Here is a 57,671-nt window from a genome sequence, read left to right as displayed (position 1 = left end):
GTGCCGCGCCCGCAATTTTGTGCGCCGCTTGATCAAAGCTGGCCATCTTTGCCTAACCTTACCATGCTCGGTGACGCTGCCCACGTCATGCCGCCGTATGCGGGCGAGGGTGTGAATATGGCGATGCAGGATGCCCTGGTGCTGGCTACGCAGTTGCTGAACCCGGATATGCCAGACATGCAGGCTGCCATTGCCGCCTATGAAATAGAAATGCGCATACGGAATGCAGAGACCGCAGCAGAGACCATGCAATTTACCAGGGTCTTTCATTCCTACGAAGCCGTACCGTTTTTCAGGGAGTTCTTTACCGGAAACCAGGACGTGCTTTTGCAAAACGACAGCTTCAGGAAAGCTGCCTAAACTACATAAAAATATGAACTCAGGTCATAACCAGGCGCCTAAGTTTCATCCCAAAGAAAGAAAATATGAATCAAGCTATCTCTACCGAACCGCCAGCGCAGTTCACTGGCTACCAAAAATTTGTACTCGCTATATTGGCGTTCTTGCAGTTCACCATTATTCTGGATTTCATGATCATGTCACCCCTGGGGGCGATCTTGATGCCGGCATTGAATATCACGCCTTCACAATTTGGTGTGGTGGTATCTGCCTATGCCTTTAGTGCGGGTATTGCTGGTTTTGCGGCAGCGGGTTTTGCTGACCGTTTTGACCGTAAAAAACTGCTGCTGTTCTTTTATGTTGGTTTTATCCTTGGTACCTTCCTTTGCGGTATCGCGCCCAATTTCTATTTCCTGTTATTTGCCCGCATTGTGACTGGCTTGTTCGGCGGCGTCATTGGTTCTATCGTGATGGCGATTACGACAGACTTGTTCCCATTTTCCATGCGTGGCAGGGTCATGGGCGTGTTGCAGTCGGCGTTTGCAGGAAGCCAGATTCTGGGTTTGCCTATCGGTCTTTATCTGTCTGCGCACTGGGGCTGGCATGCGCCTTTTCTGATGATCGTGGGTATGGCAGCATTGGTCGGCGTGATCATCATCGCCAACTTGAAACCGATAGACGGACATCTGAAATTGCAGTCTGACCGTAATCCCTTCCATCATTTGCGGGACACAATAGCAACACCACGGTATTTGCTGGCATTTGCTGCGACAGGCTTCCTGAGTATTGGCGGCTACATGCTGATGCCATTCAGTAGCGCTTTTTCAGTGAATAACCTGGGTATTTCGATGAAAGAATTGCCGATCGTTTATCTGGTTACTGGATTCGGTGCGATTATTACTGGCCCTATGGTGGGTAAGCTGAGCGATAAATTTGGTAAATACCGCATATTTTTATTCGGTGCGGTAATGACCACCATTATGGCGCTGATTTATACCCGTCTTGGTGTCACACCTTTGCCTATGGTTATCCTGGTCAACGTATTGCTGTTCGTCGGTATTTTTTCCCGCATGATCCCTGCCCAGGCAATGATGTCGGCAGTGCCTGCGGCTGACAGTCGCGGTGCATTCATGGCGATCAATTCATCCTTGCAGCAAATTGCCGGCGGTGTTGGTTCTGTGGTTGCCGGCATGATCGTCAGCCAGCCTGACGGTGGTGTGATATTGCATTTTGATTTGCTGGGTGACATTCTGGTTTGTACTGTATTACTGACCGCTGTCATGATGTATTTCATACACCGTATGGTGGCGAGGCCGGTTGTTGCTGTTCCTGCCTGATCAATTGCATTTCAATTACTGATTTAAAAAAAATCTGGATGCCTTGCCATAAGGCGGGCTTTCAGATTTCAGCCATTCATTACCCTTTCATGGCCCTTTGAGCATAAAGGGTCAGTCCTTCTCCAGAGCTAAGGGGTATTTCCTCCTTTATTCCCCGCATCTTGTGCTTCTGTCATAGCCAATAATTACACCTGTACATTTGCGTAATCAAAGCAGCACTTGCTTTGAGGAAATAACAGGAGTCGGCAATGGCCGAAGATAGCGATCTCGAAAGAACCGAACCGGCCTCGCCCAAGCGCCTTGAACAAGCGCGGGAAGAGGGCGATGTTCCGCGTTCGCGCGAACTATCTACCTGTACCATCCTGCTGGCAGCAGGTGGTGCGCTCTGGGGCATGGGTGATGGCCTGGTGCGACAGCTGAGTCAGGCACTGGTGTCAGGCCTCTCGCTGGAGCGGGCGATCATCTATGACCATGAACTTTTTTTCTCGCAGGTTGCCGCCAGTTTGATGCAAGTGCTGATGGCTTTTGCACCTATTGCCGGATTGTTGGTAGTAGTGGCACTGGGTTCGCCTTTGTTGATAGGCGGATGGCTGTTCAGTACCAAGGCGCTGACGCCGAATTTCTCACGCATGAATCCTATCTCTGGTCTCGGTAATATGATTTCTACCCGTGCCGGTGTGGAATTGATCAAGGCGATTGTCAAAACCATTTTGGTCGGCGTTGTTGCCTGGATCGTCATCATGGGGCAAAAGAATGCCATCTTTGCCTTGCCGCTGGAGTCTCTGAAGTCTGGCCCTGCTCACGTCGGCCACATGATGGGTGTGTGTTTTTTGGCGATTGTCGGTTCGCTGGCAGTGATTGCTGCAATTGATGCGCCTTACCAGATGTGGCAGTACGCAGAAAAGCTGAAGATGACACATCAGGAAGTGATTCAGGAATCCAAGGAAGCTAACGGTAACCCGCAAATCAAGGCGAAAATCCGTGCTCAGCAGCGTGAGATGGCACGCCGCCGCATGATGTCCGAGATTCCAACGGCTGACGTTGTCGTCACCAACCCGACCCACTTTGCTGTCGCTCTCAAATATACCGAAGGCGGCAATGGCGCACCTAAAGTCATTGCCAAGGGTGCAGATGCAGTCGCTGCAAAAATCCGTGAGCTGGCCAAGGAACACAATGTGCCCCTGTTGGAAGCCCCACCACTGGCGCGTGCCTTGTACAAACACACAGATCTCGGCGACGAAATACCAGAAGCTCTGTATGCCGCTGTGGCAGAAGTACTGGCTTATGTTTACCAATTGCGCAGTTATAGCAAGGGCGATGGTAATAAACCTGTCAAACCAAATGATTTATATGTACCACCAGAGCTTGACCCCAATAATCAAATACAGAATCAAACGCAAAATCAGACACAGAATCAAACAGTTAATCAAGCGGGAGCCCAAGCATGAATAGCTTCACCTTGCCTGCCTGGATGAATGGCATGAACACCAGGGCGCTGGCGGCGCCTTTCCTCATCATCCTGATGCTGGCGATGATGATTTTGCCTTTGCCCGCTTTTATTCTGGACGTGTTCTTCAGCTTCAATATTGCGATTGCGATTATCGTTTTGCTGACCAGCTTATATACAGTCAAGCCACTGGATTTCATGGTGTTCCCGACTGTGCTGCTGGTGAGTACGATGTTACGTCTGTCCCTGAACGTCGCCTCCACCCGCGTGGTGCTGACAGAAGGCCACACTGGTCCGGATGCTGCTGGTAAAGTGATCGAAGCGTTTGGTCACTTTTTGATTGGCGGTAACTACACTGTCGGTATCGTGGTCTTCGTCATTCTGACCATTATTAACTTTACCGTTGTCACCAAGGGCGCGGGTCGTATCGCTGAAGTGGGTGCACGTTTTGCCCTGGATGCGATGCCAGGTAAACAAATGGCGATTGATGCTGACTTGAATGCCGGCCTGATCGCCGAACAAGAAGCCCGCCGCCGCCGCACCGAAGTAGCGCAAGAAGCTGAATTTTATGGCGCCATGGACGGTGCAAGTAAATATGTACGTGGTGACGCGGTTGCGGGCATCATGGTCACGGTCATCAATATCGTCGGTGGTCTGGTGGTGGGTATGGTCCAGCATGACCTGGATTTTGCCACCGCTTTGAAAAACTATACCTTGCTGGCGATTGGTGATGGCCTGGTCGCACAGATTCCTTCGCTGATCATTTCTACCGCAGCCGGTGTCGTGGTCTCGCGCGTGGCCAGTGATCAGGATATCAGTGGTCAGTTGATAGGGCAGTTGTTTGCCAAACCTCAGGTCATGATCATCACCGGTGGCATTATCGGTGGCATGGGCATCATACCTGGCATGCCGCATATCGCCTTTGTTCTGCTGGCAGCCATACTGGTCGGTGGTGGCTACATGCTCAACAAGCGTGGCCAGGTTGCCCCTGTGGTTGAAGAAAAGGTAGATGCTCCTGCCAGCACTGGTCAGGAAATGGAAGAAGCAACCTGGCAAGACATCCTGCCTGTTGATACCCTGGGTCTGGAAGTTGGTTATCGCCTGATCCCCCTGGTCGATAAAAACCAGAGTGGTGAACTCCTGCGTCGCATCAAAGGCATACGCAAGAAATTTGCCCAGGAAGTGGGATTTTTGTCACCTCCTGTCCATATACGCGACAATTTGGAACTCAAGCCTTCGGCATACAGGATCACTCTCAAGGGTGTGGAAGTCGGCGCCGGTGAGGCATTGAGCGGACAGTATCTGGCGATCAATCCTGGCATGGTGACCGGTAATTTGCCTGGTGCTGTCACTAATGATCCAGCCTTTGGCTTGCCAGCGATCTGGATAGACGCCGCACTGCGTGAGCAGGCGCAAGCGATGGGGTATACCGTGGTCGATTCTGGCACCGTCATTGCCACTCATCTGAATCACCTGATCACCAGCCATGCCGCTGAATTGCTGGGCCGTCAGGAAGTACAGTTGTTGATGGATCACCTTGCAAAAGACATGCCAAAAATGGTGGAAGAACTGGTGCCAAAAGCCCTGCCCCTGTCCATCCTGCAAAAAGTATTGCAAAACCTGCTTATCGAAGGTGTGCATATCCGTGATATGCGTACCATTATTGAGACACTGTCTGAGCATACCATGCATACCCAGGATGCGAATGAGCTGACAGCCCAGGTCAGGATTGCTTTGGGCCGCGCCATCATCCAGCAAATCTTCCCGACCGGGAATGAGATGACCGTCATGACACTGGATAACCGTCTTGAACGCCTGTTGATGCAGGCCTTGCAAACCAGTGGGTCTGATGGCTCAGGCATAGAACCAGGTCTGGCCGATACCCTGGCAAGCCAGACCGAAGCAGCTGCCCAGCACCAGGAGCAAATGGGACTGACACCGGTCTTGCTGGTGCCCGCGCCATTGCGCGCCTTGCTGTCACGCTTCCTGCGCCGCAATTTGCCGCAACTTAAAGTCTTGTCACACGCAGAAGTACCTGAAACAAAAACCATTAGAGTCACCAGTCTGGTCGGAGGTCAATCATGAACGTCAGAAAATTTACCGCGAATACTTCTCGCGAAGCTTTGCGCATGTTGCGCGATGCTTTGGGGGCAGATGCCGTGATCCTGTCTAACCGTAATGTGGGCGGCAAGGTGGAGATTCTGGCCATGGCAGATGAAGCCATCAGCGCCATTGCACCGGATGCTGCAGAAGCACTTGCAATGCCAGAGATGCAGCCAATTCCGCAGGTGCCTCAGTTGCCACGCTTTGCGCCACGTTTCCAGAATGAGGACGCAGTCAGCCTGCATCGCCCTCTGGAAAGGCCAGTAGAGCGGAGCATGAATGTGCCTAGCTTCAAATCGCAGACAGGTGCGAGCAGCTTTGCCAGTGACATTGAGGCACCTGTCAATGCCAATGAGTTGAATAATGTTATGTCAGAAATCCGGGCCATGCGCAGCATGCTGGAATCTCAACTTGCAGAAATCTCCTGGACACAAACGCAAAAACGCCAGCCACAAAAAGCAGAAATCCTGCGTGAATTGCTGGCTACCGGTTTTAGCGCCAGTCTGTCACGCTATCTGGTAGAAAAACTGCCTGAAACTGGCAAGCTTGAAAATGGCCTGGATTGGATCAAGAATGTGCTGGTGCGCAATCTTTCTACTATCGACAATGAAAACGAAATGCTGGAAAAAGGTGGCGTGTATGCCCTGGTCGGCCCTACCGGTGTGGGCAAGACCACGACTACGGCCAAGCTGGCTGCCCGTTGCGTCATGCGACATGGTCCATCCAAGCTGGCATTGATCACGACGGACGGTTATCGTATAGGCGGTTTTGAACAATTGCGCATCTACGGCAAAATTTTGGGTGTCATGGTGCATGCGGTCAAGGATGAGGCAGATTTGCGCATCGCCTTGTCCGAGCTCAAGAACAAGCACACCGTCCTGATCGATACTGTCGGTGTCAGCCAGCGCGACAAAATGGTGACTGAACAGGTGGCGATGTTGTCTGGAACAGACACTCCAGTGAAGCGTTTGCTGTGCCTGAATGCGACTTCAACTGGTGAAACCTTGAGCGAAGTGGTGCGTGCTTATCAGGGCAATGGCCTGGCAGGTTGCATTTTGACCAAGCTCGATGAGGCAGCGACCATAGGTGGTGCGCTTGATATTGCGATACGCCAGAAGCTCATGGTGTATTACGTCGCCAGTGGTCAGCGTGTGCCAGAAGATCTGCATATCGCCAACAAACTGTATCTGATAGACCGAGCTTTCAAACTCAAGCGCGAAACAGCGGCTTTCCGTTATCTGGATGAAGAATTACCCTTGCTGATGGCGGGCGCGGTTTCCGCACAAGCATCAGGACGTGCTGGTCAGGAGGTGTCCCTTGGCTAGTTTCGATCAGGCAGAAGGCCTGCGCCGTATGCTGGCTGGGCCAAAACCACGGGTATTTACCTTTTTGTCGGCCTTGAGAGAAGATGAAAAGAGCGGCATGCTGGTGAATCTGGGTGTGTCACTGGCACGCCAGGGTAACCAGGTCTTGATGGTGGATACACGCTCTTCAGAAAACAGTGTGGGCGCCTGGTTGAATGCGAACCTTGATCAGACCTTATTGGATGTAGCGAGACAACAGCGTACAATGAAGGAAGCAGTCAAATTGGTGGCTGCTGGCCTGTCGGTGACGATGCTGGCCCGTCATGCATGGCTGCCGCCAGAAAATACACGGCAATTGTCCAAAGTGTTTGATGTGGCGGCCAACCGTGCGGACCTGGTTATCGTCGATAGCGAGATCAACCTGGATGACAGTTTTCCGCTGGCGACGCTGGATGACAGCGAGCTGGTAATACAGGTTTCTGCTGACCCCGACATGATCAAGGCTGCTTATGGATTGATCAAGCGTGTGAGCAACAGGCTGGGGCGGCGCGGTTATGGTATTTTAGTGTCCGGTGCATCGGAAAAAGAGGCAAGATTGATTTATACGAATATGGCGCAGGCGGCCAGCCGTTACCTGGCAGTGCCACTGCACTACGTTGGCCATGTGCCGGAAGATGAACACGTAAGAAAGGCTGCACATTTGGGACGCTCTGTGATTGATGCTTTTCCTAAAGCCCTTGCTTCGCTGGCATTCTCCCGGCTGGCTGAACAATTGGCAAAGACCGTGCGTTCCACCTTATGTGCAGAGGGAGTCCCTGAGCTGGGTGTCGGTCTCGGAATGTAATCAGAAAAATGTACACCGCGAGCGGAAAATCAGATAAAAACTTCCTTTTGAGGGAGCATGCGCCTCTGGTCAAGCGTCTGGCTTACCAGTTGAAGGCGCGCCTGCCTCCCAGTGTGGAGGTGGATGATCTCGTGCAGGCCGGTATGATAGGCCTGCTGGATGCCGTTAACCGCTACGAAGATACCCATGGCGCCCAGTTTGAAACCTATGCGGTACAACGCATACGCGGTGCCATGCTGGATGAATTGCGTAGTAGCGACTGGCTGCCGCGTGGCGTGCGCCAGAACATGCGCAAGATAGAAAATGCCATGAATGTGCTACAGCAAAAGCTGGGCAGGCCACCGCTGGAAACCGAGGTGGCGAAGTCGCTCAAGCTGAGCCTGGAAGAGTACCAGAACCTGCTGACAGACAGTGGCGGGCACCAATTGGTGTACTACGAAGACTTTCATGATGCGGATACCAAGGAACATTTCCTTGATCATTATTGTTCCGATGCGTCAGGTGACCCCTTGCAGGATTTGCTCAATGACGACTTCCGTGATGCCGTCATCGGTGCGATAGACAGCTTGCCCGAGCGGGAGAAACTGCTAATGGGTCTGTACTACGAACAGGAATTGAATCTCAAGGAAATCGGTGCCGTGATGGGCGTATCAGAGTCACGGGTCTCGCAATTACATAGTCAGGCTGTTGCCAGGCTCAGGGCATACTTAAGGGAGAAAGCGTGGACTGGGCTAGCGTAATCGGATTGATACTGGTGATATTTGGCATAGTCACCGGACAGTTGATGGAAGGGGGCAACCTGTCTTCGCTGGTGCAACCCGCCGCCTTTGTTATCGTGGTAGTGGGAACGCTGGGTGCAGTGCTGCTGCAAAGTCGGCTCAACACCTTCAAGCGCGGCATCCGTATGCTGCGTTGGGTGGTTTCCGAGCCCCCTGATACCAGCAAGAAGAATGTCGCTGATGCTTTGATCTGGAGTGTGGTTGCCCGACGTGAAGGCTTTTTGAGCCTTGAGCGTTATATGAATGCCTCATCCGACCCTTTCATCAGCAAGGGCCTGCGTCTGGTGATCGATGGCATAGACCCGATACGCCTGAAAGACATCCTCGACGTTGATATTTCATTATATGAAATGGAGCAACGCCAGGCTGCTAAAATCTGGGACGCTGCCGGTGGTTATTCGCCTACCATAGGCATTTTGGGTGCGGTGCTGGGACTTATCCATGTCATGGAAAATCTCAGTGACCCGTCCAAGCTCGGTGGTGGTATTGCCGTTGCCTTTGTGGCCACGATCTATGGCGTGGGCCTGGCTAACCTGTTATTTTTGCCCGTCAGTAATAAACTCAAGGAAATCATAGGCCGTGAAGTGACGCGCCGTGAAATGTTATCCGATATTTTTTATAGTATTGCTCTGGGCGACAGCCCGCGCGTGGTGGAAGAAAGACTGACCAATCACCGCAATTAAGCGATGCAGTGACATTGAAAAAATACACTTATGGCAAGAAAAAAATACCACGAAGAACCAGAAAACCATGAAAGATGGCTGGTTTCTTACGCGGATTTTATTACCTTGCTGTTTGCCTTTTTTGTTGTCATGTATGCCATCTCCTCGTTGAACGAAGGTAAATACCGGGTCTTGTCCAACTCACTGACTGGTGCCTTTGGTAAAGTCATGACGGTGAATCCCAAGCCTGTCGATGCGCAGCTTGAACAAAAAATCAAGCTCGATCCCTTGCCCCTGGTCAAAAACCGTATCAATGAAGCTTTGCGCAAGGAAAAAGCGCAAATGACGACCATGGCCAAAGATATCATGACCGTGCTGGAGCCTCTGGTACGTGAAGGTAAGGTCAGGGTGACGCAGACCAGCCGTGGCATTACCATAGAAATTAATGCCAGCCTCTTGTTCGCCCCTGGTGATGCGCGCCTGAATGTCGATTCCGTACAGGCACTGAGGGCAATTGCCGGTGTCCTCAAGATTGATACCCATGCGATACAGGTCGAGGGGCATACCGATAATTTGCCTATCAATAACCCCATCTTCCCGTCAAATTGGGAATTGTCGGCCGTACGCGCCAGTACGGTTGCCCGTTTGCTCACTGAAAATGGGGTGGATGAAAACCGTGTGACGGCAGTGGGGCAGGGGGCAAAACTGCCTGTTAGTGATAATGACACGCCGGAAGGGCGAGCCAGGAACAGGCGTGTATCCGTCACCATACTGGCAGTATTGCCTGAACCTGCGGTAGAGGTACCCTTGAGCCCAGCGTCAGGGCCGGCTGCAACATCATTGCCTGCGCAAGCGGCGCGACCAGCGGCGGCATCTTTGTCTGGCACGGCACCGGTGCCTTGAAAACCTGAAAATCCTGAAGATTAAGGAGTTTTGCCAGTTGCTGGCGGGATAGTCGGCGCAGTATGGTCAGCGCATACGGTCATGCTAGCGAAGTCGTGTTCAGAGTTAGTCGCCAGCGAAAATCACCAGCGCTTCATCAATGCGCAAGCAGGATCGCACAAGCACCATCAGGTGGCGATATAGCCCTTGCCTGGCGTAGTTTTGACGGTTGATTGACCGTTGGGGCCATACATGGAGCCGGCCTGATTATTGTTTTTTTGCAATAAATGCAAGGTTGCCTGGTTCAGCGATAGTCTGCGGTTGATCAGCAAACCATTAGTCCGGTTGTCTTCTTTGGCTTGCACGGTCAGTTGCAATAGTGCATCCCAGTCTTGTGCACTGGTTTGGGCGACGCCGGCTTGCTGCAAATAAGCCTGCATGCCGTCTATATCAGCATTAAATCCAAGTTCATTCAAAAAGTTGTTTCGTTTTTTTTCCAGTTCTGTCATTTTGATCACAAGCTGTCCCTTGCTCTGGGTAAAGTCATTGAGCTGGACTATATCGCTTTCGACCAATGCCGCCTGCTCTTGCTTGAGCAAATCAGCGAGCGAAGACATGATGCTCACCTCTTCTTGCAGGCATTGTTGAATAGCGCTATGTCCGGAACCTGTTGCGTTCATTTTTTAACGTTTTCTGGCGTTGAGCAAATCTTTAACTGTTTCCAGAAGCCCATCAGCGACTTTTTCCGAATTGACCTGGAAGCGTCCTTCGGAAATAGCCAGCTTGATAGCTTCCACCTTCTTCGTCTCAAACACAGCATTGCTTGCCTGCGTACTTTGCAAGGCTTGCAACTGTGAAGACAGGGTCGAAATTTGTACTTTCGACGAATTCGCCACGGGTACCGCGGTTTCTGCGGGTTTTTCCGTGCGAGCCTGTTGCGGGCTGACTGGCAGTCCGGCGGTCTTATTTAGTGCGTCATCAATTTTCACAGCGATACCCTCTAGTGTGGGACTTACAAACATCTACATCCAGTTTATCGGCTGTGTAATTTTAAACTTTAACCTTACTGTAAAAAAATATTGCATGTGCTTAATTCCATACACAAATATCTTGCCATCAGTAAACTATTTCTATAATGCCACCGTTCTTCGCAACCCCACTGATGGTTTGCCCTGAACTGGTCTTGGCCTTGGCAATCTGACCATCTGCTGCATTATTGAGGGCGATGGCATCTGTTGTCACCTGGAAACCTGGGCCATTGCTGATGATTCGCACCGATTGCCCTTGTTGCACGACCGCAGGGCTTTTGAGGGCGTCAAGGCGCATGACACCACCGGAAGCCATGGAAACCTGCATGGTTTTGCCTATCGCCTGTTCAGGCGCGGTGATGACGCCGGCGGGCATTTTCGCAATATCGCCCCTTTGTTTGCTTAAATCGCTGAGTGAGATGACTTGCCCATGGGTAAGCGCATTGGCTGCCACGTAATAGTCTGCCGTCACTTGTACGTTCGCCTGCAAATACACCAGCCAGGGTGCGGGAGCAGTGCAGCGTATTGCCAAGGTGACTTTCCCCCAGGGTTTGCTGCCCGGTAATAAATAAGGGTTGGGGTTGTCGCAGGCTTGCAGATTGAGGCGTTTATCGACTTCGCCTACTGTTACCTGTACATCATTGCTGAGACCTGATGCCTGTAGTGTCAAAAAGTCCAGAGCGATCTTGCGCAACTGCGCAGCATCCTGGACCTGGCTGATGGGCGCAGCCTGACTAAGACATGTCAGGCTCATCAAGGACAGAGCCAAAACTTGCTTGTAGTTGGGTTTGCTGTATATCTTTGCGGCTTTCATCATGTTTCCTGCCGGGGTTGTGCTGAACTCCATTTTAGGATTCGTGGGCGTTTTTGAATGCCTGAATAAACGGGTTTTTCCCTTTCTGCTCGCCTGATCAAACTTGCGCCCCGACGAATAAGATGCAAGGTATAGAAAACCCTTGTGTGCCTTAAGCGCATGACGCGATGGCGAAGGAGAGGAAGATGGTTGGCAGGTTAGATGACTTTTTGAAATTCCATGAGGCTGCACTATCACTGCGTGGTCAGCGTCAGCAGTTGCTCGCATCCAATATTGCCAATGCTGACACGCCCAATTACAAGGCGAAGGACATCGATTTTTCCAGCGCGCTCAGTCATGCGTTGGGGCAAAACCTGAATCAGTCTCCAACCGCCTTAAGCAAGACTACAGATCAGCATATCGACACTCCGGGTAGTGTGGCAGGCATGACACCACAATATCGGCCCACGGTACAGGGTAGTGTTGATGGCAATACGGTTGATATGGATGTGGAACGCAATCAGTTTACCGACAATGCCCTGCGTTATGAGGCCAGCCTGACCATCATCAATATGCAGATCAAGAATATGTTGGCAGCCATACAGGGATAAACAAGGATAATCATCATGTCACTCTTTAATGTCTTCAATGTTGCCGGATCAGCCATGAGTGCGCAGTCACAGCGCTTGAACGTGGTGACCAGTAACCTGGCCAATGCCGACAGTGTCACCAGTTCAGACGGTACTCCTTACAAGGCCAAGCAAGTGGTTTTCAGCGCGGTGCCAGTTGCTGGCACGGCTTCTACCGCCGTCAAGGTAAATGAGGTTGTAGAAGATACTAATCCGCCTAAACTGATGTATGACCCAAAACACCCGATGGCAGATGAAAAAGGCTATGTCGCCATGCCGAACGTGAATGTAGTGGAAGAAATGGTGAATATGATTTCGGCATCACGTTCATACCAAAACAATGTAGAAGTCATGAATGCAGCAAAAACCATGCTGCTGAAAACCTTGACTTTAGGGCAATAAGATTTTCTGTAAGGAATAGATCATGGCTACTACCAGCGGCGTACAAAGCAGCACCGTCGATCCAACATTGCTGGCGACGATGAACGGAGCAAAAGCTTCGACAAATTCGACTGAAGATGCAAAAAACACGTTCATGACCTTGCTGGTCACCCAGCTCAAGAACCAGGATCCGTTGAACCCCATGGACAATGCCCAGGTGACTAGCCAGCTTGCTCAATTATCAACGGTCTCGGGTATCGATAAATTGAATGCATCTGTGACTGCCCTGGGTGCCAGTTTCCAGAGCGGGCAAAACCTGCAGGCTGCCAATATGATAGGCCATGGCGTGATAGCCCCGGGCAATACCATGGTAGTCACTGATGGCAAGGGGATTTACGGTGTTGAATTGCCACAGGCAGCCAGCAATGTCGAAGTGGTGATCCGTGACAGTTCGGACGTGGTCGTCAGAAAAATGACGCTGGGTGCCTTGCCGCAAGGTGTGAATACCCTGACCTGGGATGGTAAAACCGATGCGGGTACGACAGCCGCCAACGGTGCCTACAAATTTGAATTTGTCGCCAATGCGGCAGATAAAAAACTGGATACAACCAGCCTGGCATTTGGCGTGGTGTCCAGCATCACCTCTGGCTCTCAGGGCTTGAAGCTCAGTCTGCCCAATATTGGTGATGTCAGCATGAATGATGTAAGACAAATTTATTGATCCTTGGAGTAATCCTGTATCAAATCCTGCAGTAAAAAGTGAACGAACTAGCCTAAGTAAGGGAGAAATATCATGGGTTTTCAACAAGGACTGAGTGGACTGAATGCCGCTTCCAAATCCCTGGATGTGATTGGTAATAATATTGCCAATGCCAGCACCGTGGGTTTCAAGCAAGGACAAACGCAATTTGCCGACGTCTATGCCAATTCACTTAATGGCTCTTCTGGGGGTACTGTGGGTATTGGTACTAAAGTGTCTGGCGTGGTGCAGCAATTCACGCAGGGCAATATCTCAACGACAAATAACCCGCTTGATATCGCAATCAATGGCGGCGGCTTCTTCCGCATGTCCACCAATGGTGCCGTCACCTACACACGTAATGGCCAGTTCCAGCTTGATAAGCTGGGCAATATCGTCAATGCGCAAGGTGCGCAATTGACTGGCTATGTGGCCAATGCTGCGGGTGTATTATCGACTGGTGCCGCTGCGCCTATCAATATCAATACTGCTGATATTCCGCCTGCGCAAACAACGACCATCAATGCAGTCATGAACCTCGATTCGCGCAAATTGGTTCCTGGTACACAATTGCCAGCGACCATACCGCCAGTGATTACCCCAATCGCATTCAGTGCGACTGATCCGACTACTTATAATAGTTCGACTTCGGTCGCTGTATTTGACAGTCTGGGTAACTCGCATGTGGTTCAATCATTTTTTGTCAAACGTGATAACACAGCTCCTGCGCCTACCCTACCCGTAACAATTGAGTGGGATGTCTTTGCTACAGTCGATGGTGTTTTGATTAATGGTGCCGGTGCTACCACAAATTCCATTACCCGTCTTGGTTTTGATAATTTGGGTAAGCTAAGTGCGGTTACCCCACCATTCTCTCCCACAGATCCACGTGCAACCACCTTGACCGTGCCTGTCAGTACCGGTGCTGTTACACCTATCAATACTACTTTAGATATCAAATACGATTTCACCGGTACTACGCAATTCGGCTCTGATTTCAGCGTCAGTAAAAACACCCAGGACGGTTATGCATCCGGCAAACTGGCGAAGTTCAATACAGCTAAAGACGGTACTATCGTTGGTAGTTATACCAATGGTAAAACTTCAGTTCTGGCGCAAGTGGTATTGGCGAATTTTACCAATCCTAACGGTCTTCAATCGACGGGCGACAACCAGTGGATAGAAACGGCGGCTTCAGGTAATTCCCTGGTCGGGCCACCAAATTCTGGCGCTCTGGGAACTTTGACTTCCTCTGCGACAGAAGATTCCAATACTGATCTGACAGGTGAACTGGTGAACATGATTACTGCACAACGTGTTTATCAGGCCAATGCACAGACCATTAAAACCCAGGATCAGGTTTTGCAAACACTGGTCAACCTGCGTTAATAGTGATTTTTATTTGAATTGACATGCGTCTTTTAAATTTCAGGCAAACAGGAGCAGCTCATGGATAGACTGGTATATACCGCGATGACCGGTGCCAAGCATATCCTTGAGCAGCAGGCAACCGTCTCGCATAATCTGGCCAATGTCTCGACCACAGGTTTCCGGGCGCAGCTGGATTCATTTCGTGCCGTGCCTGTCAAAAGCGATGGTCTTGCTACCCGCGCTTTTGTCGTGGATGCCACGGTAGGCACTGACTTTTCTACCGGCGCCATGCAAAACACCGGGCGTGAACTGGATGTGGCAGTTGAAGGCAAGGGGTGGCTGGTGGTGGAGAAGGCGGATGGCACCGAGGCCTTCACCAGGCATGGCAGTTTGAAGGTCAATGAAAACGGTATTTTGCAAACGCAGAGTGGTTTGAATGTCGTTGGTGATGGCGGCCCCATCACCATACCGCCGGAAGTATCGATTGCGATTGCCAAGGACGGTACGGTATCGACCATACCCACCGGCACCAAGCCAAATGCAGTGCAAGTCATAGGCCGTCTGAAGCTGGTCAATCCGCCGGAAGAAAACCTGGTTCGCGGCGATGATGGTTTGTTCAAAACCAAGGACGGTGTAGCCGTTGATGCCGATCCTCTGGTCGGTGTAGCTGGTGGCATGCTGGAAAACAGCAATGTGAATGTCGTCGAATCCATGGTCAACATGATTAATCTGGCGCGCAGCTTTGAAATGCAAATGAAGCTTTTGCAGAATGCCGAGAATAACGCCACTAAAGCCAGTCAGATCCTGACTTTGAGTTGATTGCTGATGTAGCACAATAGCCTTGTAGAAGTCTTTGCCGCGAATATAAAGCGACGCAAAGTAAACCAGGGCAAAAGGGGAAAGCAATGATACGTTCACTATGGATAGCCAAGACTGGCCTGGATGCGCAGCAAACGCAGATGGATGTCGTATCCAATAATCTGGCCAACGTCAGCACCAACGGCTTCAAACGTTCACGTGCCGTGTTCGAAGATTTGCTGTACCAAAATATTCGCCAGCCTGGCGCGCAAAGCTCGCAACAAACACAATTGCCGTCTGGCCTGCAACTCGGTACTGGTGTGCGCCCGGTTGCAACAGAAAAGATTTTCACGCAAGGCAATTTGCAACAAACTGGCAATAGCAAGGACGTGGCAATTCAGGGGCAGGGATTCTTCCAGGTTCTGCTGCCTGATGGTTCTACTGCCTATACCCGTGACGGTTCCTTCCAGACTGATAATCAGGGGCAGTTGGTGACCTCCAGCGGTTTTGTGATTCAGCCAGCGATTACTATTCCTGCCAACGCACAATCGATTACGGTAGGCCGCGACGGCACAGTGTCGGTGACCCAGCCAGGTTCGATCGCACCAGTGCAGGTCGGTTCATTGCAATTGGCGACGTTTATCAACCCGGCTGGTTTGATGGCGATGGGTGAAAACCTGTATGTAGAAACGGCGGCCTCTGGCAATCCGGGTACGAATACACCCGGCACCAATGGCGCTGGCTTGCTGATGCAAAGCTTTGTTGAAACATCGAACGTGAACGTGGCGGAAGAGTTGGTCAATATGATACAGACCCAGCGCGCTTATGAAATCAACAGCAAGGCGATCACTACTTCGGACCAGATGTTGCAACGACTGTCGCAACTGTAATGAATTAACTGGCACCCATGCGGATGTATCCAGGTGGGTGAACACATGATGACCTATACAAAATTATCCCTGCTCCTGCCATTGCTGACACTCACGGCTTGCGCCATGACGCCACCACCTATCGTGCACCAGCCCACATCCATTCCGGCGCAATCGGCCAGGCCACAAAAGCAGGCGAATGGTGCAATTTTCCAGCAAGCCACTTATCGCCCTTTGTATGAAGATGCGCGGGCCCGTCTGGTAGGCGACACCCTGACCATATCCATCGTCGAGAAAACCTCGGCGGGCAAGGCTGCTGCTGCATCCAACAGCAAGTCTGGTGCAGCGTCTTTTGCTGCACCTACTGTATTTGGTGTGCCGGCAACGACCACGGCACAGGCTGGTCTGGCGACTTCTTCATCGACAAAATATGATGAAAAGGGTGCACAGACTGCCAGTAATAATTTTACCGGTACGATCGCTGTCACTGTCATTGATGTGCTGCCTAACGGGAATTTGCTGGTCAGCGGTGAGAAACAACTGGCCTTTGATAAAGGGGCAGAGTTTGTGCGTTTTTCTGGTGTGATCAATCCCACCACGATAGCTGCAGGCAATGTTGTCGCTTCTACGCAGGTGGCAGATGCGCGATTTGAATATCGCTCTACGTCGAAGATTGATATGACAGAAATGAGTTCGATGTTTTCACGGTTTTTCCTTAGCTTCCTTCCTTTATAGCGAATTTTTTAGCAAACTCTCAGGGTAGTTTTATGAACGCACTTTCCACATCCAGAATGATCAGGGCAGCCATGCTTGCCATGGCAGTCATGACTGCCATGATCGCGCCGGAAAGTCGGGCAGAGCGCATCAAGGACCTGGCAGGCATACAGGGCGTGCGGCAAAATCAGTTGCTTGGTTATGGCCTGGTGGTTGGTCTCGATGGCAGTGGTGACCAGACTACGCAAACCCCGTTCACAGTGCAGAGTATCATCAGTATGATGCAGCAACTGGGCGTCGCTATCCCAGTGGGAACTAGCCTGCAATTAAAGAATGTGGCCGCAGTCATGGTGACTACCTCCTTGCCAGCTTTTGCCCAACCCGGGCAGACCCTGGATATCACGGTGTCGTCCATGGGTAACGCAAAAAGTCTGCGCGGTGGCACATTGCTGATGACACCTTTAAAAGGTGCAGATAACCAGATTTATGCCATGGGACAGGGCAATGTGCTGGTCGGTGGTGTGGGTGCTTCGGCAAACGGCAGCAAGGCGCAAGTCAATCATCTAAGTGTCGGTAAAATTTCTGGTGGTGCGACGGTGGAGAGGGCGGTACCCAATTCAGTTTCCCAGGGATCTACCATACAACTGGAGTTGAACAGCTCGGATTTTTCCACTGCCAGCCGTGTGGTGGATGCGATTAACCGCCGCTTTGGCCCGGACACGGCAGCAGCCATGGATGGTCGTGTGATACAGGTGAAAGCACCAGTCTCTACCGATCAACGCGTGAGTTTTCTCGGCAATCTGGAAAATATCGATGTGACGCCAGCGCAAATGGCAGCGAAGGTGATCTTGAATGCCAGGACTGGCTCTATCGTCATGAACCAGGCAGTGACGCTTGAAAGCTGTGCTGTCGCCCATGGGAATCTGTCTGTCGTCATCAATACTGACAATACGGTCAGCCAGCCAAATGCACTGGCGGCCGGACAAACAGCACCTACTGCCAATTCAACCGTCACGATCTCGAAAGATGCGGGTCAATTGATGATACTAAAGGCAGGGGTATCTCTGGCTGAGGTGGTCAAGGCACTCAATGCCATCGGTGCGACACCACAAGATCTGCTGGCCATATTACAGGCCATCAAGGCATCTGGTGCCTTGCGTGCAGACCTGGAAATTATCTAAGGAATCGCGATGATAGGGCGCACCGATTTCACCGATAAAACCGCCTTTGACACCAAAGGGCTGGATGAGCTCAAGCAGTCGGCCAGAAATAATTCACCCGAAGCAATTAAGGGGGCGGCCCAGCAGTTTGAAGCGTTGTTCTTGAATGTCATGCTGAAATCCATGCGCCAGGCGGGTGGGCAGGATGGCTTGTTTGACAGCGAGCAAAGTCGTATGTATACCTCCATGCTGGATCAGCAATTGTCGCAGACCATGGCCAAAAAGGGTGTGGGCCTGGGAGATGTGCTGGTCAGGCAGTTATCAAATAATGCCATGAACCAGGCGCTGGAAGCAGACCCTGCCACCGGTTCCGGCAATCTAGCCAACCCCGCCAGCATGCGCGGTATCAACACTTACCTCGATAACCTCAAATTCGAGCAAATGCCCGCGAATGCGCCAAAAACTGCATTTACAGGGCCAAACCACGTGCGCGAGTTCCAGGAAAAACTGTCTGCCCATGCTGAGCAGGCCAGCCAGGAAACCGGTATTCCTGCCAAATTCATGCTGGGCCAGGCTGCTTTGGAAAGTGGGTGGGGGCGCCGTGAAATCAAGACCGTGGATGGTTCGACCAGCCATAATATCTTTGGCATGAAGGCGACCAAGGGCTGGAAAGGCAAGACAGTTGATGCAGTTACAACAGAATATGTGAATGGCGTAGCCCAGCGCAAGGTAGAAAAGTTCAAGGCTTACGATACTTATGCCGATGCATTCAAAGACTATGCTAAATTGATCACCAAGAATCCGCGCTATGAAAACGTGATAGCTAATGCCAAAGATGCAACAAGCTTTGCCCAGGGCCTGCAAAAAGCCGGTTATGCGACTGACCCCGAGTATGCCAACAAGCTGACAAAGATCATCAAAAACTCCCTTTCTACGTAATTTCACCATAGGTCTCCAGTGAAAGTGCAATCAGATTAAAGTTTTACCGAAACGCACCGAAAACATGATTGATGGCACTGGGTGGCTAACTTAGCAAAAGAGCAGGTTCAATTATGGGTTCAAATATATTTGGCATTGGGCAATCGGCACTGGCTGCGGCGCAGCTGGGCATTGCGACGACCGGTCATAATATTGCCAATGCATCAACTCCTGGCTATAACCGTCAAACTATCCTGCAAGCGGCGAATGAACCGCAGAATCTGGGCGGCTCATTTATCGGGCAAGGTGTTTCGGTTACACAGATACAGCGCCAGTACAATTCTTTCCTGGCTGGTCAGGTCAATGCTTCCCAATCAACAAAAAACCAGGCTGATGTGTATTACAGCCAGATCAGCCAGATCAATAACCTGGTGGCAGACCCCACTGCAGGCGTAACACCTGCCTTGCAAGATTTTTTCAAGGCTTTCCAGAATCTGGCTGCCAGCCCTAATGGCACTGCCGGTGCTGCGGCGCGCCAGGCTGCCTTATCGTCGGCGCAATCACTGGCTGGCCGTATCAATGGTTTGGAGACACGTCTTGACCAGATTACGGATGATGTTAATGGACAAATTGGCACGACGGTAGGTGCAATCAACAGTTACGCTTCACAAATTGCGAGTTTGAATGACACCATAGAAAGAGCCAAGGGTATTTCAAATAGTGCCAGTGGGCCTAATGATTTGCTGGATCAAAGGGACCAGCTCATCACTGAATTGAGCAAGCTGACCAAGGTCAGCGTTGTGCCCCAGGGTGAAAAATATAATGTGTTTATTGGCAATGGCCAACCACTGGTGCTTGGCAGCAATGTTACGCAATTGCAGGTCAGCCAGTCATTGACGGACCCCAGCCGCACTGAAGTTTCTTACCTCGTCAATGGTTCTTCCGTGCTGTTACCTGAAAACAGTTTTGGCGGCGGCAAACTCGGTGGTTTATTCGATTTCCGCTCCAGCACCCTGGACGTGGCAAAAAATAGCTTGGGCAGGATAGCAATTGGCCTCGCCACGCAATTCAATGACCAGCAAAAGCTGGGGCTGGATTTGAACGGCCAGGTCGGTGGCGATTTCTTTACAATTTCTGGTCCTGTAACAACACCAAGTGCGCTCAATACTTCGACAGCGGGTATCAATGCAAGCATCACCGATACTTCTGCATTAACGACCAGTGACTACCGCCTGCAATTTATCGGCGGCAATTATAAAATTACCCGCTTGTCAGATGGGGCAACACAGTCTTCGGCAACTTTGCCATTGAAGTTTGATGGTATTAATTTTCAGCTTGCACCGCCACCGGCTGCAGCGGCTCCGGCAGCAGGCGATGAGTTTCTGATCAGACCTACCATAGCGGGGGGCGCCAGTATTGCTGTAGCTATCCAGGACCCGGCCAAACTGGCTGCGGCGGCACCTTTGACGACATCTTTCCCGACGACCAATACTGGTAACGGCAAGATCAGTGTTGGTGTTGCCAATTCCCAGGCTGCCTCCAGCAGCAACTCTGCCACGGCCACGATAGGCTCGGCAACAACGGACGATTCTTTTCTTGGCACCAGCCTGGCCACACCAGTTAATCTAACGTATTCGGGCGGTAATATTACTGGCTTCCCTGCCGGTGCCACAGTATCTGTCAAAGTCGGTGCTGTTACGACGACATATCCGCCTCCAGCAACCGTGCCGTATACCAGCGGCGCTGCGGTCAGCTTTAGTGGTGTCAGTTTTTCGATCAAGGACGGTGCTGCTCCACCTTCCAATGGTGATGTGTTTACCATATCCAAGGCGTTGCCAGTAGCACCGAGCACGTTGACATTTAATTCCGCTGGCAATACCCTCACTGGCTTCCCGGCGACTGCGAATGTCACGGTGACCAATGCCGGTGTTGCTACAACTTACCCGGCCGGCACGGCGGTGCCCTATACATCTGGTTCCACGATCAGTTATAACGGCATCAGTTTCTCGATATCGGGTAATCCTGCCAACGGTGATGTGTTCAATGTCGCGCCGAATACCAATGGTTCTGGTGATAACCGTAATGCGGTATTGCTGAGTAATCTGCAAACGCAAAACACCATTGGCGGTGGTACTACGACCTTCCAAGGGGGGTATGCTCAATTTGTCAGCTTGGTCGGTAACAAGGCGCATGAGTTGCAAATTACCAGTGCTTCAGAAACAAAATTGCTGGCGCAAAATATCACTGCCCAGCAAACTGAATCAGGTGTGAACCTTGATGAAGAAGCTGCCAACTTATTGCGCTATCAACAGGCATATCAGGCGGCAGGCAAGTTGATGCAAATTGCAAGTACATTGTTTGACTCCTTATTGGCGTTGGGCAGATAGAGGTTATTATGCGTATCAGTACCAGCACTATTTATCAAACTGGCGGTTCCAATATTAGCGATCTGCAGTACGGTTTGAACAAGACCCAACAGCAAATCGCTGCTGGCCGTCGTGTGTTGACACCGGAAGATGATCCGATTGCCTCTGCACGTGCGCTGGTTATTTCTCAGTCAGACTCTTTAAATACCCAGTTTGCGACCAACAGGCAAGCTGCCAAGAATAATCTCAGCATTGCTGAGAGTACGCTCAGCAATGTCACTGACACGTTGCACAATATCAAGGCGCTGATTGTGCAGGCAGGCAATGGTTCTTACAACGATACCGATCGTGGATTTATCGCTCAGCAATTGCAAGGCAATCTTGATCAATTATTTGGTCAGGCAAATGCCACTGATGGCACGGGTAATTACTTGTTCTCAGGTTTCAATACCACTACTGCGCCTTATACCAAGACAGCGGGTAGCGCTGTATATAATGGGGATCAGGGGCAGCGCTTTATCCAGGCAGACACATCAAGGCAAATACCGCTCAGTAGCCCTGGTATTGATATTTTCCAGAATATCCGTACCTCGGCTGGCCAGTTCAATGTGCAGTCTAATCCGTCCAATGTAGGCACTGCAGTCGCTGCGGCGACGATCAACACCCCTACCTCAGCGAATCTGACGGGTAATAATTACGAAGTGGCGTTTGATAATCTGGGTACTTCATTTACTGTGACAAATAAAACCACAGGTAATGTGGTGGTTCCATTGACCCCGTATGTCAGCGGCGCGACGGTTACCTTTGATGGTATAGACTTGAATGTCACCAACGCGGGTGGCCCACCAGTTGCAGCGCCTGGCCCAAACGACAAGTTTTCAATACAGCCAGGCAATCAAAATATCTTTGAAACTGTCACCGATATCATCAATGCCCTGAACACGCCTGCGGGTACGGCGGCAGCAAAAAAAGATTTGACTGCTGCGCTGACACAAGGCAATAACAATATCGACAAGTCTTTGAATAATGTATTGACCGTGCGTGCGCAACTGGGCACCAGCCTGAAAGAGATTGATGACCTTGATAGTGAGGGTGATGCCAAGGGCGTCGCTTTCAAACAGGATTTGTCTTCCTTGCTGGACCTTGATTATGCCAAGGCGATTACTGAGCTCAATCAGCAACAAACTACCTTGCAGGCAGCGCAGCAATCATTTGTTAAGGCATCTGGGCTGTCTCTGTTTGACTATATCCGTTAAGAGTCTATGATATTCAGATTTAAATTCAGGTTTAAATTCAGGTTTAAAAACAAAAAGCAGCCGAGGCTGCTTTTTTGTTTTCAGGTCATCCTGATTTTTAAATCTTTTCCATATCTTCTGCATCAAGTGCAATCACATGGGTTTGCATGATGCCACGTTCATCATGCCATTCGCGCACGACGCAGGGCGCACCTTCTTCATCCATGGCGATGACTTTGAAGAACTGGCCTATCATTGATTCTATGAGGATACGTTCATCTTCAGGAAAACTCTTGATAAATCTTTTGTCGAGATTGACTACGCGGACGATATCGCCCACGACGACAGGTTGGTTCTTGCAATCGACAGCGGCTTGAGGTGCAGACATGGCTATTTCCGATAAATTATTTTCAGATATTGTACTTGGTCTCTGTCATTCTGCAGCAGGCAAAATAAAAAGGCTTGATTGTTACAAACAATCAAGCCTTTGGCGTTCAACTTTATATCCTGAATTTTAGTCAGGAAGTTTTCTTTTCGCGTGCTACCCAATACAACGCAATGATGATCAATGCGTAAGGGATCATAGACAAGGCATTGGCATTGACACCTTCAAAGAAGGGATTGTTTGCTGTCGCCCAGTCACCGATTTTCTTGTCGAAATCTGTCAGGATGCCTGCCGTGAAGGCAATGACGATACCAGCCAGCGCACCACCGGCGATATAACCAGATGACAGCAAGACACCAGAACTGCGGTCGCCAGCTGCCTGTTTCTCTTCTTCACTGAGGTGCTTGTTGTGTTCCAGCTTATTGTTACGACGATCTACCGCCCAGCGTATCATACCGCCGACAAACAGTGGGGCAGAGGATGATAATGGTAAATATACCCCTACCGCGAAGGCCAGCGATGGGATGCCTGCCATTTCAAGTACCAGCGCAATCATCACGCCAAACAAGACCAGGGTCCAGGGCAGTTGTCTGTCCAGGATACCCTTGATGATGTAAGACATCAGCACAGCTTTCGGCGCATCGTATTTCTTGACTTCAGTACCGTCAGGGCGTTTGTTGTAAGCACCATTGATACCGGGATCGACCAGATAGACTGCCTTGCCTGCATTATCAACGAAGTATTTACCGGCAGGGCCGCCGACATTGTCATTCTTGTGCCAGACCTTGTATGTGCCTTTATCTGTATCAGCTTGCGGGCCTTGCAGTTGTGCAGTGTCGGTCAGTTTTGATGCGTCTGTCTGCAGAGCAGGGGCAACCTGTGCTGCCGGGACATACACAGTGCCAGAGTCATTCAACTTCAACAGGATAGGGCCAAGGATCAGGGCAGAAGATAGGGCACCTGCCAGGATTGCATACTGTTGCAAGCGCGGTGTGGAACCAACGATGTAACCGGTTTTCAAATCCTGTGAGGTGGTACCCGCATTGCTGGAAGCGATACAGACGATCGCACCGACAGACAGGGCCGTCACATAGTATTGACCACCAGTCCAGCCCATGATCAGGAATATCAGGCAAGTGAACAGCAGGGTTGCTACTGTCATGCCAGAGATAGGGTTAGAAGAAGAACCAATTTCGCCAGTCAAACGTGAAGAGACAGTAGCAAACAGGAAGCCGAACACCAGGATCAGCAAGGCACCCAGGAAATTCATGTGCAGCGGTGTCGCAAATGTAATGACAGCAATAATGGCCAGCGCACCGATGACGACCCACTTCATCGGGATATCCTGATCAGTACGCAGTGGCGCATTAGCTGCTGCAGCACCTTTGCCAAGGCCGGATAAACCAGCCGACAGGCTGCGCCAGATAGTAGGCATCGCACGCATCAGGCTGATCAGGCCACCGGCAGCAACAGCGCCAGCGCCGATGTACAGAATATAAGCGCCACGCACATCATGTGAGCTCATTTCGCTGATAAGTTTGGTTCCAGGGGCCAGTGGCACACTCAATGCATCACCAAAGAACTTGATCATTGGTATCAGCAAGAGATAAGACATGACACCACCGGCTGCCATGACAGAAGCAATACGCGGGCCGATGATATAGCCTACACCCAGCAATTCAGGGGACACTTCTGCACCCAGCGAACCACCTTTGAGTGGGGCACCGAATACGACTTCTGGCGTATCTTTCCAGCCTTTGAGGGCAACGTTGGCGATCTTGTATAAAAGACCGATACCAAAGCCACCAAAGATGATCGCCGCACGTTTGCTGGCATCATCTGCTGCATTGGGATTATTTGTTTCACCAGCTGCTTCGCGGGAGGAGTCAGTCGCTGCTGCCTTCAAAACCTCGGCACAGGCCGTGCCTTCAGGGTATTTCAGCTCATCGTGCTTTTCCACGATCATGGTTCTGCGCATGGGGATCATGAGCAAAATACCCAGCAAGCCACCGAGGCAGCCAACCAGCATAACGCGAGATATTTCCAGGTCAAAACCCAGGATCAGGATGGCTGGCATGGTCACGCCAAGGCCGAAGGCCAGGGACTCACCTGCGGAGCCTGCGGTTTGGGTAATACTGTTTTCGAGAATGGTCGCATCTTTCGCGCCCAGTTTATTACCCAGGCGGAACAGCGTGATGGCAATCACCGCTACCGGGATCGAGGCGCTGACGGTCAAACCGACCTTAAGTACCAAATATAAGGATGATGCACCGAAAACCATGCCAAGTAATACCCCCATGATCAGGGCTCTTGCGGTCATTTCGGGAAGGTGGGCTGAGGCCGGGATATAGGGCTTGAAGCCCGGCTTGGCATCAGGTGTTGACATTTTTGTTGGCATTGTTCTACCTATTTGTTGTCAAAAAAGCTGAATAAGAGGGTGATCTGTTTCAGCGCAGCGAATAAACAATCCCCCTCCGTCTCCTGAGGGGGATCGATGAAAAAATATAAATATCCGCGCATTATCACGCTTTTTTCAGCCTGTTTGCAATGCCATCCTTAAACTTGTTGCATCTCCTCCTGCTTGCTCAGGCGCGGCAAGACAGTAATCCCACGGATGATGGGGTTTTTTGCAGCAAGTAGTGCCAGCAACAGGGCTGCCACGCCGGCAAAACCCAGGGCATAACGCAAACCCATGTGTTCACCCAGCCAGCCACCGATCAAGGCGCCAGGGCCTGCCGGTATTAGTATCAACCAGCGCATGGTGCTGGTCATACGGCCCAGCATGGCTTCTGGCGTGACTGCCTGACGCAAGGCCAGGAAGTTGATAAAGATCAGCACGCCGCCTATGGAGAAACACATCAGCATAAAACCAAATGCAGCGATACCCCAGTTATTGGTTGGTGCCAAAGCCAGCAAACCCCAGCCTAGGCCGCATACAGCCACACCCAGCACCATGCAGGGACCAGGCCCGATATTGCGGCTAATGCGGCTGCCATACACACTGGCGATAATGGTACCCACACCCATGCCCATATAGCTGAGACCAACTGCCTGTTCCGATAAACCCAGCTCACGCGTGGCAAACAGGATTTGCACGACCAGCGCCGCGTTATAGCAAAGCTGCCAGCCACCTACTGTCAAGGCCAGCGCGATCAGCAGCGGTTTATTGGCGACAAAAGCCAGGCCAGCCTTCAAGTCACGCCAGAAATGCGCGTCAGCACGCGGTTCCCTGACTTCATTGACATGAATGCCGCGCAAGATGACAGCGGATGTCAGTAAAAGAATGGCATCAGCCAGCAAAGCTATTGGTGCCCCCAGCAACTTGATCAATGCGCCAGCCGTGGCAGGGCCCGCAACTTCGGCCCCAGAAGTTGCCAGGGCATTTTTTGCATGTGCTTCCACCAGGCGGTCACGTGGCACTATCTGCGTCAGCACGATTTGCGAAGCCGTGCCAGCAGTGGTATTTACTACACCAATCATGAAGCCGACTACATACAGCCAGGTCATGTTGAGATAACCCAGCCACCAGGCCACAGGCACACTGGCGACCGAAATGGAGATCATGATTTCGCCAACTACATACACCGGTAGCTTGCGCACCCTGTCCAGCCAGACGCCTGAGGGTAGCGACAGCAAGACAAAGGGCAGGATTTCCATAAAAGTCAGCATGCCCATCTGGATGGCGCTGGCGTGCAGCAGCAGTGCGGCAGTCAGCGGCAGGGCCAGCATGGTGACCTGCGCACCAAATGAGCTGATCAGTATCGAAGTCCAGAGACGCCGATAGACAAGATCGCGTAACAAGTCCCTTTCCGGGAGCGAAAACAGTCCTAAAATTTTATTTTTCATAATGAGCAATACAATAATTTGCCCGTGTCTTTATTCTTGACGAAGTGAATAGTAGTACACAGGTCTGGGCGTCTATGCGCAACCAGGTTGGAGCAAAAAAGCAAAGACGGATGATATGTAATGCCTGGTTTGGCCTGGTATGGCTGGGCAAACTGGGGCAGCGATTACTACCGTATCATCGGAGCATCTGGCGGCTAGCGCAGATTAGTCGAACTCGTAGAGCTATTCGAACTTAATGGGGCTTGGGGTATGCGCAAAGCTACGTCGCCAGTGCTGAAAAGCCTGGTTGCACCACGGTGTTGCTAGTGACGCTGTAGTTTGAAAATGCATTTACCCGAGTCCTGAGGGTTGAAAGTGAATGAAAATTGAATCAGAAAATTACCCCGCGTCACAGATTTTTATTGACGCACAGTACAGATAGATTGTATTGCTCTTCATAAGTTCCCGCTAGTGAAAAAATATGATGTTTGAAAAACCTGTAGTTATGATTGACTTTGAAACCTCCGGTATGTCACCAGACCAGGGTGGGCGCGTTACTGAAGTGGCCGCCTTGCGCATAGTCGGTGGTGAAATCGTCGATCGTTATGTGAGCCTCATCAATAGTAATGTGCGTATCCCTTACTTTATTACTGAATTGACAGGCATTACCCAGGCTATGGTGGATAAAGCACCGCCAGTATCGGAAGTATTGCCTGAGCTCGTGGAGTTTATCGGTACTGACACATTAGCTGCCCACAACGCCAGTTTTGATGAAAAGTTCTTGTTGGCGGAGAGTGACAGGCTGGGTCTGTGGCCAGCCCATGATGGCGTGATTTGCTCCGTTAAACTGGCGCGCAGGGTTTTCCCTGGCTTGAGTACTTATTCCTTGGGCCCACTGGCAGCTTCCATGGGCATACGTTTCAAAGGTTCTGCTCATAGGGCAGAGGCAGATGCAGAAGTTGCCTCTGCGCTGATGCTGCATATTGCCAGTGAGCTGGGTCAGCGCTATGGCTATTCCGCAATTGACCCGCGCTTGCTACAAGATATTAACAAGCTGGCAGCAGCCAAAGTGCCTGCATTTTTGAAAAAGCACAGAGCGGCAGAGATTGCGGCTGATGCCGCGCCGGTGCACTTGCTAAAGACCAAGGGTGTGCAACGCTTTCGCCATTACAAAGGCGGGATTTATGAACTGGTGTGTGAAGCAACGCAAGAGTCTGACTTAAGCCCTGTCATTGTCTATCGCTCGTATGATGGTTCCATCTGGACCAGACCCAGGGCTGTGTTTTTTGAAATGCTGCAAATTAATGGCGCAGAAGTCATGCGCTTCACGCCCATCAAGGAATAAAAAAGGCGGGCACATTTCATCGTGCCCGCCTTGCATATTGCTTTTCTTGTTATGCCGGTTTAGCCTGCTCAGTCTGCGTCAACGGGTTTGCTGCTGCCGATGCCTGCTTGGCAGGCCCATCGGTAATCAGTTTGCGCAAGACAGGGATCAGGACAATGAGGACGATGCCTACGCCAACACTACTCCAGCCCAGTAAAGAGAAAATGTAGTTATAGGTTGGATTGGTGGATGAGGCCAGACCTTCTGTCGCCTCAGGGATCAGGCCTGAGAATTTGCTGGCCAGAATAGATGCTGTGCCTGTTACCAGCATCCAGGTGCCCATCATGACGCCCTGATATTGGCGCGGTGCCAGTTTGCCTATCATGGCATAACCGATAGGCGAAATAAGCAGCTCAGCAATACTTTGCAGGATGTAGCTGATGAATATCCATTTGAAAGCCACCAGGCCGTTGCTGGCAGCAGTTGCTATACCTATGGGCAGCACAAGGAAACCCAGACCGATGAGTATCAATGCAGCAGAGAACTGGCGCGGGATATCAATATTCCAGCCCTTGGCACGCAGCTTGTCGAACAACATCGCCATCAGCGGGCCGCCAAACATGATCACAAAGCTATTGATGTTTTGTATCCATTGCGGCGCAACTTCATAACCCCAGACCATGCGATCTACATTGCTGACGGCGAACAGTTGCAAGCCCATCGGGGCCATTTGATACAGTGTCCAGAATACCAGCGAGCCTATGGTTAGCAAGACATAGGCCGTCATATTATTACGTTCACGTGGTTCTTTGTGAATGGCAGTCAGGATGATGAAAATGACAGCAATCGCAATGCTGATGATCATGACCAGGTTGCCAGTCATCTCAGCGCGGTGCAGCATGAATTCAACCAGTGGTACCAAGCCAGCCATGACCGCCAGACCGACCAGAAAGCGCCAGCGGAACTGGTTTGCGGTGGCTTCAAGCAGGGTGGTGTTCAAGTCACACAACCTGCGCCAGTTGATTGCCGCCAGTACGATCGCCATGAAGTTGCCTATGGTGGCGAAGATAAACAGGCTGGCATAGTCTTCTTGCAGCTGGTAATAACCGGCAGCGGTGAAGCCGATGAAAAAACCGAGGTTCATGCCTGCATAATTCCACAGGAAGGCGCTTTCGCGACGATTGTCTTCAGGTTTGAAGCGTTGCGTCAGCATCAGGTTAAGGCAGGTGACGTTCAAGCCACTACCCGTCAGGAAAAATGCCAGGCCCCAGTACATGGTTGCTGAAGTACCTACGGAAATAGTCGCACAGCCTATGACTTGCAGGATCATGCCACCAACAAACAGGTTGCGGTTGCTGATAAAACGACCGGCCAGATAACCACCAAACAAATGCAGACCATAATTAAATGCACCAAACACACCCATGATGGCCGTGGCATCCTTGGCGGTGAATCCCAGTTTTTTGGTGGCATATAGCACCAGGGTGGAATACAGTACGGCAAAGCCCAGGGTGGCAAAAATCTGTATGAAAAACAATGCGCCTGCGCCTTCAGGTACGGCAGCCAGTCTTTGTTTGATTGTGGACAAGGTGGTCTCCAGAGTGGTGGTCTGGCAGGCATTGTAAAGCAAAGAAATACTGGAAATAAGACAATTTGTATAGATAATTTCCATGCAGAAGCTGGAATGCAAAAACATGCGAAAATGAATGATAGTCAAGTCGGCTCAAATCTGAATCAACAAGACCATAGGAAGCAATGGACAGCATAGATCTCGAAGTACTTAAAACCTGTGACGCCTGGATCAAGGCAGGGCAAGCCTGCGAACTGGTCACTGTCATCAAGACCTGGGGTTCCAGTCCAAGGCCTGAAGGCGCGACGCTGGCTATTGCCGGTAATGGCCAGGTAGTGGGTTCTGTCTCTGGTGGTTGCATAGAAGACGACTTGATAGAAAGAGTGCAGCGCGACGGCATGCAGCGTCATCTGCCAAAGATCGTCACCTATGGCATTACCGCTGATGAGGCGCACCGTTTTGGCCTGCCCTGTGGCGGCACAATAGAGCTGGCAATAGAACCCTTGTCCGCACGCAGCCAGCTTGATGCCTTGCTGCAGGGCTTGCAAAGACATGAATTACTGGCCAGACGTTTGGATTTGCGCACAGGGGAAGTGACACTCGCAAAGGCGGACCCGGGCCAGCAACTGCAGATTACAGAAGATGCTTTGACGACCGTGCATGGCCCGCGCTGGCGCTTGCTCATCATAGGGGCAGGGCAGTTGTCACGCTTTTTGGCCAGTATTGCAGTAGGCATGGATTACCAGGTCACAGTCTGCGACCCGCGTGAAGAATACCGCAGTGGCTGGAAGGTAGAGGGCGTGCAATTGATTCATGCGATGCCCGACGACCTGGTACTGGAAATGCAACTGGATAGCCGCAGTGCCGTGGTCGCCCTGACGCATGACCCCAAGCTTGATGACCTGGCGCTGATGGAGGCCTTGAAGTCAGATGCCTTTTATGTTGGTGCCATAGGTTCGCGTATTAACAATAGTAAGCGCAGGGAAAGGCTGAAGGAATTTGACCTCAATGATGAGCAACTGGCAAAACTCCATGGCCCCATAGGCTTGTACATAGGCAGCAAAACACCAGCCGAGATCGCGATCTCCATACTTGCTGAACTGACGGCGGTAAAAAATCGCATCCTGCTTCCGGCCGAAGTCAATGTCGCCCATGCCAAATCGACGCTCGCCTGATTTTCATTGAATAAAGAATAATGACTAACTACCCTTTTCGCCTCTTGAATGTGTTTGCCGAAGAAACTCTCGGCGGTAATCCACTTTGTGTTTTTGAAAATGCGACAGGCATCTCGGATGAGCAAATGCAGGCACTGGCTCTGCAATTCAATTTATCGGAGACAGTGTTTGTATTGTCCTCAGATGTCGCTACCGCCAGAATGCGTATCTTCACGCCAGATACAGAAATGCCCTTTGCCGGGCATCCCAGTCTGGGTACGGCGCAGGTGGTTGGCAGCCTCAGCAATTCCAGCCAGATTTCGCTGGAATGCAAGGCAGGCCTGGTCGATCTGCGTCTTGAGAACGGAATATGGACACTGACTACGCCGCACAAGGGTGAGCCTGTGGTTAAAGCTAGCGGTTTATCTGTTGCCGAAGCGGCTTCTTTGCTGGCGCTGGATGAAAGCGATATTCATTCTGTGCCACTGTGGATCAACACTGGTAGCGAACAAATGCTGCTACCCCTGAATTCACGCGAAGCGGTTTTACGTGCCACGCCAGATGTCAGCAAGTTGCCTGTCTGGCCTGCCAATAGTCTGGGACGCAAGTCTGTCTATGTATTTGCTTTTGATGAGCCAACGTTAGAAGACGAACGTCTGTCCGTAACGGCGCGTTATTTCTTTGCCAAGCAGGGCGGTGGCTTTGCAGAAGACCCCGGCACAGGCTCTGCCTGCGCAAATCTGGGAGGCTGGTGGCAGCATCAGGGGCGTGATTTGCCAGTCAGCATGTGCATAGCCCAAGGTGCGCAAGTCAGGCGGCCATGTAAGTTGTATCTTGATGTGGCGACAGACAAGACCATACGGGTAGGTGGCAAGGTGATAGAAATTGCACAAGGCCAGCTGCAAATCTAGGCAAATTCTTCTGAATCGGGCTTAAATCAGGCTGGGCAGCATATAAATAGACATAAAGCACGGGAAGAGCAGGCGTAAATCCTTTAAAATAGCGACTTCATTCATTTGCACTGAAAAACCAGCGGCCCGACGAACTTATGTCTGTGGCCCGGTTCAGGATATTCCCCTATGAGCATGTCTACTACCCAGGAAATCGTTGCCGAATTGCGCGCTGGCCGCATGGTGATACTGGTTGATGAAGAAGATCGAGAAAACGAAGGCGACCTGATCATGGCCGCCGAGTTCGTAACCCCGGAAGCCATCAATTTCATGGCCAAGTTTGGCCGTGGCCTGATTTGTCTGACGTTGACAGAAGAACGTTGTGATCAATTGAACCTGGCCATGATGACCAGCCGCAACGGCACCTCCTTTGGCACCAACTTCACCGTATCGATAGAAGCGGCGGAAGGCGTAACTACCGGTATCTCTGCCGCTGACCGTGCCCGCACGGTACTGGTTGCTGTTGATAAAAAGTCCACTGCTGCTGACATCGTCCAGCCTGGCCATATTTTCCCGCTGAAGGCGCAAAGAGGCGGTGTCCTCATGCGTGCTGGCCATACTGAAGCCGGTTGCGACCTGGCTGAGCTGGCTGGTCTTACACCGGCATCGGTGATTTGCGAAATCATGAAAGACGACGGCACTATGGCCCGTCTGCCTGATTTGATCGAGTTCGCCAAAGAACATGATATGAAAATAGGGACGATTGCCGACCTGATTCATTATCGCAGTCAGACGGAGAGCATCGTAGATCGCGTGGCTGAACGTGAAATGCATACCGTGCATGGCAGCTTCAAGGCTCTGGTATATCGCGACAAGCCCAGTGGCTCTGCTCATCTGGCGCTGGTACATGGCGACATCGCCCGCGAAAAAGAAGCACTGGTGCGTGTGCATCAGCCGGTATCCATCATCGATTTGCTGGAAAGCCAGGCTACTACGCATTCCTGGAATGTCGCGGCCGCCATGGCAGCCATCAAGAAGGCAGATTCAGGCGTCATCGTCTTGCTTAATTGCGAAGAAACTGCCGAACAGATGTTTGACCAGTTCAAGGCACTTGATACACCAGAGACCAAGCCTGCAGGCCGTGCCGCACGCATGGACTTGCGCAATTACGGCATAGGTGCACAGATTTTGAAGGATGTAGGCGTGGGCAAGATGAAATTGCTGGCCAATCCACGTAAGATGCCGTCCATGACAGGATTTAATCTCGAAGTTGTTGGGTATCTCGATAAGCCGTGCGCAGACAAATAAGGATGAGCGTGCCGGGCTGCAGCAGTGTCACCAGCGGTCTTTTTAGTGCACTTTCATCACTCACATCACATCAGGCGCGAAAAGCGCAAGAAAGAATATTATGACAGTTGGACATTACGAAGCAAATCTGGATGGCGCAGGCGTACGCGTAGGTATCGTACAGGCGCGTTTTAACGACAATATCGGCAAGGGCTTGCTGGATGCCTGCCTGGCAGAATTGTCACTGCTGGGTGTACTCAATGAAGACATCCTGCACGTGACTGTGCCAGGCGCACTGGAAGTGCCACTGGCCTTGCAAAAACTGGCAGAAACCAATCAATTCGATGCCCTGATCGCCCTGGGTGCAGTTATCCGTGGTGAAACCTATCACTTTGAGCTGGTATCGAATGAATCAGGCGCTGGCATCACCCGTGTTGGCCTGGATGCTGGCATTCCTATCGCCAATGCCATCCTGACGACAGAGAATGATGAGCAGGCTGAAGTGCGCATGCAGGAAAAAGGTCGCGACGCCGCCCGCGTTGCCGTAGAAATGGCCAACCTGACCCTGGCCCTGGAAGAACTGGCAGAAGCCACAGAAGACGTGCACTATGATGCCTGATCGTTTTGCTCAGGCTTGATCTACATTTAAGTTCAAGCCTTCACGGTGATCATCCAGCTCTAAGTTAGCATGATAAGTTAGTAAGACAAGTTAGTAAGAGAAGATATGAATAATAAAACATTACACGCCAATCCCAGCAAGAACCGTTCGCCACGCCACCGTGCGCGCGAATTTGCCTTGCAGGGCATGTACCAGTGGCTGCTGAACAATGAAGATTCCGGCGCGATTGAAGCCCATATCCGTGAAGCTCACGGTTTTGAGAAGGCAGACAGAGAACATTTTGATTCCCTGTTGCATGGTGCTATCAAACAATCCATAGAATTGCGCGAGCAAATTGCCCCTTTGATAGATCGCAGCATTGCAGAATTGTCACCTATCGAGCACGCAGCGCTGTTGATTGGTGCCTATGAATTGAAGAACCACATAGAAATCCCTTACCGCGTCGTCATCAATGAAGCGGTTGAGTTGACCAAATCCTTTGGTGGTCTCGATGGTCACAAGTATGTCAATGGTGTACTCGACAAACTGGCAGCAAAGCTGCGTGCGACAGAGGTTGCAGCAGGTAAGTAAGGTACTGACCAAGTTACTGACCATATTTGTAAAAGTATCTACCGCCTTATTTTGAAAGATAAATAAGGCGGTTTTTTTCAGCCTGTGTTTTTAGGAAGTACCATGCATCAAAATCTCGCAGCAAGACTGGACAATATCGCCCCTTTCCATGTGATGGAACTCATGAAGATGGCGGCAGAACTGGAAAAGCAGGGCCGTCATCTGATACATATGGGCATAGGCGAGCCAGACTTTACTGCGCCGCAAGCAGTGATTGATGCTGCGACCAAAGCAATGGCAGCCGGGCGTTTGCAATATACCTCAGCCCTGGGTTTGCCAGCATTGCGCGCTGCGATATCCCAGCATTACCGTGACGTGTTTGGTCTTGATGTGCCAGCTTCCCGCATTATTGTGACTGCCGGTGCATCGGCTGCCTTGCTGCTGGCATGTGCAGCGCTGGTTGAGCCGGGCAGGGAAGTGCTGATGCCTGACCCTTGTTATCCCTGTAACCGCCATTTTGTCGCGGCATTCGAGGGCAGGGCAAAACTCATCGCCAGTGGGCCGGATCACCGCTTTCAACTGACTGAAGAAATCGTTAGACAGCAATGGGATGGGCGCAGCAGTGGCGTTTTGCTGGCCTCGCCATCTAACCCTACCGGCACTTCGATAGAACATGAAGAATTGGGCAAGATCGTCTCTACAGTAAAAAAGTTGGGTGGTTTTAGCATCGTTGATGAGATTTATCAGGGGCTGACATATGATGGCGAACCATTTTCTGCCCTGTCGCTGGATGAAGATGTGGTTGTCATCAATAGCTTCAGCAAATATTTCAATATGACAGGCTGGCGTCTTGGCTGGCTGGTAGTGCCAGAGCGCATCGTCCCTGCACTAGAAAAGCTGGCGCAAAACCTGTTCATCTGCCCATCTTCAATTGCCCAGTACGCGGCCCTGGCTTGCTTTGAACCGGCGACTATCGCCATTTATGAAGAGCGCAAGGCAGAATTCAAGCGCCGCCGCGACTATATCGTGCCTGCATTGCGTGAACTGGGTTTTGGCATTCCAGTTATGCCAGATGGTGCGTTTTATGTGTATGCCGATTGCTCCAGCTTTGCCGACGATGCAGATGCCTTTGCCAAACAGATATTGAATGAAGCAGGTGTGGTGATCGTACCCGGCCTCGATTTTGGTCCGGCGACGGCGACATCGTATGTGCGTCTGTCATATGCCAATTCATTGGAGAATTTGCAGGAAGCGGTTGCCAGGTTGAAGAAATTTTTGGCTGACAGATAATTAAGGCGGGTCGCCCAGACCAATCGCTTATACCAATAAAAAAAGCCGTCTGATCATACAATCAGACGGCTTTTTTATCAAAGGGCAGGCTTACAGTGCTGCAACCTGATCTTTTTTGGCTTCTATCGTTGCCTTGGCTTCTGTTGCCTCAGGCTTGTGTACAGGAGCGGCCTCAATCGGACGTGTTTGCACAGGTGCTGGAGCTGGGGCAGGGGCGCTGAAGAAAGTAGGCACGTTTTTACCTGCCGAGACATCTTTCAGACGCTTGTATTCATTCAATACACGCGCACCATAGCCTGAATCATTGTCGGAATCGGCTGCACCTACATACATCTTCAGGCCAGCTTCAACGGAACCACCACGGGTGACATAGTCTTTCAGTATCAAGGCACCAACACGGATATTGGCAACCGGGTTCAGGGCAGCTTTAACACCACCAAGATCCTGGAATTTTTCATGATGTACTTTGGACATGACCTGCATCAAGCCTTGTGCACCTACCGGGCTTTCAGCAAATGGGTTCAGACCGGATTCTATCGCCATGACTGACAGTATCAGCAAAGGGTCTATTTTGATTTCCTTGGCGGTCAGATAAGCGGCAGATACCAGCATATTGGTCGCATCATTGGCAACGCGGTAGCGCTTGGCCAGCCAGTTGGTTACCCATTGTTGCTGACGCTGATTGCCGAGCATTTTTGCTTCTTCTTCAGATGTGCTTACTTTTTGCAAGCCCGCATCAGAATTAGCCTGGCCTGGCGCTTGCATCAGATGCGCAAGACTTGGTGCTGGAACGGCAGCTACGGCTTCTGCAGGCTCTTCGCCAGCTTCAGCATAGGGTGATAATCCCTTGAATTTGTCTGTCAGTTCTGGTTTGACATACATCATGACCAAAACGACCATGGCAATAATGCCAGTGAGTGTCAGCAGGTTGCGCACGGTGGTGAAAAAACCACTGGTTGTATCACGAGCTACCATGAAAAGCGCTTTGCGCTTGTCCGTTGAAGAAAAACTACTTTGTTGTACAGCTAAAATAAAACGTTGAATCATGTTACCTCCTGAATCTTCGCGATGCCTCATTCAACTTAATGAAAAGTCAAATGCATAGAGCCTACTTCCGCGAATCAGAAACATCGTCCCCCGTCACAAGTGTGATCGCGAGACGCCGGAGTCGTTTGTCAAATCAGGTCCGTCGAACCTGTTCATGGTGTGTCCAGTGACAAACAACTTTTTTCGGGATAAGGCAGACGCCTTTTGAAAACAATCCTTACAATGTTATGTTGGGGCCCGATCCCCGTGAATGATGTTACCGTGTGGCGAAACTCTCTTTGTGTCGAAAGTGGCGGAAGTCATTAACCTCTTCATCAAGTTGGGCGAATTGTAGGGGCGGTTTTATATCAAGTCAACACTATCAAACGAGAAGTTGATTACTTTTATGTATAATGAATTGTGCTGCAATGCAGCAAAGTTCAATAAAATCAAACACTTGGCAGAAATTGCTAGTGCGACTAGTGCAGAGATACGAAAAAGCGAAAAATGATGAAATATTCTGATTTGAGAGATTTTATTGCTCAACTGCAAGAAAAAGGCGAACTAAAACAGGTGGACTTGCCTGTTTCGCCACATTTGGAAATGACTGAGATTTGTGACCGCACTTTGCGTGCTGAAGGTCCGGCTCTTTTATTCACCAAACCTGTTGGTCATACCATACCAGTGCTGGGTAATTTATTTGGCACGACACGCCGTGTCGCACTCGGCATGGGGGTAGAAAGCCTGAGTGAATTGCGCCAGATCGGCCACGTTTTATCTGCGCTAAAAGAACCTGAACCACCCAAGGGTTTTAAAGAAATTCTGGGCATGGGTGCATTGGTCAAAGCTGTCTGGGATATGTCGCCAAAAGAACTGCGCGGTGCCAAATGCCAGGAGATAGTCTGGGAAGGTAATGACGTTGATCTCGCCCGTTTACCTATACAGCATTGCTGGCCTGGTGACGTTGCACCATTAATTACCTGGGGTCTCGTGATTACCAAAGGCCCTAATAAAAAACGTCAGAATCTGGGTATATATAGACAGCAGGTTTTGGGCCGCAATAAAGTCATCATGCGCTGGCTGGCACATCGCGGTGGTGCGCTGGATTTTCGTGAGCATGGCATCGTTAATAAAGGCAAGCCTTACCCCATCGCCGTTGCTTTGGGTGCCGACCCGGCTACGATATTAGGTGCGGTGACGCCTGTGCCAGACAGTTTGTCTGAATACCAGTTCGCCGGGCTCTTGCGCGGCAGCCGTACTGAACTGGTGAAAGCCATAGGCAGTGAATTGCGCGTACCCGCGTCAGCAGAAATCGTGCTGGAAGGGCATATCTATCCTGACGAAAATCACCCCAGCGGTTATGAGCATGCGCTGGAAGGGCCGTATGGCGACCACACTGGTTATTACAATGAGAAAGACTGGTTCCCCGTCTTTACCATTGACCGCATCACCATGCGCCGTGACCCTATTTATCACTCTACGTATACAGGTAAGCCGCCAGATGAACCTGCGGTACTGGGTGTGGCGTTGAACGAAGTCTTTATCCCTTTGCTGCAAAAGCAGTTCAGTGAAATCACGGATTTTTATTTGCCACCAGAAGGTTGTAGTTACCGCATGGCCGTGGTGCAAATGAAGAAGGCCTATGCGGGTCATGCCAAGCGCGTCATGTTCGGGGTCTGGAGCTTTTTGCGTCAGTTCATGTATACCAAGTTCATTATCGTGGTTGATGAAGATGTCAATATCCGCGACTGGAAAGAAGTCATCTGGGCGATCACTACCCGTGTTGATCCTTTGCGTGATACCACGCTGGTCGATAATACGCCGATTGATTACCTGGACTTTGCTTCACCCGTCAGCGGCCTGGGCAGCAAGATGGGTATAGATGCCACCAATAAATGGCCAGGTGAGACTAGCCGTGAATGGGGCACGACCATAGAAATGACGCCAGAAGTTAAGGCCAAGGTAGATCAGATCTGGCAAGAGCTGGGCTTGTGAGTGGTTTGCGAGTGATTTGTAACGCCGCTGTTTTAGTGATTAAATTTTTGCGTGTATATATATGAGTGTATCTGGTGTTTCAGGGACTTTAGGTGCTCCCATGGTTTGGGATTATCCGCAACCGTTCACGCGGGCAGTGAAGCCGCAAGAAAGTGATATCGATGGCTTGAATCACACCAATAATGCAGTGTATGTACGCTGGTGTGAAGAAGTCGCATGGGGGCATTCTGAAGCGCTGGGTTTGAGTCTGGCAGACTATCATCGCCTGGACCGCGCGATGGCAATCAGGCGCGGTGAATATGATTATGTCTTGCCAACCTTGCTTGGTGAATCGCTGACACTGGCGACATGGTTGTTTGCCAGCGACGGCAAACTCACCATGGACAGGCGTTTTCAATTGATACGCGATAGCGATGGTGCCACCGTACTCAGGGGCCGCTGGGACCTGGTCTGCATAGAGCTCAGCAGCGGCAGAGCGCGCCGCATGCCGGCAGAATTTTGCGATATCTATTTACCGGCCGTGGTTCCATCGGCATCAACAGCAGTCTAATAAATATGCAAATACTGCGCAGGTAGTTGTTGGACTCAGACTACGCTTTGCCTGGCAGCATCTATATGCTGCCAGATTGCTGCCAGGTCGGGCGCATTATTCAAGTACAATCAATTATCTATATTTCTTGCTTTCCCCACATGAAACGCCCGCGTTTTTTACCCGATAACATGACCTTGCTGCTATTGGGTGTGGTCACTCTGGCCAGTCTGTTACCTGCACGTGGCGCAGTCGCGTCAGGCTTCGATCATTTGTCTGTTGGCATGATCGCCTTGCTGTTTTTCATGCATGGGGCCAAATTGTCACGCGAGGCCGTGATAGCTGGTTTGACCCATTGGCGGCTGCATTTGCTGGTGATGGCATGCACTTTCGCGATTTTTCCACTGCTTGGGCTGGCATTGAAACCCTTGTTGCTCACCCTGATTACTCCAGAGTTATGTATAGGCATACTCTTTCTTTGTGTATTGCCTTCGACAGTACAATCTTCGATTGCGTTTACCTCTGTTGCGCGCGGCAATGTACCTGCTGCCATTTGCAGCGCGTCGCTGAGTAATATGCTGGGCATATTCCTGACGCCCTTGCTGGTCAGCCTGGTCGTGGTAGCCCATGGTGAAAGCCATTCTTCACTTGACGCGATGTTGAAGATAGTTTGCCAGCTCTTGTTGCCCTTCGTTGCCGGACAACTGGCGCGGCCCTGGTTGCAGTCCTGGATGGAAAAATATGCGAGTACGCTGACCATGGTGGATCGAAGCTCGATTTTGCTGGTCGTGTATGTGGCCTTCAGTGAAGCAGTGGTACAAGGATTGTGGCAGCAACTGCCACCCCTGATGCTGGCGAGCTTGCTGGGTATCAGCGCAGTGATGCTGGCGATTATCATGACTTTGACTACCGTCATCAGCCGTCGCCTGGGGTTCAACAAGGAAGATGAAATCACTATCGTGTTTTGCGGCTCCAAGAAAAGTCTGGCCAGTGGTGTGCCCATGGCCAAAGTTTTATTTGCCAGTCATGCCCTTGGTATGGTCTTATTACCATTGATGCTGTTTCATCAGCTACAGTTGATGGTATGTGCCTTCATGGCGCAACATTACGCTAAAAGATAAGGAGTCAGTCATGCCACGTTTTGCTGCCAACCTCAGCATGATGTATACAGAGTTGCCTTTTAATGAACGTTTTGCCGCTGCAGCAAAAGATGGTTTCAAGGGCGTTGAATACCTGTTCCCTTACGATTATGCTGCTACTGAACTCAAGGATTTGCTTGCTGCTAACGGGCTGGAGCAAGTCTTGTTCAATACATCGCCAGGCAACTGGGCGCTGGGTGAGCGTGGAATAGCATCCCTGCCTGGCCGGGAAGAAGAGTTCAAGCAAGCCTTTGATACTGCGCTGGATTATGCGCGCGTGCTGGGTAACCGGCATTTGCATGTCATGGCTGGTTTAATACAGCCTGAACAGGACAGAGAAAGGCATCGCGCCGTCTATTTGCGCAATCTTGCTTATGCTGCCTTGCTGGCCTCGCGGGAAGGCATCACCATCCTTATTGAACCCATCAATACCCGCGACATACCAGGGTTTTTCCTGAACCGGCAAGTTGAGGCACAAGAGATTTGCCAGGAGATAGGCGTAGAGAACATCCGTGTGCAATTTGATATCTACCATTGCCAGATCGTCGAAGGCGATGTCGCCACCAAGTTGCGCCGTGATATGTCACGCAAACATGCAGGCATAGGTCATATTCAGATAGCCGGGGTACCAGACCGGCATGAGCCGGATATCGGTGAAGTGAATTACGCTTATCTGTTTGATTTGATTGATAAACTGGGCTATCAAGGCTGGATAGGTTGTGAGTACCGGCCACGTGCGGGAACTTCAGAAGGCTTATCCTGGGTCAAGCCCTGGTTGAAATAATCGATAGCACCATGTAAAAAAGCAGTCGCGATGACTGCTTTTTTATTGCCCGTCTTGTCAGGCTTTATGCTTATTCTTCGCTGACTTGCAAAATCAGTTTGCCAAAGTTTTTGCCTTCAAACAGCATCATCAGCGTATCAGGGAAAGTTTCCAGACCTTTGACGATATCTTCACGCGTCTGGAATTTGCCCTCGGCCATCCACTTGCCCATTTCAGCGACAGCTTCGCCATAGCGGGCAGCGTAATCAAATACGACTATGCCTTCCATGCGGGCGCGGTTTACCAGCAGCGACAGGTAATTGGCCGGGCCTTTGACTGGTGTGGTGTTGTTGTACTGGGAGATCGCGCCGCAAATGATGATGCGCGCTTTCAGATTGATACGGGTCAGTACGGTATCAAGAATATCGCCACCAACGTTGTCAAAATAAATATCTACGCCATTCGGGCAGTGTTCTTTCAGGCCATCTTTGACTGAGCCAGACTTGTAATCGATGCAGGCATCAAAACCCAGTTCATTGACGACAAAATCGCATTTATCCTTGCCACCGGCAATACCAACAACGCGGCAACCTTTTTGTTTGGCGACCTGGCCTACAGTCTGGCCAACTGCACCGGCAGCGCCAGATACCACCACTGTTTCACCTGCTTTTGGTTGGCCAACATCGAGCAAACCAAAATAAGCTGTCATGCCAGGCATGCCCAGCGCATTCATGAATTTTGGCAGAGGGGCGAGCTTTGGGCTGACCTTGTAAAAGCCCGCCGTTTTGTCATCCGCTGCACCTACCCAGTATTGCTGCACACCCGTGCCGCCAGAAACATAATCACCAACCGCAAATTTTGGGGACTTGGAAGCAATCACCTTGCCTATGCCGCCAGCGCGCATGACTTCATTGATGGCAACCGGGCGGATATAGGATTTACCTTCATTCATCCAGCCGCGCATGGCAGGGTCCAGCGAGATATAGATGGTTTGTACGACGATTTCACCATCTGTGATATCGCGTACTTCTTCTGTCGTGAAGTTCCAGTCGCTATGCTTGGGGTTGCCGACAGGGCGGGCGGCGAGGCGGTATTGTTGATTGCTGAGTGTGCTCATGTTGTCTCCAGAATGTTGTACTTGAGTTGCTGCTGTCTGAACCAAATTTTTTGGGTGGGGCTGCCAGAAGAACGACTATACACTAATTAGAACGATCGTGCTTTTTGTTGCGATTATTTAATTGAAGCGGGATTCTATGAATTATGCGACTGATCATGCGACAATAGACGGTTAATCTTTAAGCTTTGCAATCAATTTAACGAATTTAATTTGTTTCTGGCCATGGAAAGCAGCAAATCCTGGCCTATACACTGACATCATGAGCATACGACCAGAATATATCCTGACTTTATCCTGTCCCGATCAGCGCGGCATTGTGCATAGCGTATCGGGATTTTTAGCCAACCACGGCTGTAATATTATCGATTCTGCCCAGTTTGGCGATGCACAATCTGCAACTTTCTTCATGCGCGTGCATTTTGCCGTAGAAGATTCCAGCGTCAGCGACAGCGCCTTGCGTGAAGAATTTGCGGCTTTGGGTGCCAGCATGCAAATGAACTGGCAATTGCATGATGCCCATCACAAGCCACGTGTGATGCTGATGGTATCGAAGATAGGCCATTGCCTGAATGATTTGCTGTTTCGCTATAAGAGCGGTTTGCTGCCTGTAGAAATTAAGGCCATCGTCTCGAACCACACTGATTTTTATCAACTGGCAGCCAGCTACAATATTCCTTTCCATCATCTGCCACTGTCAGGTGGCGCACCGGCAGAAGCCAAACAGGCGCAGGAACAAAAGGTATTGGATATTGTTGCCAGCAATGACATTGAACTGGTGGTACTTGCCCGTTACATGCAGATATTGTCACCGCAATTATGTGATGCGCTGAAAGGCAAGGCCATCAATATCCACCATTCTTTCCTGCCTAGCTTCAAGGGCGCAAAGCCTTATTATCAGGCGCATGAGCGTGGCGTTAAACTGATAGGCGCGACGGCTCACTTTGTCACGGGTGATCTGGACGAAGGCCCGATTATTGAACAGGATGTGGAACGTGTCGATCATTCCATGGAACCAGAAACCCTGACAGCCATAGGCCGCGATGTGGAATGCGTGGTGCTGGCGCGTGCCGTCAAATGCTTTGTCGAACATCGTATTTTGTTGAATGGTCATAAAACGGTGGTGTTCAAATAATGGCACTCAAATCCATCATTTATAAAGCCGACCTGAATATCTCGGACATGGACCGCGGCTATTACGCCGACCATAGCCTGACGATTGCCCGTCATCCGTCGGAAACCGATGAGCGCATGATGATACGCGTGCTGGCTTTCGCCGTTCATGCGGCTGAACGCCTGGAATTTGGTAAGGGCATATCAGATACGGAAGAACCTGATATCTGGCTCAAGGATTACACCGACGCCATACAGTTATGGATAGAAGTCGGCCAGCCAGATGACCGACGCTTGTTAAAGGCTTGTGGACGTTCTGAGCAAGTCATCGTCTATAGTTTTGCCAGCGCCAGTGACATCTGGTGGAAGGCAATGAATAGCCGCCTTGATCGCGCCAAAAACTTGCGCGTCATGAATGTGCCTTCAGCGCAAAGCCAGGCACTGGAAAAACTTGCGCAACGCAATATGCAATTGCAATGCACGATACAGGATGGACAAATCTGGATGTCAGCCGGAGATGCCTCCGTACAAATTGACCTGGAAGTTCTTAAAGAGTTTGCCTGAATGCGTTTGTCTGAATGCATAGTCAGCCGCGACAATAATCTGAACTTGTTGCGAATAGTCGCCGCACTGGCCGTGCTTGCAGGGCATAGCTTTGCCTTGCTGGCACAGCCAGAACCCTGGGGCGCGCTGACGGGCATGACGCCTGGCTCTATCGCGGTAGATGTATTTTTCATTGTCAGTGGCATGCTGGTGACGGGCAGTCTGATGAACAAGCAAAGTGTGATTGACTATGTCTGCGCGCGGGCATTGCGCATCTTTCCAGCACTGATATGCATGTTGCTACTGACGGTATTTGTACTTGGGCCTTACTTCACCAGCTTGCCTCTGACAGAGTATTTTTCTGCTGCCGGGACATGGCAATATCTGCTCAAGTGCGCAAGCCTCTTGTCTGGCGTGAGCTATGTCTTGCCCGGTGTCTTTGCACAGAATCCTTATCCAAATGCAGTCAATGGTTCACTCTGGACCATGCCCTATGAAATCAAGATGTATCTGCTGTTGCTGGTGTTCTGGTGTGGGTTGGCACTGCTGAAGAATAAGCGCACGCAGATATTGCGGTATCTGATCATTGTCATTACTTTACTGGCCGCCTTACTGGTTTTTGCGCGCCACTTTTATTTGCAAGACGATAGCCAGTTCACCCGTTTGCTATTCATGTTTTTCTCTGGTGCCAGCCTGTTCATACTGAAAGAAAAACTGCTGCTGACCCGGCGCGTCTTTTATCCCTTGCTGTTACTGGTGCTGGCAGCAGCCTTCATCAGCAAACCGGTATTCTTTAGCTTGTATCACCTGTCCATTGCCTATCTGGTAGTCTGCATTGCCTACCTGCCTGCAGGATGGCTAAGGCGCTATAATAGCGTGGGGGATTATTCATACGGTGTGTATATTTACGCTTTTCCCGTGCAGCAGACAATTGCCGCCTTGTTTCCCGGCATTGCGGTGTGGAGTATGGTGATGGCCTCAGGTTCTGTGACCATCTTGCTGGCGGTATTTTCCTGGCACAAGATAGAGAAGCCAGCCATGGCTTTGAAGCCAGTAGCAGTTTCACGGCTGCGTAATTATTTGCCGTTTAAGACGGGAATTCAGTCTCGCTAATTCAATCAGCTGATTGAGATACATGTGCGGACTGACAAGCAGCTTCTGCCCAGTGTAGTGGTGGTGGAAGTCTGCTGGCACTAAACTCCAGATGCAATACCCGGCGTTGAGTAGCGAATCTTGCCTTGTAGGATGCATGGAGTAACAAGGGCTTCATCAATAACATATCGCCCGCGCGCATCGCGCAGGTCTTGTGCATAGCAGTCTGGCTAATGTCCAGGATCTGGCTCTCACTGAGTTTGCCAAATTGATGGCTGCCAGCGATGACTTTCAGTGCAGCGTTCTCAGCACCAGCATCATCGAGGGCAATGCGGCATGTCAGCATTGCTTCCAGCACTGCCGCTGGAGGTTCAACGTAATGCACATCTTTCTTGTAAGTCCATTTGCTGTAACCAGCCAGTTCAGTTTTTTGGTTAACACAAATCGTCATATCCTGATGCCAGGACACTAGCCAATTATGATCAGCATTTTTATTGAAAAAGATGCTGCGCACTGCCTGGGCACCTGCCATATCTGCAGCGTCTAATAGCACATGCAGTTTGTCCCAGTTTAATGCGCGATGTATGGACGGATAATTTTGCAGTACCTGACGCACACCATATTGATCAGAAATGGGCTGGCAGGCTTGCCGCAATCGCTGTAATTCAGGCTCATCCAGAAAGCCAGGCAAGATGACAAAACCCTGGCTGGCCAGGGTTTTTGCGATGCCTGAAGCTTTGTGATGCATTAAGCCTGCAAGACTTTTTTCAGCCACAGGCTGATGTCATCCACTTCTTCAGGGCAGACGGAATGCGGCATCATGTACTCATGCCATTCGACCTGATAGCCCAGTTCTTTCAACAGATCGCGCGATTGTTCAGCACGCTGTATCTGGATGACGTTATCGCCACGGCCATGGGCCTGGAAGATGGGCGTATTTTGGTTTGCTGCGTGACGCTCTTCTGTAATCACGTCACGCAAGGGTACATAGCCAGACAGGCACAGCAAGCCAGCCAGTTTTTCGTGATAACGCAGGCCAGTCTGCAAAGTCATCGCGCAACCTTGTGAAAAGCCTGCCAGGATGATGCGCTCAGTCGGTATGCCGCGCGCGTTCTCGCGGGCGATCAATTGCTCTATGCGTTTTTGTGACAGGCGCAAGCCAGCTTCATCTTCACGCTTGGCGATATCGGTACCGAGGATGTCGTACCAGGAACGCATGACATAACCACCGTTGATGGTAACGGGCATGGTCGGCGCATTCGGGAAGACGAAGCGTATGCCAGGGTTGCCACGTAAATCCAGCTCCCTGACGATGGGGACAAAATCATTCGCATCTGCACCCAGGCCGTGCATCCAGATGATGGCAACAGTGGGGTTGGGTGCACTTTCCAGTTCTACGGTTTCTAAAATATCTTGTGTCATGATGATTTTCGGGAAGAAGAAAAATAAGCAGCCAGTTTGACCGACAGCAACAGCAGGCCACAGGGTAGCCAGACGGTCAGTAGTTCAGATTGTATTACACGCCAGCCACGCGCTGTCAGAAAGCGATTTACGCCTATCGGTGATACCTCGATGAATTGCACGGGGAAGAAATAACGTTGTTCAGTCAGCGGCCAAAAAAATTCCACACCTAGTCCACCTGTAGTCAGTGCATCCAGCAGCCCATGCGAAATGGTGGCGAAGGCGATAAACAACCAGCAAACCAGAATCGAGCTACGCAAGCGTGTATGAAAAATGCTGGCCCTGGTTGCAATCAACATGGCAAACACGATGGAGTGACTAAAACCGCGGTGACCAAAGGCCGATTCATAGGCAATGCCAAGCTTGAAGGCAATGACATCAAGGTCAGGCAAGATCGCGGTCAGCATACCCGTTAGCACGAGAGGCCAGGGTAGGCGTTTTTGCCCCAAAATTAGGCCCAAAGTCAGCGGTACTACAGGATGCGTCAGTATGGTTGCCATCGTTGTCGATGTTTGCTGTTCAGGCAGAGGCAGATGGAGTCTTGGCGCGTATCGCGTTTTTAGGGCGGAAAGCCTTGCAGATGCTGTCATCCGTCTCTATGTACGGGCCACCTATCAAGTCTATGCAATATGGGACTGCTGCAAAAATACCGGCAACGATTTGCTTGCCTTCTGCATCCTTCAAGCCTTCCAGGGTTTCCTTGATGGACTTGGGCTGGCCTGGCAGGTTCAGGATCAAGGCTGCGTGGTCCGGCGTCTCACGTATCACGGCTACCTGGCGTGACAGAATGGCTGTCGGTACAAATTGCAGGCTGATCTGGCGCATTTGCTCACCAAAGCCGGGCATTTCCTTGGTGGCGACTGCCAGTGTCGCTTCTGGTGTGACATCGCGCCTGGAGGGGCCAGTGCCACCAGTGGTAATCACGAGATGACATTGTTCTTCATCTACCAGGGCAATCAAGGCCTGCTCTATTGCTGCGCGTTCATCCGGGATCAGGCGTGTGACCATTTCCCATGGGCTGGAGAGAGCTTTGCCAAACCATTCCTGCAATGCGGGCAAGCCCTGGTCCTGATAAATGCCGGCAGAGGCGCGGTCTGAGATTGATACCAGGCCTATTTTGAGTTTTTCGCCATCTGCTGCGGTCATTTGTCCAGACTCACTTGTCATCAAACTCATCGTCTTCTTCATCAAGGTCTGCATCATCCGCTTCGTCCGCATTGGCTGCAGCTTTGGATTTTTGCAAGTCTTTCAAAATCTGGAAGATTTCACGGTAAGCCTTCGGTGGCTTGTTTTCAGCCTGCTCTTTACGGGCATTGCGTATCATGGTGCGCAATTGCTGTACGTCGAGGTGAGGGTGTTCAGCCATCAATTCAGTCAGAGCATTATCGTCAGCCAGCAATTTGTCACGACGGCGCTCCAGCGCATGCATGGCGGCAGTCTCGGCCTTGGATGCACCTTTCCAGCTGTCGATGGTTTTCTGGATCAGGGCAATTTCTTCCTCATCCAGGGTGCGCATTTTCTTGCCTACATATTGCATCTGGCGACGGCGGCCTTCGTGATCCTTGATTTGCTGGCATTCCAGAATGGCATCGCGCACGTCTTCTGGCATCGGCACGCGCTTGACGCGTTCACGTGGCTGCTCGACCAATTCTTGCCCCAGCTTCTGCAAGGCGGTCATTTCGCGCTTTAACTGGGATTTTGATGGGCGGTCGTATTCTGGTTCGAACTCACTGGACTGATAGCCACATGAGCCGCGATTTGGATTTGGCATAATTCTGCGCCTTTACTATTAACTTAATGAAACGGCTGCTATGATACCCTTTTTAGCTTGGAATTACCTAAAATCAAGCTGCGATTGACCCATAATTGACCCATTTATGGTGTGAATCAAGGTAAATAATTAGGATATTTCCCTTTGGCCATTTGGTCATTTAGCATTGACAAACATAGAATCCCATCCATGAGCAAACCAGTTTTTACCCATACCCAGGACCAGTTAAAGCAAATCGCGCAGGATATGTTGCGTTTCGCCCGTGAAAAAGGGGCATCGGATGCGGCAGTGGAGATCAGTGAAGGCGGTGGCCTGTCGATCAGCGTGCGCAAGGGCAAAGTCGAGACCATAGAGCAAAACCGCGACAAGGGCATAGGCATTACGGTGTATATCGGTCAACGCCGTGGCAATGCCAGTACTTCGGATTTTTCTGAGCAAGCCCTGCGTGATTCCGTCGATGCGGCCTATAATATTGCCCGTTTTACAGCAGAAGATGACTGTGCCGGCTTGCCAGAGGCAGATTTGCTGGAAATGGCACCGCGTGATCTTAAGCTATGTTACCCATGGCTGGTCACCGCCGAAGAGGCTATAGAGCTGGCAAAACGCACAGAGGCGGCTGCATTTGCGGTAGACAAACGCATTACGAATAGCGAAGGTGCCAGTGTGCATGCCCAGCAATCCCATTTCGTGGCTGCCAATTCGCGTGGTTTCATCGGTGGTTACCCGATTTCCCGCCATACCATTTCTGTTGCACCGATTGCGGGCCGTGGATCGAAAATGCAAAGGGATGACTGGTATTCGTCACAGCGTAGCGCCAAAAAACTGGCAAATCCAGAGGCGATAGGTCGTTATGCCGCCGAGCGTGCCTTGGCCAAGCTGAATGCGCGTCAGCTGGACACCCGCAAATGCCCGGTCTTGTTTGAAGCGCCGCTGGCTGCCGGTTTACTGGGTGCGCTGGTGCAGGCAACTTCTGGTGGTGCCTTGTACCGCAAATCGACTTTCCTGCTTGATTCGCTGGGTACACAGATTTTCCCGTCCCACATACAGGTCGTAGAAGACCCGCATGTCATCGGTGCTGTTGGTTCTTCTCCATTTGATGATGAGGGTGTAAAAACCCAAAAGCGTAATGTTGTCACAGATGGCGTCTTGCAAGGCTATTTCCTATCTACTTATTCTGCACGCAAGTTGGGCATGCAAACGACGGGTAATGCTGGTGGTTCGCACAATCTGACATTGACATCCAGTTTGACCAAGCGCGCAGACAATTTCGCGGGCATGCTTAAAAAAATGGGCACTGGCTTGCTGGTGACTGAGTTGATGGGGCAGGGCGTCAATTATGTGACGGGTGATTACTCACGCGGTGCATCTGGCTACTGGGTAGAGAATGGCGTGATCCAGTACGCAGTGGAAGAAATCACTATTGCTGGCAATATGCGTGAAATGTTTCAACAAATTGTCGCTATAGGTAACGACAGCCTGGTGCGTGGCACCAAAGAAACCGGTTCCATCCTTATAGAAAGCATGACGATTGCCGGTAGCTAATCGGTACTGAGATTATTGCGCTAGTAATGAACAGTATAGAAAAAGACCATCATTACGATGGTCTTTTTTCTTATGCACCCAGGTAAGCTTCTATGACCTTGGGATTGCTGAGCAGGTTGGCACCAGTGTCGCTGAGAACGATATTGCCATTTTCCAGCACATAGCCATGTTTGGCAATTTTCAACGCCTGCCTGACGTTTTGTTCCACCAGCAGGATGCTGAGGCCAGTCGCATTGATTTCTTTGAGGATGCGGAAAATCTCCTGCACCACCAGCGGTGCCAGCCCCATCGAGGGTTCATCCAGCAGCAGCACTTTGGGCTTTGCCATCAAAGCACGGCCTATGGCCAGCATTTGCTGTTCACCGCCTGACAAATTACCCGCCAGGCCAGTTGCACGGTTTTTCAATACGGGGAAGAGGGTATATACCCATTCCATGTCCTGTCCTATCTGTGCCTTGTCCTTGCGGGTGTAGGCCCCCAGCTCCAGATTTTCCCTGACCGTGAGAGTGGTTAATATCGCCCGGCCTTCGGCGACCTGTACCACACCTTTTTGCACGATGTGGTGGGGCGATGTCTGGCTGATTTCTTCATCTTCGAGAAAAATTTTGCCAGATGCTGATTTCAGCAAGCCAGAAATCGCCAGCAGGGTTGTGCTTTTCCCCGCACCGTTGGCGCCAACAAGGGCAGTGATTTCACCTGCATTGATGGCCAGACTGATGCCTTTGACGGCTGCGATATGACCATACATGACATGCAAGTCCTGGACGCACAAAATTTGAGTCATTCAGCGTCCTCCTTGCCGAGGTAAGCTTCAATTACATCCGGGTTGTTACGCACTTCTTCGGGTGTGCCTTCTGCAATGATTTTGCCAAAATTGAGTACAGCTATGCGGTCGCATAATTCCATCACAAAGCGCATGTCGTGTTCTATCATGAAAATCGAAAAACCGCGGTTACGTATATTGACGATTTCTGCCATCAGTTCAGTTTTTTCTGCCGGGTTCATGCCAGCGACCGGTTCATCCAGTAACAGCAGATTGGGCTGGGTGGCAAGGGCGCGGGCAAATTCCAGTTTGCGTTGTTCGCCATACGACAGATTGTCGGCCAGCATATGCGCTTTATGGTCCAGCCTGACCCAAGACAGTAATTCGTGCGCACGTTCTTTGGCTTTTCTTTCTGCGTCTTTGTAAGCTCCCAGATTGAACAGCATGCTCGCTACGCCATAGTCGAGATGATCATGCATGCCGACCACGACGTTCTCCAGCAGGCTCATTTCCTTGAAAATGCGGATGTTCTGGAATGTGCGGGCAACGCCCAGTTGCGTGATCTTGTGGCTGGCGACCGTAGTCAGATCATGATTATTGAAGCGCAACTCGCCACTGCTGGGGCGCAACAGGCCGGTAATCAAATTGACGATGGTGGTTTTCCCGGCACCATTAGGGCCAATCAAACCATAGATACTGCCCTGGGGCATGGTAAAGCTGACATCCTGTAATACTCGCAGGCCGCCAAAATTTTTACTGACAGAACGTAATTCCAGCATTTAGCTAACCTTTCCGGAGCTTGACGATGTTAACTTTTTGCGAAAGTTTCTGATTCTTGCCGGGTCCCAGATACCTTTGGGCAAATACAGGATGACCAGTATCAGTATCAGGCCATTGGCTGCCAGACGGAAGTCTTTGAGGGAGTGCATGAATTCTGGCATCAGGGTCAGACTGCTGCTGCCTATCAACGGGCCTATCAGATTGCTGGTGCCACCAAACACGGCCATGGTCAGGATATCTACGGCATTTTCAAATGCATAATTGCCTGGTCCTATCGTGAAGGTGTAGTGCGCATTCAAACCACCGGCGATGCCTGCGATGGATGCTCCCATGACAAAGGCCAGCAATTTGTAGCCACCGACATTGACGCCCATGAGCCTGGCGGCAATCTCATCCTCCTTGATCGCTTCAAAGGCGCGGCCTGTCTTGGAACGCCTCATCCTCGCAAGGATGAACAAGATGGCTGCCAGCAAGAGCACGATATGCCACCATTCGGTTTTTTGTGGAATACCATTCAGACCCATGGGGCCGCCAGTGATTTCCATATTCAGGACGATTACACGTACTACTTCACCAAAGCCTAGCGTTGCCATGGCCAGGTAAACACCGGACAGACGCAGCGTAGGTATGCCTATGACCAGCGCAACAATTGCTGGCATGATGGCACCTGCCAGCAATGCCAGCGGGAACGGCAAAGCCGTCTGCATACTGATCATGGAAGCGGTATAGGCACCTATGCCCATGAATGCCGCATTGGCCAGTGACAGCAAGCCGCAAGACAAAGTCAGGTAAATCGAAAGAGCCAGCATGGCATTGATGCCTATGCCAAAAATGACTGTGCTATAAATAGCCCAAAAACCATCCCACCATTCAAGCATATTCTTACGCCTTTCTTTCCAGTACTCTGCCGAACATGCCGGAAGGGCGTACCAGCAAGATAATAAACAGCAAGCCAAAAGCCACCGCATCGCGGAAATCGCTCGATATATAAGCGACACTCATCACTTCAGCAAAACCCAGGAACAAGCCACCTATCATGGCACCGCGTATATCGCCCATGCCACCCAGAATAATCACGGCAATGCCCTTATGCAGCATCGGTTGTCCCATGAAAGGGGAGATGGCATTGAACGACAGGCCGACCAGCACACCAGCAGCGCCGCCCAGTGCTGCTGCGGCAAACGAAGTCAGGAAAAACAAGCCTTCAACATTGATGCCGAGCAGATAAGCAGCCTTAGGCGATTCTGCAATCGCCCGCAAGGCACGGCCTATTTGCGTGCGACGCATGACTTGTAGCAGTACCAGCATGAGGATAAAGGCAATCACGACAATCGCCAGTTGCACCGCCGTCAAATGCAAATTGCCAAGGCTAAAGCTTTCTTCAGGGATGGTGCCAAAAGGGAAGCGTTTGTTTTCTGCACCAAAAATCCCTTGGGATATATTGGTGATCATGATAGCCACGCCTATGGTGGCGATCATCGGTGCCAGATGCGGTGCATTGCGTTTTCGTAATGGTCGCAAGACCAGGAAATCGACGACCACGCCCAGCAATCCGCAAGCCAGCATGGACAGCAGCATCGCCATCCATAAAGACATCTGGAATGAGCTGACCAGCAGCAAGGCCATATAGCTACCCAGCATGAAGATGGCGCCGTGCGATAAATTGATGACGCCAAGGACGCCAAACACCAGCGTGAACCCCAGGGCGAAAAGCGCATATACGCTGCCCAGGGTCAGGGCGTTAATGAGTTGTTGTGCCAGCATGGATATCCAGATGATGAGGATTGCTTCGTTTCATGTGCAGATGCAGGCCAGCCATCAGCATATGTAGATGGGATGAAAATTATCCCAGCAAGAGAAGTCGTAAAACATCTGCCCCAACCCCCAAGCTTGCCGGGGGCATGAGGCAGGTATACATTTATTTCAGCAATACAAATTTGCCGCCTTTGGCAATATTGACGATGGCATCTTGCTGCGCATCATAGCCAGCTTCCTTGCCATCCTTCGGTGCCGCACGGCGGAACGCAAATTTGCCAGTGGCACCCTCAATTTTCACGGCTGGCAGTGCATCGCGCAATGCCAGACGGTCTTTTTCCAGGTTGCCGCTCAGGCTGACTTTTTTGAGTGCTTCTGCAACGATGTGCATGGCATCAAATGCCTGCGCCGCAAACTGGTCAGGGTCGGAACCAAATTTTGCCTTGTAGTCAGCCATGAAGCTCTTGTTGGCAGCAGATGGGTTTTCAGCAGACCATGGGCTGCCCATCAGGGTATTGTCAGCAGCGTCTTTGGCGATTTCAAACAGTTTTGGTGAATTGAAACCATTACCGCCGACGAATGGCTGTTTCATGCCGAGTGAGCGGGTTTGCAGGATGATATTCGCTGCTTCTTCAGCCAGGCAGGAGCAAACGATGGCATCAGGATTGGATGCCTTGATCTTGGTCAGCTGTGCCTTAAAATCCACGTCGCCCTTGGCGTAGGTTTCTGTATCGGTGACGGGGATCTTTTGTTCAGCCAGTGCGCTTTTGAAAACATCGTAGCCACTCTTGGTGAAAGCATCATCGTTGCCATACAGGATGGCGACTTTCTTGATATTGAATTGCTTGACTGCTGCGCGCGTGGCAACAGGCAATACGTCGGCTTCCATGACGGAATTGCGGAAGGTAAATGGCCCCATGTTCGTGATGCCATCAGCAGTGTTGCTGGTGCCAAATACAACAGTCTTGGTGGCATTGGCAATCGGGTCAGCGGCAAAGGCAGAATTCGACAGGGTAGGACCAAAAATCATCAATACTTTTTCCTGGAACAACAATTTTTTGAAGACATTGATGGCTTCTTCTTTTTTTCCCTGTTCATCTTCAGCAACCAGTTGTATTTTGTTGCCGCTCACACCACCCTTGGCATTGATCTGGTCGGCTGCCAGCGTGAAGCCGTTTTTGATCGCTACGCCATATTTGGCGGCAGGGCCGGTCAGTGCTTCAGCAACACCGATTTTGATATCGGCAGCCTGGCTCAGCGTGGAATAGGCCAGGAAGGTGGCAGCAGCTAACAATTTAAGACGGTATGACATTGTGTTCTCCTGAAAAGTACATTTTGGTTTTGTGGTCCGCAACATGAATTAAATATATCTGATCCATGCGCATTACTATCACAGCGGCCAACAAAATTTATGAGATATTGATTGTCACGGAGGATTGTATGGGCTCGCAACCTCAGCAGCAATAAAACGCCATGCTGCGATGCAATATTGATTACTTAAGTAGTACTACTGAAATCTGTGATTTTCAGGCCTGGAAATATAGTGCTGGCCAAGGGAAAATATGCCAGCACCTGCGTTTGCAGGTGGGCTGGCATGTTGTGATGATGCAGGTGAAGGCTGTTGTTATTGCAGTTTCAGGCGCAAACGGGCAATCGCTGCTTTAACCTGGTTTGGTGCGGTCCCGCCTATGTGGTCGCGGGCGGCAACTGAGCCTTCCAGTGTCAGGACATGGAACACGTCTTCATTGATGAGGCTGGAAAAAGCACGTAATTCTTCCAGCGACATATCGCTGAGGTCGCAGCCTTTTTCTACACAAGTGCGTACTGCCAGCGCCACTGCTTCGTGGGCATCGCGGAAAGGCAAGCCTTTCTTGACGAGGTAATCAGCCAGATCGGTTGCTGTCGCATAACCCTGCAAGGCAGCGGCGCGCATGGCTTCTGGCTTGACGGTGATGCCGCCGGCCATGTCAGCAAAAATGCGCAGGGTGTCGATAACGGTATCTACTGTATCAAACAAGGGTTCTTTATCTTCCTGATTATCCTTGTTGTAAGCCAGTGGCTGGCCTTTCATCAGGGTCAGCAGGGCGATCAGGTGGCCATTCACGCGGCCAGTCTTGCCACGCGCCAGCTCTGGTACGTCAGGGTTTTTCTTTTGCGGCATGATGGAAGAGCCTGTGCAAAAGCGGTCAGCGATATCGATGAAGCCTATGCGCGGGCTCATCCAGATCACCAGTTCTTCTGACATGCGCGAGATATGCGTCATCACCAGTGCCGCAGCTGCGCAAAACTCGATAGCGAAATCGCGGTCAGAAACGGCGTCCAGCGAGTTATAGCAAACTTCGTCAAAGCCCAGGGTTTTGGCAACGCGTTCGCGGTCAATAGGGAAGGTTGTGCCAGCCAGGGCAGCAGCACCCAGTGGCAGCCGGTTGACGCGCTTGCGGCAGTCTTGCATGCGCTCTGCATCGCGGCCAAACATTTCTACATAAGCAAGAATGTGGTGGCCAAAAGTGATAGGCTGAGCCACTTGCATATGAGTAAATCCAGGCAAGATTGTATCTGCATTCTTTTCTGCCAGATCCAGCAAAGCGAGACGGAAGTCTTGCAAGAGACCAAGGATATTGTCGATGGCGCTGCGCATGTACAGGCGGATATCGGTGGCAACCTGGTCATTGCGTGAACGGCCAGTGTGCAGGCGTTTGCCAGCATCGCCGACCAGCTCAGTCAGGCGTTTTTCTATATTCAGGTGCACATCTTCCAGGTCCAGCAGCCATTCAAACTTGCCAGTGTCGATTTCGGACTTGATCTGTGCCATGCCGCGTTGGATATCCGCATAATCCTGGGCAGTGATGATGTTTTGGGCCTGCAGCATTTCAGCATGTGCCAGCGAACCTTCAATATCAAAGGCGGCCATGCGGTTGTCAAAGAAGACGGAGGCCGTGTAGCGTTTGACCAGATCGGAAACAGGTTCAGAGAAACGGGCAGACCATGCCTCGCTTTTTTTATTGAATTGTGATGTCATAGTGAATTGTTGCCATATCGGCTGCATTTGCGAGAGAATTTTCCTTGATTATCCCAGATTTTGCGCATGATTACCCTTGGAAATACCAAAGGACTAGCCGGACTGGATTAATTAAGCACTGAATAAGAACTTAATTTGCAGGCAGAAATGCTGATGACTGCTTGTAAACCGGGAGTGAAATAGCCCCGAAGCGTTTGAAAATAATAAAGATAATTAAAAATGACCAATGATAAGAAAAACAGCGCAAGTGAGCAGCTCATTCCGGATTGTTGTAATTTGGGTGTGTTTTCGCGCATCCTGATCAGTGTGAATCTGATCACCTTATTGGCTTTATGGTCGAGAGGGGATGAGTGGCGTCTCGTGTTGCAAAATTTTCTGGAAAGCGCGGCATTGATTGAGACGATATGTCTGCTTTCCTTGCTGATCCTATGTAATTTACGTAGATTTTCTGCGCGTTATTACATGTCTGGCTGGTTTCAGCGCTTATTGTGTTGCATGTTGCCAACGGCAATCGCTGCCTTGCTGATGATTTATTTGCGCATGCAAGACTGGATAATGGCCAGCTTTCCCAAGTTAAATCCCTTGTTTGTCGTGGTCGCAACTGGTTTGCTGGCATTGGCATATCAACAGTATTTTGAATTGCGTACCCGGGCTTTTTCACCTGCGCTGGGTGAAGCCAAACTGCAGGCCTTGCAAGCCAGGATACGTCCACATTTTTTGTTCAACAGCTTGAATACTGCCTTGTCGCTGATACGCACCGAGCCTCGTCGCGCAGAAATGGTGCTGGAAGATCTCTCAGACCTGTTCAGGGTATTAATGCGCGATACCCGCGATGTCACCAGCTTGCAGGACGAAATACGCTTGTGTGAGCAATATCTGGCGATAGAAAAAATACGCCTGGGTGAGCGTATGCAGGTGACATGGGATAAAGAAAAAATTTCCCCCCAGGAGCTGGCCGAGATAGAAATTCCTTCATTGTTATTGCAGCCCCTGCTTGAAAATGCAGTTCATTACGGCGTTGAACCATCGGTGCAGCAAGCGACTGTCACGGTAGAGATAAAACGTCTGCTGGACAAGGTAGAAATTCGCATCCGCAATCCCTATCACGCAGAGGCAAATATGGTTTCCGGTAATCAGATGGCACTGGAAAACATACGGCAGCGACTAAGTTTGCTTTATGATATCGAAGCGCAAATTCAATACGGCGTAGTAGATGCGTACTTTGAAGTTAAGTTGCAATTCCCGGCTAAGAGATGATGACACCAAGAATACTGATAGTTGATGATGAAGCACCCGCAAGACAAAGGCTGTTGACGCTATTGTCAGACATAGAGGCAGAATGCCCGGTGACGGTGGTTGGAGAGGCGGAGAATGCTATGTTGGCGCTGGAAAAAATCAGCAATCTGCAACCTGATATTGTGTTGCTGGATGTTCAGATGCCGGGCATGAATGGCATAGAACTGGCGCAGCATCTGGCGCAACACCAGGCCAGCCTGCGCTCGCCAGCGATTATTTTTGTGACTGCCTATGATGAATTTGCCGTCAAGGCTTTTGAGGTGCATGCACTTGATTACCTGATGAAGCCGGTGCGGGCCAGCCGTCTGGTGGATGCGCTGGTGCGTGCCAGTGAAAAAATGAAGAGCGCGCGCCGCCTGCCTGAAACCATGGCAACGGA

General features: G+C 50.8%; 57 protein-coding genes (2 of these 57 cut by a window edge). 37 read left to right on the top strand and 20 right to left on the bottom strand.

The annotated features are described in order from the left end of the window. From ACO0LN_RS09135 to motD, 9 genes are all read left to right on the top strand, one after another. On the top strand, positions 1 to 360 hold the 3' end of the coding sequence (locus ACO0LN_RS09135) for an FAD-dependent oxidoreductase (RefSeq protein WP_422972957.1). It extends 843 nt beyond the left edge of the window; the window shows 360 of its 1,203 coding nt (coding positions 844-1,203); its start codon lies off the left edge, out of view; it ends in the stop codon at positions 358 to 360. A gap of 65 nt (positions 361 to 425) precedes the next feature. Further along, positions 426 to 1,676, top strand: a complete 1,251-nt coding sequence (locus ACO0LN_RS09130; RefSeq protein WP_422972955.1) for an MFS transporter — start codon at positions 426 to 428, stop codon at positions 1,674 to 1,676. A gap of 248 nt (positions 1,677 to 1,924) precedes the next feature. Next, entirely contained in the window at positions 1,925 to 3,124 is a 1,200-nt protein-coding gene (gene flhB / locus ACO0LN_RS09125) for a flagellar biosynthesis protein FlhB (protein WP_422972953.1), read from the top strand. Further along, positions 3,121 to 5,208: a flagellar biosynthesis protein FlhA gene (gene flhA / locus ACO0LN_RS09120; RefSeq protein WP_422972951.1), complete on the top strand. Its 2,088-nt coding sequence runs from the start codon at positions 3,121 to 3,123 to the stop codon at positions 5,206 to 5,208. The genes flhB and flhA overlap by 4 nt, the downstream gene beginning before the upstream one ends. Then, a complete protein-coding gene (flhF, locus tag ACO0LN_RS09115) occupies positions 5,205 to 6,551 on the top strand; it encodes a flagellar biosynthesis protein FlhF (RefSeq protein ID WP_422972950.1) in 1,347 nt (448 codons plus the stop codon). Before flhA ends, flhF begins: the two co-directional genes overlap by 4 nt. After that, positions 6,544 to 7,374, top strand: coding sequence for a MinD/ParA family ATP-binding protein (locus ACO0LN_RS09110; RefSeq protein WP_422972948.1), 831 nt, complete (start codon positions 6,544 to 6,546; stop codon positions 7,372 to 7,374). Before flhF ends, ACO0LN_RS09110 begins: the two co-directional genes overlap by 8 nt. Positions 7,375 to 7,382: 8 nt before the next feature. Next, positions 7,383 to 8,114 carry an RNA polymerase sigma factor FliA gene (locus tag ACO0LN_RS09105; protein ID WP_162058567.1) on the top strand — a complete coding sequence of 244 codons (732 nt, stop codon included), beginning with the start codon at positions 7,383 to 7,385 and terminating at the stop codon, positions 8,112 to 8,114. Next, positions 8,096 to 8,836, top strand: a complete 741-nt coding sequence (locus ACO0LN_RS09100; protein ID WP_422972945.1) for a flagellar motor protein — start codon at positions 8,096 to 8,098, stop codon at positions 8,834 to 8,836. The genes ACO0LN_RS09105 and ACO0LN_RS09100 overlap by 19 nt, the downstream gene beginning before the upstream one ends. Positions 8,837 to 8,866: 30 nt before the next feature. Further along, positions 8,867 to 9,718: a flagellar motor protein MotD gene (gene motD, locus ACO0LN_RS09095; protein ID WP_422972943.1), complete on the top strand. Its 852-nt coding sequence runs from the start codon at positions 8,867 to 8,869 to the stop codon at positions 9,716 to 9,718. Between the two features lie 167 nt (positions 9,719 to 9,885). Here motD and ACO0LN_RS09090 read toward each other — a convergent pair whose 3' ends face one another. The 3 genes from ACO0LN_RS09090 to flgA form a co-directional block, all read right to left on the bottom strand. Next, entirely contained in the window at positions 9,886 to 10,377 is a 492-nt protein-coding gene (locus tag ACO0LN_RS09090) for a flagella synthesis protein FlgN (RefSeq protein WP_422972941.1), read from the bottom strand. Positions 10,378 to 10,380: 3 nt separating this feature from the next. Next, positions 10,381 to 10,686, bottom strand: a complete 306-nt coding sequence (gene flgM / locus ACO0LN_RS09085; protein ID WP_174244936.1) for a flagellar biosynthesis anti-sigma factor FlgM — start codon at positions 10,684 to 10,686, stop codon at positions 10,381 to 10,383. 127 nt (positions 10,687 to 10,813) lie between these two features. Continuing rightward, a complete protein-coding gene (gene flgA, locus ACO0LN_RS09080) occupies positions 10,814 to 11,539 on the bottom strand; it encodes a flagellar basal body P-ring formation chaperone FlgA (RefSeq protein ID WP_422972939.1) in 726 nt (241 codons plus the stop codon). A gap of 185 nt (positions 11,540 to 11,724) precedes the next feature. On the opposite strand from flgA, the gene flgB reads away from it, so the two are divergent. The 11 genes from flgB (at position 11,725) to flgL (ending at position 22,719) form a co-directional block, all read left to right on the top strand. Next, positions 11,725 to 12,129: a flagellar basal body rod protein FlgB gene (gene flgB, locus ACO0LN_RS09075; protein ID WP_422972937.1), complete on the top strand. Its 405-nt coding sequence runs from the start codon at positions 11,725 to 11,727 to the stop codon at positions 12,127 to 12,129. Positions 12,130 to 12,144: 15 nt separating this feature from the next. Further along, positions 12,145 to 12,549, top strand: coding sequence for a flagellar basal body rod protein FlgC (gene flgC, locus ACO0LN_RS09070; RefSeq protein ID WP_162040922.1), 405 nt, complete (start codon positions 12,145 to 12,147; stop codon positions 12,547 to 12,549). A 22-nt stretch (positions 12,550 to 12,571) separates the two neighbouring features. Then, a complete protein-coding gene (locus tag ACO0LN_RS09065) occupies positions 12,572 to 13,249 on the top strand; it encodes a flagellar hook assembly protein FlgD (RefSeq protein ID WP_422972934.1) in 678 nt (225 codons plus the stop codon). A gap of 72 nt (positions 13,250 to 13,321) precedes the next feature. Beyond that, the gene (gene flgE, locus ACO0LN_RS09060; RefSeq protein ID WP_422972932.1) at positions 13,322 to 14,656 is read left to right on the top strand and encodes a flagellar hook protein FlgE; all 1,335 of its coding nucleotides are present in this window, start codon (positions 13,322 to 13,324) and stop codon (positions 14,654 to 14,656) included. 60 nt (positions 14,657 to 14,716) lie between these two features. Next, positions 14,717 to 15,457, top strand: a complete 741-nt coding sequence (gene flgF, locus ACO0LN_RS09055; RefSeq protein ID WP_422952097.1) for a flagellar basal-body rod protein FlgF — start codon at positions 14,717 to 14,719, stop codon at positions 15,455 to 15,457. Between the two features lie 86 nt (positions 15,458 to 15,543). Next, entirely contained in the window at positions 15,544 to 16,326 is a 783-nt protein-coding gene (gene flgG / locus ACO0LN_RS09050; protein ID WP_422952096.1) for a flagellar basal-body rod protein FlgG, read from the top strand. A gap of 45 nt (positions 16,327 to 16,371) precedes the next feature. Then, a complete protein-coding gene (locus tag ACO0LN_RS09045) occupies positions 16,372 to 17,040 on the top strand; it encodes a flagellar basal body L-ring protein FlgH (RefSeq protein ID WP_422972930.1) in 669 nt (222 codons plus the stop codon). A 71-nt stretch (positions 17,041 to 17,111) separates the two neighbouring features. Beyond that, positions 17,112 to 18,200 carry a flagellar basal body P-ring protein FlgI gene (locus ACO0LN_RS09040; protein ID WP_422973122.1) on the top strand — a complete coding sequence of 363 codons (1,089 nt, stop codon included), beginning with the start codon at positions 17,112 to 17,114 and terminating at the stop codon, positions 18,198 to 18,200. A 9-nt stretch (positions 18,201 to 18,209) separates the two neighbouring features. Continuing rightward, positions 18,210 to 19,118 (top strand): flagellar assembly peptidoglycan hydrolase FlgJ, encoded by a 909-nt coding sequence (flgJ, locus tag ACO0LN_RS09035; RefSeq protein ID WP_422972928.1) that lies wholly within the window; start codon positions 18,210 to 18,212, stop codon positions 19,116 to 19,118. Positions 19,119 to 19,231: 113 nt separating this feature from the next. Beyond that, positions 19,232 to 21,484 carry a flagellar hook-associated protein FlgK gene (gene flgK / locus ACO0LN_RS09030; protein ID WP_422972926.1) on the top strand — a complete coding sequence of 751 codons (2,253 nt, stop codon included), beginning with the start codon at positions 19,232 to 19,234 and terminating at the stop codon, positions 21,482 to 21,484. 8 nt (positions 21,485 to 21,492) lie between these two features. Beyond that, positions 21,493 to 22,719 (top strand): flagellar hook-associated protein FlgL, encoded by a 1,227-nt coding sequence (gene flgL / locus ACO0LN_RS09025; protein ID WP_422972924.1) that lies wholly within the window; start codon positions 21,493 to 21,495, stop codon positions 22,717 to 22,719. 97 nt (positions 22,720 to 22,816) lie between these two features. Here flgL and ACO0LN_RS09020 read toward each other — a convergent pair whose 3' ends face one another. The 3 genes from ACO0LN_RS09020 to ACO0LN_RS09010 form a co-directional block, all read right to left on the bottom strand. Further along, positions 22,817 to 23,086 (bottom strand): hypothetical protein, encoded by a 270-nt coding sequence (locus ACO0LN_RS09020; RefSeq protein ID WP_422952091.1) that lies wholly within the window; start codon positions 23,084 to 23,086, stop codon positions 22,817 to 22,819. A gap of 130 nt (positions 23,087 to 23,216) precedes the next feature. Further along, positions 23,217 to 25,469 (bottom strand): OPT family oligopeptide transporter, encoded by a 2,253-nt coding sequence (locus tag ACO0LN_RS09015; protein ID WP_422972922.1) that lies wholly within the window; start codon positions 25,467 to 25,469, stop codon positions 23,217 to 23,219. A 170-nt stretch (positions 25,470 to 25,639) separates the two neighbouring features. Next, entirely contained in the window at positions 25,640 to 26,884 is a 1,245-nt protein-coding gene (locus tag ACO0LN_RS09010; RefSeq protein ID WP_422972920.1) for an MFS transporter, read from the bottom strand. 529 nt (positions 26,885 to 27,413) lie between these two features. Here ACO0LN_RS09010 and ACO0LN_RS09005 point away from each other — a divergent pair. Then, the gene (locus tag ACO0LN_RS09005) at positions 27,414 to 28,253 is read left to right on the top strand and encodes a DUF1653 domain-containing protein (protein WP_422972918.1); all 840 of its coding nucleotides are present in this window, start codon (positions 27,414 to 27,416) and stop codon (positions 28,251 to 28,253) included. Between the two features lie 49 nt (positions 28,254 to 28,302). Here the strand turns inward: ACO0LN_RS09005 and ACO0LN_RS09000 are convergent, their stop codons facing one another. After that, positions 28,303 to 29,820 (bottom strand): peptide MFS transporter, encoded by a 1,518-nt coding sequence (locus tag ACO0LN_RS09000; RefSeq protein ID WP_422972915.1) that lies wholly within the window; start codon positions 29,818 to 29,820, stop codon positions 28,303 to 28,305. A gap of 167 nt (positions 29,821 to 29,987) precedes the next feature. Between ACO0LN_RS09000 and ACO0LN_RS08995 the strand changes: the two genes are divergently transcribed. From ACO0LN_RS08995 to ACO0LN_RS08970, 6 genes are all read left to right on the top strand, one after another. Beyond that, on the top strand, positions 29,988 to 30,977 hold the full coding sequence (locus tag ACO0LN_RS08995) for an XdhC family protein (protein ID WP_422972913.1): 990 nt from the start codon (positions 29,988 to 29,990) through the stop codon (positions 30,975 to 30,977). 20 nt (positions 30,978 to 30,997) lie between these two features. Continuing rightward, positions 30,998 to 31,867 carry a PhzF family phenazine biosynthesis protein gene (locus ACO0LN_RS08990; protein WP_422972911.1) on the top strand — a complete coding sequence of 290 codons (870 nt, stop codon included), beginning with the start codon at positions 30,998 to 31,000 and terminating at the stop codon, positions 31,865 to 31,867. Between the two features lie 168 nt (positions 31,868 to 32,035). Further along, positions 32,036 to 33,154 (top strand): bifunctional 3,4-dihydroxy-2-butanone-4-phosphate synthase/GTP cyclohydrolase II, encoded by a 1,119-nt coding sequence (gene ribBA / locus ACO0LN_RS08985; RefSeq protein ID WP_422972909.1) that lies wholly within the window; start codon positions 32,036 to 32,038, stop codon positions 33,152 to 33,154. Positions 33,155 to 33,254: 100 nt separating this feature from the next. Further along, complete coding sequence (ribH, locus tag ACO0LN_RS08980; protein WP_110253023.1) at positions 33,255 to 33,752, top strand: 6,7-dimethyl-8-ribityllumazine synthase; 498 nt, start codon at positions 33,255 to 33,257, stop codon at positions 33,750 to 33,752. Positions 33,753 to 33,857: 105 nt separating this feature from the next. Next, entirely contained in the window at positions 33,858 to 34,322 is a 465-nt protein-coding gene (gene nusB / locus ACO0LN_RS08975) for a transcription antitermination factor NusB (protein ID WP_110253024.1), read from the top strand. Positions 34,323 to 34,424: 102 nt separating this feature from the next. Beyond that, positions 34,425 to 35,591 (top strand): pyridoxal phosphate-dependent aminotransferase, encoded by a 1,167-nt coding sequence (locus ACO0LN_RS08970; protein WP_422972906.1) that lies wholly within the window; start codon positions 34,425 to 34,427, stop codon positions 35,589 to 35,591. A 90-nt stretch (positions 35,592 to 35,681) separates the two neighbouring features. On the opposite strand, the gene ACO0LN_RS08965 is transcribed toward ACO0LN_RS08970, so the two are convergent. After that, entirely contained in the window at positions 35,682 to 36,638 is a 957-nt protein-coding gene (locus ACO0LN_RS08965) for a transglycosylase SLT domain-containing protein (RefSeq protein WP_422972904.1), read from the bottom strand. Between the two features lie 489 nt (positions 36,639 to 37,127). On the opposite strand from ACO0LN_RS08965, the gene ubiD reads away from it, so the two are divergent. The 4 genes from ubiD to otnI all read left to right on the top strand — a co-directional run bounded on the left by ubiD (position 37,128) and on the right by otnI (position 41,064). Continuing rightward, a complete protein-coding gene (gene ubiD / locus ACO0LN_RS08960; RefSeq protein ID WP_422972902.1) occupies positions 37,128 to 38,612 on the top strand; it encodes a 4-hydroxy-3-polyprenylbenzoate decarboxylase in 1,485 nt (494 codons plus the stop codon). A 100-nt stretch (positions 38,613 to 38,712) separates the two neighbouring features. Further along, positions 38,713 to 39,162, top strand: coding sequence for an acyl-CoA thioesterase (locus tag ACO0LN_RS08955; RefSeq protein WP_422972900.1), 450 nt, complete (start codon positions 38,713 to 38,715; stop codon positions 39,160 to 39,162). A 140-nt stretch (positions 39,163 to 39,302) separates the two neighbouring features. Beyond that, complete coding sequence (locus ACO0LN_RS08950; RefSeq protein ID WP_422972898.1) at positions 39,303 to 40,262, top strand: bile acid:sodium symporter family protein; 960 nt, start codon at positions 39,303 to 39,305, stop codon at positions 40,260 to 40,262. Positions 40,263 to 40,272: 10 nt separating this feature from the next. After that, a complete protein-coding gene (gene otnI / locus ACO0LN_RS08945; protein ID WP_422972896.1) occupies positions 40,273 to 41,064 on the top strand; it encodes a 2-oxo-tetronate isomerase in 792 nt (263 codons plus the stop codon). 70 nt (positions 41,065 to 41,134) lie between these two features. On the opposite strand, the gene ACO0LN_RS08940 is transcribed toward otnI, so the two are convergent. Continuing rightward, positions 41,135 to 42,160: an NADP-dependent oxidoreductase gene (locus tag ACO0LN_RS08940; RefSeq protein ID WP_422952078.1), complete on the bottom strand. Its 1,026-nt coding sequence runs from the start codon at positions 42,158 to 42,160 to the stop codon at positions 41,135 to 41,137. A 259-nt stretch (positions 42,161 to 42,419) separates the two neighbouring features. On the opposite strand from ACO0LN_RS08940, the gene purU reads away from it, so the two are divergent. From purU to ACO0LN_RS08925, 3 genes are read left to right on the top strand one after another with little or no spacing between them, the layout of a single operon-like run. After that, positions 42,420 to 43,292 carry a formyltetrahydrofolate deformylase gene (gene purU, locus ACO0LN_RS08935; protein WP_422972894.1) on the top strand — a complete coding sequence of 291 codons (873 nt, stop codon included), beginning with the start codon at positions 42,420 to 42,422 and terminating at the stop codon, positions 43,290 to 43,292. After that, positions 43,292 to 43,834 carry a YaeQ family protein gene (locus ACO0LN_RS08930; protein WP_422972892.1) on the top strand — a complete coding sequence of 181 codons (543 nt, stop codon included), beginning with the start codon at positions 43,292 to 43,294 and terminating at the stop codon, positions 43,832 to 43,834. Before purU ends, ACO0LN_RS08930 begins: the two co-directional genes overlap by 1 nt. After that, positions 43,835 to 44,926, top strand: a complete 1,092-nt coding sequence (locus ACO0LN_RS08925; RefSeq protein ID WP_422972890.1) for an acyltransferase family protein — start codon at positions 43,835 to 43,837, stop codon at positions 44,924 to 44,926. Between the two features lies 1 nt (position 44,927). Here the strand turns inward: ACO0LN_RS08925 and ACO0LN_RS08920 are convergent, their stop codons facing one another. Genes ACO0LN_RS08920 through yjgA form a run of 5 tightly spaced genes read right to left on the bottom strand, consistent with a single transcriptional unit; the run spans position 44,928 to position 48,137 of the window. Beyond that, a complete protein-coding gene (locus tag ACO0LN_RS08920) occupies positions 44,928 to 45,653 on the bottom strand; it encodes a phytanoyl-CoA dioxygenase family protein (RefSeq protein ID WP_422972888.1) in 726 nt (241 codons plus the stop codon). Next, the gene (locus ACO0LN_RS08915; protein ID WP_162040947.1) at positions 45,653 to 46,327 is read right to left on the bottom strand and encodes an alpha/beta hydrolase; all 675 of its coding nucleotides are present in this window, start codon (positions 46,325 to 46,327) and stop codon (positions 45,653 to 45,655) included. The genes ACO0LN_RS08920 and ACO0LN_RS08915 overlap by 1 nt, the downstream gene beginning before the upstream one ends. Beyond that, a complete protein-coding gene (locus ACO0LN_RS08910; protein ID WP_422972886.1) occupies positions 46,324 to 46,866 on the bottom strand; it encodes a metal-dependent hydrolase in 543 nt (180 codons plus the stop codon). The genes ACO0LN_RS08915 and ACO0LN_RS08910 overlap by 4 nt, the downstream gene beginning before the upstream one ends. A gap of 19 nt (positions 46,867 to 46,885) precedes the next feature. Next, a complete protein-coding gene (gene mog / locus ACO0LN_RS08905) occupies positions 46,886 to 47,542 on the bottom strand; it encodes a molybdopterin adenylyltransferase (RefSeq protein ID WP_422972884.1) in 657 nt (218 codons plus the stop codon). Further along, positions 47,523 to 48,137, bottom strand: a complete 615-nt coding sequence (gene yjgA / locus ACO0LN_RS08900) for a ribosome biogenesis factor YjgA (RefSeq protein WP_422972882.1) — start codon at positions 48,135 to 48,137, stop codon at positions 47,523 to 47,525. The genes mog and yjgA overlap by 20 nt, the downstream gene beginning before the upstream one ends. Before the next feature lie 189 nt (positions 48,138 to 48,326). Between yjgA and pmbA the strand changes: the two genes are divergently transcribed. Further along, positions 48,327 to 49,679: a metalloprotease PmbA gene (pmbA, locus tag ACO0LN_RS08895; RefSeq protein ID WP_422972880.1), complete on the top strand. Its 1,353-nt coding sequence runs from the start codon at positions 48,327 to 48,329 to the stop codon at positions 49,677 to 49,679. Between the two features lie 70 nt (positions 49,680 to 49,749). Here pmbA and ACO0LN_RS08890 read toward each other — a convergent pair whose 3' ends face one another. From ACO0LN_RS08890 to argH, 6 genes are all read right to left on the bottom strand, one after another. Then, a complete protein-coding gene (locus ACO0LN_RS08890) occupies positions 49,750 to 50,463 on the bottom strand; it encodes an ABC transporter ATP-binding protein (RefSeq protein WP_422972878.1) in 714 nt (237 codons plus the stop codon). Beyond that, on the bottom strand, positions 50,460 to 51,221 hold the full coding sequence (locus tag ACO0LN_RS08885) for an ABC transporter ATP-binding protein (protein WP_422972876.1): 762 nt from the start codon (positions 51,219 to 51,221) through the stop codon (positions 50,460 to 50,462). The genes ACO0LN_RS08890 and ACO0LN_RS08885 overlap by 4 nt, the downstream gene beginning before the upstream one ends. Then, complete coding sequence (locus ACO0LN_RS08880; protein WP_422972874.1) at positions 51,222 to 52,100, bottom strand: branched-chain amino acid ABC transporter permease; 879 nt, start codon at positions 52,098 to 52,100, stop codon at positions 51,222 to 51,224. It abuts the gene before it with no gap. Between the two features lie 4 nt (positions 52,101 to 52,104). Continuing rightward, on the bottom strand, positions 52,105 to 52,986 hold the full coding sequence (locus ACO0LN_RS08875; RefSeq protein WP_186946815.1) for a branched-chain amino acid ABC transporter permease: 882 nt from the start codon (positions 52,984 to 52,986) through the stop codon (positions 52,105 to 52,107). 154 nt (positions 52,987 to 53,140) lie between these two features. After that, a complete protein-coding gene (locus ACO0LN_RS08870; protein ID WP_422972872.1) occupies positions 53,141 to 54,289 on the bottom strand; it encodes an ABC transporter substrate-binding protein in 1,149 nt (382 codons plus the stop codon). A gap of 312 nt (positions 54,290 to 54,601) precedes the next feature. Then, entirely contained in the window at positions 54,602 to 55,996 is a 1,395-nt protein-coding gene (gene argH / locus ACO0LN_RS08865; RefSeq protein ID WP_422972870.1) for an argininosuccinate lyase, read from the bottom strand. Positions 55,997 to 56,458: 462 nt separating this feature from the next. Between argH and ACO0LN_RS08860 the strand changes: the two genes are divergently transcribed. Then, a complete protein-coding gene (locus tag ACO0LN_RS08860; RefSeq protein ID WP_162040957.1) occupies positions 56,459 to 57,253 on the top strand; it encodes a sensor histidine kinase in 795 nt (264 codons plus the stop codon). Beyond that, a protein-coding gene (locus ACO0LN_RS08855; RefSeq protein ID WP_422972867.1) for a LytR/AlgR family response regulator transcription factor crosses the window boundary here: on the top strand, positions 57,253 to 57,671 show its 5' portion. Its footprint extends 379 nt past the window's final position; the window shows 419 of its 798 coding nt (coding positions 1-419); the start codon lies at positions 57,253 to 57,255; its stop codon lies beyond the right edge, outside the window. Before ACO0LN_RS08860 ends, ACO0LN_RS08855 begins: the two co-directional genes overlap by 1 nt.

Source organism: Undibacterium sp. TC9W, from assembly GCF_049339865.1.
Taxonomy (GTDB): Bacteria; Pseudomonadota; Gammaproteobacteria; order Burkholderiales; family Burkholderiaceae_D; genus Undibacterium.
This window is presented reverse-complemented; position numbering and strand designations above follow the sequence as displayed.

Coding starts and splice junctions, on each gene's coding strand:
- flhB (WP_422972953.1), top strand. CDS start 1,925: ATGGCCGAAGATAGCGATCTCGAAAGAACCGAACCGGCCTCGCCCAAG.
- ACO0LN_RS09015 (WP_422972922.1), bottom strand. CDS start 25,469: ATGTCAACACCTGATGCCAAGCCGGGCTTCAAGCCCTATATCCCGGCC.
- ACO0LN_RS08995 (WP_422972913.1), top strand. CDS start 29,988: ATGGACAGCATAGATCTCGAAGTACTTAAAACCTGTGACGCCTGGATC.
- flgJ (WP_422972928.1), top strand. CDS start 18,210: ATGATAGGGCGCACCGATTTCACCGATAAAACCGCCTTTGACACCAAA.
- ACO0LN_RS08990 (WP_422972911.1), top strand. CDS start 30,998: ATGACTAACTACCCTTTTCGCCTCTTGAATGTGTTTGCCGAAGAAACT.
- ACO0LN_RS09105 (WP_162058567.1), top strand. CDS start 7,383: ATGTACACCGCGAGCGGAAAATCAGATAAAAACTTCCTTTTGAGGGAG.
- ACO0LN_RS08860 (WP_162040957.1), top strand. CDS start 56,459: ATGTCTGGCTGGTTTCAGCGCTTATTGTGTTGCATGTTGCCAACGGCA.
- flgK (WP_422972926.1), top strand. CDS start 19,232: ATGGGTTCAAATATATTTGGCATTGGGCAATCGGCACTGGCTGCGGCG.
- flgF (WP_422952097.1), top strand. CDS start 14,717: ATGGATAGACTGGTATATACCGCGATGACCGGTGCCAAGCATATCCTT.
- flgC (WP_162040922.1), top strand. CDS start 12,145: ATGTCACTCTTTAATGTCTTCAATGTTGCCGGATCAGCCATGAGTGCG.
- ACO0LN_RS08875 (WP_186946815.1), bottom strand. CDS start 52,986: ATGCTGGCACAACAACTCATTAACGCCCTGACCCTGGGCAGCGTATAT.
- ubiD (WP_422972902.1), top strand. CDS start 37,128: ATGAAATATTCTGATTTGAGAGATTTTATTGCTCAACTGCAAGAAAAA.
- ACO0LN_RS08870 (WP_422972872.1), bottom strand. CDS start 54,289: ATGTCATACCGTCTTAAATTGTTAGCTGCTGCCACCTTCCTGGCCTAT.
- flgA (WP_422972939.1), bottom strand. CDS start 11,539: ATGAAAGCCGCAAAGATATACAGCAAACCCAACTACAAGCAAGTTTTG.
- nusB (WP_110253024.1), top strand. CDS start 33,858: ATGAATAATAAAACATTACACGCCAATCCCAGCAAGAACCGTTCGCCA.
- ACO0LN_RS08955 (WP_422972900.1), top strand. CDS start 38,713: ATGGTTTGGGATTATCCGCAACCGTTCACGCGGGCAGTGAAGCCGCAA.
- ACO0LN_RS08970 (WP_422972906.1), top strand. CDS start 34,425: ATGCATCAAAATCTCGCAGCAAGACTGGACAATATCGCCCCTTTCCAT.
- ACO0LN_RS08965 (WP_422972904.1), bottom strand. CDS start 36,638: ATGATTCAACGTTTTATTTTAGCTGTACAACAAAGTAGTTTTTCTTCA.
- ACO0LN_RS09040 (WP_422973122.1), top strand. CDS start 17,112: ATGCTTGCCATGGCAGTCATGACTGCCATGATCGCGCCGGAAAGTCGG.
- ACO0LN_RS09005 (WP_422972918.1), top strand. CDS start 27,414: ATGATTGACTTTGAAACCTCCGGTATGTCACCAGACCAGGGTGGGCGC.
- flgG (WP_422952096.1), top strand. CDS start 15,544: ATGATACGTTCACTATGGATAGCCAAGACTGGCCTGGATGCGCAGCAA.
- otnI (WP_422972896.1), top strand. CDS start 40,273: ATGCCACGTTTTGCTGCCAACCTCAGCATGATGTATACAGAGTTGCCT.
- ACO0LN_RS08950 (WP_422972898.1), top strand. CDS start 39,303: ATGAAACGCCCGCGTTTTTTACCCGATAACATGACCTTGCTGCTATTG.
- ribBA (WP_422972909.1), top strand. CDS start 32,036: ATGAGCATGTCTACTACCCAGGAAATCGTTGCCGAATTGCGCGCTGGC.
- flgL (WP_422972924.1), top strand. CDS start 21,493: ATGCGTATCAGTACCAGCACTATTTATCAAACTGGCGGTTCCAATATT.
- flgE (WP_422972932.1), top strand. CDS start 13,322: ATGGGTTTTCAACAAGGACTGAGTGGACTGAATGCCGCTTCCAAATCC.
- pmbA (WP_422972880.1), top strand. CDS start 48,327: ATGAGCAAACCAGTTTTTACCCATACCCAGGACCAGTTAAAGCAAATC.
- ACO0LN_RS09130 (WP_422972955.1), top strand. CDS start 426: ATGAATCAAGCTATCTCTACCGAACCGCCAGCGCAGTTCACTGGCTAC.
- ACO0LN_RS08925 (WP_422972890.1), top strand. CDS start 43,835: ATGCGTTTGTCTGAATGCATAGTCAGCCGCGACAATAATCTGAACTTG.
- ACO0LN_RS09020 (WP_422952091.1), bottom strand. CDS start 23,086: ATGTCTGCACCTCAAGCCGCTGTCGATTGCAAGAACCAACCTGTCGTC.
- argH (WP_422972870.1), bottom strand. CDS start 55,996: ATGACATCACAATTCAATAAAAAAAGCGAGGCATGGTCTGCCCGTTTC.
- ribH (WP_110253023.1), top strand. CDS start 33,255: ATGACAGTTGGACATTACGAAGCAAATCTGGATGGCGCAGGCGTACGC.
- flhA (WP_422972951.1), top strand. CDS start 3,121: ATGAATAGCTTCACCTTGCCTGCCTGGATGAATGGCATGAACACCAGG.
- ACO0LN_RS09090 (WP_422972941.1), bottom strand. CDS start 10,377: ATGAACGCAACAGGTTCCGGACATAGCGCTATTCAACAATGCCTGCAA.
- ACO0LN_RS08890 (WP_422972878.1), bottom strand. CDS start 50,463: ATGACTCAAATTTTGTGCGTCCAGGACTTGCATGTCATGTATGGTCAT.
- ACO0LN_RS09045 (WP_422972930.1), top strand. CDS start 16,372: ATGATGACCTATACAAAATTATCCCTGCTCCTGCCATTGCTGACACTC.
- flgB (WP_422972937.1), top strand. CDS start 11,725: ATGGTTGGCAGGTTAGATGACTTTTTGAAATTCCATGAGGCTGCACTA.
- ACO0LN_RS08915 (WP_162040947.1), bottom strand. CDS start 46,327: ATGACACAAGATATTTTAGAAACCGTAGAACTGGAAAGTGCACCCAAC.
- ACO0LN_RS08940 (WP_422952078.1), bottom strand. CDS start 42,160: ATGAGCACACTCAGCAATCAACAATACCGCCTCGCCGCCCGCCCTGTC.
- purU (WP_422972894.1), top strand. CDS start 42,420: ATGAGCATACGACCAGAATATATCCTGACTTTATCCTGTCCCGATCAG.
- ACO0LN_RS09065 (WP_422972934.1), top strand. CDS start 12,572: ATGGCTACTACCAGCGGCGTACAAAGCAGCACCGTCGATCCAACATTG.
- motD (WP_422972943.1), top strand. CDS start 8,867: ATGGCAAGAAAAAAATACCACGAAGAACCAGAAAACCATGAAAGATGG.
- ACO0LN_RS08880 (WP_422972874.1), bottom strand. CDS start 52,100: ATGCTTGAATGGTGGGATGGTTTTTGGGCTATTTATAGCACAGTCATT.
- yjgA (WP_422972882.1), bottom strand. CDS start 48,137: ATGCCAAATCCAAATCGCGGCTCATGTGGCTATCAGTCCAGTGAGTTC.
- ACO0LN_RS08930 (WP_422972892.1), top strand. CDS start 43,292: ATGGCACTCAAATCCATCATTTATAAAGCCGACCTGAATATCTCGGAC.
- ACO0LN_RS08920 (WP_422972888.1), bottom strand. CDS start 45,653: ATGCATCACAAAGCTTCAGGCATCGCAAAAACCCTGGCCAGCCAGGGT.
- mog (WP_422972884.1), bottom strand. CDS start 47,542: ATGAGTTTGATGACAAGTGAGTCTGGACAAATGACCGCAGCAGATGGC.
- ACO0LN_RS08910 (WP_422972886.1), bottom strand. CDS start 46,866: ATGGCAACCATACTGACGCATCCTGTAGTACCGCTGACTTTGGGCCTA.
- flhF (WP_422972950.1), top strand. CDS start 5,205: ATGAACGTCAGAAAATTTACCGCGAATACTTCTCGCGAAGCTTTGCGC.
- ACO0LN_RS08885 (WP_422972876.1), bottom strand. CDS start 51,221: ATGCTGGAATTACGTTCTGTCAGTAAAAATTTTGGCGGCCTGCGAGTA.